This is a genomic window from Zobellia sp. B3R18, assembly GCF_018860715.1.
GTDB lineage: Bacteria > Bacteroidota > Bacteroidia > Flavobacteriales > Flavobacteriaceae > Zobellia > Zobellia russellii.
This window is the reverse complement of sequence record NZ_JAHKQG010000011.1, coordinates 1,316,488-1,374,158: the sequence shown is the minus strand read 5'-3', so window position 1 is coordinate 1,374,158 and position 57,671 is coordinate 1,316,488. Positions and strand designations below refer to the sequence as shown.

Sequence of the window (57,671 nt, the reverse complement as noted above, 5' to 3'; positions counted from 1 at the left end):
GAAACAAAATATTTAATTTTGATTTTGTTACCTTTCTTAAACAAGAGGAAGCACCTCATGAAATTTACTAACTTTTTACTTAGAGAGTTAATTTAAGACTGGACCAGTATATTGTAAAGTGTAGTAATTGCATTTGTCAGCGCCAGTTTAATCAATCCATCGGAACCAATGAAAACCATATACTGCATAGGAGAGTTACTTATAGATTTTGTAGCCATAAAGCAAGGCAATGACCTTTCCAGAGCTAAAGAATTCACCAAAAAAGCTGGAGGTGCACCTGCAAACGTAGCCTGCGCCATTTCTAAACTAGGAGGTAAAGGTCAATTTATAGGTGCAGTGGGCAATGATCCTTTTGGAACATTCCTCTTGAATGTGCTCAAAGAAAACAGGGTTGACATTTCACTAGCACAACGCTCTAAAACCTTTACGACTATGGCTTTTGTTTCATTAGCAGAAGATGGTGAACGCGACTTTGTTTTTAGCCGGGGCGCGGACAAAAAGCTAAAGTATGACTCCTCTTTAAAAAAGCAGCTAAAAGGTAATATTGCTCACTTTGGTGCGGCAACGGGGTTCTTAGGCGGTGGTCTTGAGGAATCCTATGACCGCTATTTATTTGATGCCATAACGCAAAATGCATTTATCAGTTTTGACCCTAATTTTAGGGAAGACCTTTGGAAAGGGGAAGAAGAAGCCTTTATTAAAAAATGTATGAGGTTCATTGAAAAATCCCATCTGTGTAAATTCAGTGAGGAAGAGGCTCAATTAATTTCAGGGGAGTCGGACTTGGAACGTGCCTGCAACGCTATACATGAAATAGGATGCCCTACCATATGTGTTACCTTAGGCGGAAACGGCACTTTAGTAAGTTCAGTAGACAAAAAAACTACGGTAGAAAGCATAAGTGTATCGCCTGTTGACACTACCGGGGCCGGCGATGCTTTTATTGGTTGTCTCTTATACCAAATTGCCAATATAGGGGACCCTCACCTTATCCTATCGGATTATGATCAACTGGTAGAGATGGTATCAATTGCCAACAGGGCCGGTGCAATTACTACAACAGGTTATGGTGCTATTCCTTCTTTACCTGATTATGACACCGTATTCAAGAATTGAACATTTTTTTTAATTATACCTAACCTTTCTTAAGATTCTAAGGGCCTCTTTTATACCAAGATAGACCTTAGGGTAATTCTTTTTCAATAATCTACGGGCCACCTCCATTTGCTCTTTGGCCTCTTCAAAACCGTTTAAATAACAGATGAGATAGCTATCTGGCAGATGTTTTAAATCTATTTTTTCAGAAGGTTTTAGCTCTATATTTTTCTGAATTTTACCCAGAAGGGCGTTATTGGCGTTCCAGATGTGGAATAGGTTTTTCTTATTGTACTTTGGAGGTTCAAAAATTAGGTCGCTTTCAATCTTATAAGTCCCATTATCAAAAAAATGGATCACTACTTTTTCCAATTGAAAATACCTCTGTTTGGCACCCAGCCCAAGCTGAACATACTCTATCATAGTAAACGAGTCATCGTTATAGGCAATACTAATTTCATCTAATGCCGAATAAAAAAGTTTTACCTGCTCGTTGATCAATTCAATATCTACCCGAGAAAAATAGACGTTATTTTTGACCGTTTTCTTATTTCCCGCCCAGCAGACTACAAATTGCTCTTTAAAAACTTTATAGTCACTATTCAGGTTTTTATGGCGGTTATTAATAAAATCTATTACCCCATCTAGTGTCAATTCTATATTGTTCCTTGCATGCTGCTCTATCGTTGCAACCGTGCTAGAATTTATATCTTGGAGCACTACACCGTATGCTTTTGGCATACTAATACTCCCTTCACGAAAGAAAACCATTCCGCCGTAATATTTCCAAATATTCTTGCGCAAGGCACACACCTTTCCGTTAGAAAGTATGGTAACCAGACCTACAACTTTACCTTCTCGCAAATTTGGAAAAGGAATATTCTCATAGGAAATTAACGGTGGGTTATCCAGATAAGCATTTACCAGGTTCTGAATCTTACTATCATCAAAAAAATCTACCCCAACAATTTTATTATCCTCGTCCTCTACTCCAATAACTATAAACGAATTGTTTTTAGGGTTGCTGTTCGCCAAGGCACAAACATGTTTTAAGAATTTTGCCTTACCCTCTTTCTCCCCAATAGAGATAAAACGCTTCTTGTCATAAAAACTGTTCTCGTCATTATGAGCTAGCAGATTTTTTACAAGGAGGCGTTTATTGATCATAACGACCTGTTCAATATAGTAGCCGATGCTTGCGCAGTGGGCATTACAATTAAATCTGCAATATTTACGTGATAAGGTCTAGTAACTACAAAGTGAATAATTTCGGCAATATCCGCTGCTTTTAGTGGATCAAACCCATCGTAGACTGAATCTGCCTTAGCATCATCTCCTTTAAAGCGCACATTACTGAATTCCGTTTCTACGGCTCCCGGATTAACAGCCCCAACCTTGATCCCGTATGGATTAAGATCCATTCTCATTCCCTTGGTGAGCGCATCTACAGCATGTTTACTTGCACAATACACATTGCCTTTAGGATATACTTCCTTACCCGCAGTTGACCCGATATTTATAATGTGGCCAGACCTCTTATTTACCATTTGGGGAATGACAGCTTTGGAGACGTACAACAACCCCTTAACATTAATATCAAGCATAGCATCCCAGTCCTCAATATTTCCTTCATCAATAAGATCTAGACCATGCGCATTGCCCGCATTATTAATTAACACATCAATATTGGAAAATTTTTCCGGCAATGAAGCTATACGTTCAAGTACGGTATCTTTATCGCGTACATCAAAATTAAGTGTTGCCACTTCACAGTTTTTACTCAACTCAAATTCAAGAGCATCCAAACGTTCCTGTCTTCTTCCACAAAGCACCAACTTAAACCCCTGAACGGCAAGAAGAATTGCCGTTGCACGGCCAATACCACTAGTGGCTCCTGTTATTAATACGGTCTTTTTCATAACATCTATTTTTAAGGAACTTCATAACCATTGGCGGCTTCCAAAAGAATAAACCAATCGGTTTTATCCATTTCAATCTTTGTTGCTTCTAAAGCTGCTGATAGTCTAGATTTGGTAGCTGTACCCACAACTGGGAATACGTTAGAAGGGTGCCTCATTACCCAGGCCAAAAGCAATTGGTCTACTGTAGCTTCATACTTCTCCGACATAGGAATCATGGCCTTTTTTATCCGTTTAGAAACCTCATCATCTTTTCTAAAATAAGAACCCAAAGGACTGTAGGACATAGCCATTCTCTTATTGGCCAAAGCATCATCTAAGGTACCGTCATACATTACTTTGTTCTCTGTTAAGGAAAACTCTACTTGATTACCTTCTATAGGGATGACTGATTCTATGAGTGCAATTTGGGAAGGAAAGAAATTAGAAACCCCAAAACTTTTTACCTTACCTTGTTTCTTAAGTTTGGAAATTGCTTTGGCTATGGCCTCAGGATGCATTAACGGGCTAGGTCTGTGCACCAAAAGCATATCTAGATATTCGGTATTTAGCTTTTTAAGTGATTGTTCTGCGGACCAAATGATGTATTCCGTATCGTAATTGTAATGTTTTACATGGTTTTTTCGGGCCTCGGCATCCAATTGAATTCCACATTTAGAAATAAATTGAACCTTTTCTCGGTCAATACCAGCATCTTTGAATGCATTTCCAAAATCCTCTTCGGTAGTGTAACCCCCATATATATCGGCATGATCAAAGGTTGTTATCCCATTTTCAACGCAGTGTGTCATTACATCGATCATACTGGATTTAGAAAAACCTTTCCCCCAACTGCCCCAAGTCATAGTTCCTGCTATAACTTTGGAATAAAAATTGTTCTTTTGCATAGAGCGGTTAAATTAAAAAGAAATCCCTTAAAAACTTCATAAAAATAGGGCTTCTCTATTTTTTTTAACCAATCGTTAACAGCCTAGCAGCTAATTAATTTTCAATTTGCATGCCTGTTTAATAACAACCGGCCCGAACCAAAATTTGTAACGAAATATGGAAGAAAATACTACGGTAGATATTAATGCGGTAAACGAAAAAATTGCACAGGAGAGTGCATTTATCGACCTATTAATATTAGAAATGAACAAAGTGATCGTTGGCCAAAAACACATGGTCGAAAGATTGCTTATTGGTTTACTAGGCAAAGGCCACATCTTGTTGGAAGGTGTTCCGGGTCTAGCAAAAACCTTGGCTATTAATACGCTTTCCAAAGCCGTTAAAGGTAGTTTTAGCAGAATTCAGTTTACACCGGACCTTTTACCTGCTGATGTAACGGGTACGCTTATCTATAACATGAAAGAGAACGATTTTTCTATTAAGAAAGGTCCGATTTTCGCAAATTTTGTCCTCGCGGATGAAATTAACCGTGCTCCCGCCAAAGTGCAGTCCGCGCTTTTGGAGGCCATGCAAGAAAAACAAGTTACCATTGGGGATGAGACTTTTACTCTAGACAAACCGTTTTTGGTTATGGCAACGCAAAACCCGGTAGAACAAGAAGGAACTTACCCTTTACCGGAAGCGCAGGTTGACCGTTTTATGCTAAAGACCGTTATTGACTACCCCAAACTGAACGAGGAGCAGATGATTATGCGCCAAAATCTACTTGGGGCTTATGACAAAGTAAACCCCGTAGTAAGCATAGAACAAATTCTAAGTGCCCAAAATGCCGTTCGTGAGGTGTATATGGACGAAAAAATAGAGAAATATATCCTTGATATAGTTTTTGCCACCAGGTACCCTGAAAAATATAACCTTGAAGATTTAAAACCATTAATTAGTTTTGGTGCTTCACCAAGGGGTAGTATAAATTTGGGCACCGCGGCAAAATGTTACGCGTTCATTAAAAGAAGGGGCTATGTAGTTCCTGAAGACGTTAGAGCTGTTGTTCACGATGTATTGCGCCACAGAATAGGTATTACTTATGAGGCGGAGGCAGAGAATATTACTTCCGAGGAAATCATCAACAAGATTGTTAACGAGATCGAAGTACCTTAAAAGGTGGGCGGTTGGCAGATGTTGTCGGTAGTAATTGACGTCTTGTCGCTACCACTGAAAACTGCTTGCTGAAAACTGTTTGCTGAGAAATGGATACTAAAGAGTTACTAAAAAAAGTACGGAAGATCGAGATTAAGACGCGCCGTCTGTCCGATCATATATTTGGCGGGGAATACCACTCTACGTTTAAAGGGCGCGGTATGACCTTTAGTGAGGTACGCCAGTACCAATTTGGCGATGATGTCCGTAATATTGACTGGAACGTTACCGCTCGCTACAATGAACCTTACATTAAAGTTTTTGAGGAAGAACGTGAGCTCACTATGATGCTCATGGTAGATGTAAGTGGGTCCGAACTTTTTGGAACAAGCAACCAATTCAAGAAAGACGTCATTACAGAAATATCGGCTACCTTGGCGTTTTCTGCAATGCAGAACAATGACAAGGCCGGTCTTATTCTTTTTTCCGATCAGATAGAACTTTACATTCCCCCTAAAAAAGGAAAGAGTCATGTACTACGTATTATACGGGAACTATTAGAGTTCAAGCCCAAAAGCAATAAGACCAATGTTGCCGAAGCCCTTAAGTTTCTCAGTAGCGTAATGAAGAAAAAGGCCATAGTTTTTGTACTATCGGATTTTATAGCGGAGGATTATGAGAAGACCCTGAAAATATCGGGCAACAAGCATGATCTTACAGGTATACGGGTCTACGACGAGCGCGAAGAAAGCATCCCCAATTTAGGTATGGTACAGATGCAAGATGCGGAAACGGGAAAAATAAGCCTAGTGAACACACAGTCTAAAAGTGTACGAAGGGCTTATGGGGCTTACTACCAGCAACGGGTAGATTATTTTCAGGAAACGTTTACCAAATCTGGCTGTGGTGTCCTAAGCTGTAGGGTAGATGAAAGTTATGTGAAAAAATTATTGGGTTATTTTAAGCGAAGAGGTTAATGCTAAAAAAATACTTTATAAACTCTAAAAACAATTCTACATCGCTTTTAAAACGATGCTTTTTACTATGCGTTCTATGCATAGGTTTTTCTGCTTTTTCACAAACTAAACCCAAGGTTCACACCGCTGTTGATACCACCTCTATAAAAATTGGTGAGCAGATAAAATTTACGGTTACAGTTGAAGCGGATACCACTGCACAGGTCATCTTTCCGGAAGGGCAAACCTTTTCCCCTTTAGAAACGGTAGAGGCGTTTGCCACGGATACCACACGTAAGAACGACCGTATGACCCTGCAGAAGATTTACGCTCTTACTCAGTTTGATTCCGGCTCGTACAAAGTACCTGCACAGCGCATAGAAATTAACGGAGAAGGTTTCTTGACCGATTCTACCCAAGTCATAAACGTAGCCAACGTAGCCGTAGACACCTTAGCGCAAAAGATGTACGACATTAAACCGCTAATAGAGGTTGAAAAAAGCAACTCGCACCTATGGAAAATCTTTTTAAGCATACTTCTAGTTCTATTGCTTATAGGAGCTTTGGTCTATTGGTTTTTCTTTAGAAAAAAACCGTTAACGGAAGAAGAAAAAGTAGCACTTCTACCCCCTTACGACCGGGCCATACTAGAACTTAAAAACTTAGAAAAGTCCAAGTACCTCATTCAAGATGAGTATAAGGCCTATTACTCCGAACTAACCGATATTGTCCGCTCCTACCTAGAAGAAGATGTACATGTTTCTGCCTTGGAGAGTACCACGGACGAACTTATTACCAAACTGGAACTGTTAAGGGACGCTGGAGAGCTAAAAATAGACAACGATACACTTCAACAGTTCAAACGCATTCTTCAGACTGCTGATTTAGTAAAGTTCGCAAAATCAAAACCAGATACCTCAGTAGCAGAACAACACCGCCAATCCATTGAGCAAATAGTTCATAAAACACACGAGGCCCTTCCCGAACCTACGGTTGAAGAATTAATGGAGCAGGAAGAATACAAAGAAGAACTCGAAAAGAAAAAGCAAAAGAAAAAGATTGTCTACGCCAGTTTAGCTATTTTTGGGGCACTTTTAATTGCAGGGATAGCAGCTACTGCCTATTATGGATTCACATATGTTAAAGACACCGTTTTGGGCCATCCTACAAAAGAATTACTGGAAGGGGATTGGGTATCCAGTTCCTACGGTTATCCTCCCATTAGCCTAGAAACACCCCAAGTTCTTAAAAGACAGGAGACGAAGCTTACACCAGATATGAAGGCCAACATAAAAGACCTTCAAATGTTCATGTACAGAAATGATGAAGGGTTTTTTACAGTGGGTACCACATCTACAACACTAACACAGGAAGTGGAACCTGAATTCAACAAATCCATTGAAGCTTTTATTCAGAACTTAGAAAAACAAGGGGCAAAAAATATCATAACCAAGCAAGAAGAATTTACCACGGTTACAGGTGTAAAGGGCATAAAAGTTTTTGGTAGCGGTAAGTTTCCCGTTCCGGAATCCAAGGAATTGGTAGACGGAGAGTATAGCATTTTGCTTTTTGGAGGCAAGGGTTTTCAACAGCAAATTATTATAAACTGGCTAGAAGGCGACACCTATGCCCAAGAAATAGTAGATAGAATTTTAGGCTCGGTAGAAGTAAAAACAGAATTATAGATGTTGGATAATATATCATTCGCAAATCCGGAATTTTTTTGGTTGCTATTACTGCTTCCACTGGCCGTGCTATGGTATTTTTACAAGCGTAAGGAACAGGTAGCCTCATTAAAAATTCCCACGATAAAGGGCTTTGCGAATACCGGTTTCCTCCCAAAATTAAAGCCTTTGTTGTTTTTACTTCGGTTATTGGCCTTAACGGCTATAATCGTAGCGATGGCGAGACCACAAACCGAGGATATATCAACGCGAACAAAAACTACCAAGGGTATAGATATTGTTATGGCCATAGATGTCTCTTCCAGTATGTTGGCAAGGGATCTTAAGCCCAATCGCTTGGCCGCCCTAAAAGATGTTGCGGCAGAATTTATTAAGGAACGACCCAATGACCGTATTGGTTTGGTTGCCTACGCAGGTGAAGGTTACACGAAAACACCCATAACAAGCGACAAATCTATTGTTCTAAGGGCACTGCGTGAAATTACGTACGGCCAACTAAACGATGGTACCGCTATAGGTATGGGTCTGGCCACCTCGGTAAATCGCCTAAAAGAAAGCAAAGCATCCAGTAAGATCATTATTTTATTGACGGATGGGGTAAACAATTCCGGTTTTATAGAACCGCAGACCGCTGCAGACCTTGCTATTGAGTTTGGCATTAAAACCTACACCATTGGTTTGGGCACAAACGGCAATGCCCTTTCTCCCGTAGCCTATAACAGTGACGGTTCCTTTAGATATGGCATGCGGCAGGTTGAAATTGACGAAGACCTCTTAAAAGATATTGCAAAAGTAACCGGAGGAAAGTATTTTAGAGCCACCGATAACGAAAAACTGGAGGCTATTTACGACGAAATAAACAAACTTGAAAAAACAGAAATAGAGGAGTTTAAATATTACAAATACGAAGAAAAATTTAGACCGTGGGTGCTTTTGGCAGGCGCGTTACTTCTATTGGAATGGCTCCTAAGAAATACGCTTTTCAGAAGTTTTATTTAAGAAATTTTTAGCGCAGTATTTCATAAACTTGTATTAGCTTCAAACCAGGAACAAAGCAGAATGATTCAATTAGACGAAAAAATATATTTCTATTTATTGGCCATAATACCGGTCATCATCGTCTTGTTTGTGCTTTTGCAACTTTGGAAAAAGCGCACGCAAAAGAAATTTGCCGAAACCCAACTGTTAAAACGCTTATCTCCGGACAAGTCCAATTTTAAATCCGGCTTAAAACTCTTGTTCTTTTTGTTAGGCCTGGCCTTTCTTACTTTAGGATTGGTAAATCCTAAAATTGGCACGAAATTAGAAACCGTAAAAAGAGAAGGGGTAGATGTGGTATTTGCTGTAGACGTTTCTAAAAGTATGCTGGCCGAGGATATTGCGCCTAACCGTTTGGAAAAAGCAAAACGTTTGGTTTCGGAAATCATCAATCAATTGGCAAGTGATCGTATAGGTATTATAGCCTATGCTGGGCAAGCGTTTCCGCAATTGCCGATTACAACGGATTATGGCGCTGCTAAAATGTTCCTCCAGAGCATGAATACGGATATGCTTACCTCACAAGGAACCGCTATCAACGAAGCTATTAATCTGGCCACAACCTATTATAATGATGAAGAACAGACCAACCGGGTGCTTTTTATACTATCGGATGGTGAAGACCACTCGGAAGGCGATGCAAAAGATGCCGTGGAAAAAGCGGTAGAAGAGGGGATTCGTATTTTCACGATTGGAGTGGGCAAGACCAAGGGTGCTCCCATTCCCATAAAGAGAAACGGGGTTGTAGAAAGTTTGAAAAAAGATTCGCAGGGCGAGGTGGTAATTACAAAATTGAACGAAGACGTTCTCATAGACATTGCGGAAGAAGGCAATGGTGAATATATTAACGGTGCCAATACAGATGAAGCGGTAGAATACATAAAGGACCAGCTTCTTCAAATGGACAAGAAAGAGTTTGAAGCCAAGCAGTTTGCTGAATTTAAAGACCAATTTCAATGGTTTTTGGGTATTGGGCTGTTGTTTTTGTTATTGGATATATTTGTTCTGGATAAGCGCACTAAGTGGTTTAAAAAACTGAATCTATTCAACGAAAAAGAAATAGAATAAATGAGAAATATAGTTTTCATAATGTTTTTTATCGGTTTCGTTTCTTTTGCGCAGGAAGAAGAAAAAGAACGCGAAAAGGCGCTTGATGAATCTAGAAATTTAACCTGGGAGGCAAACAAAGAGCTTTCCGAGGATAATTTTATAGATGCCGAAATAGATTACAGAAAGGCAATTGCCAAAAGTGACGAAAACTCAGCTGCTCCATACAATTTGGCTAATGCCTACTATAAAAAAGAGACGTATAGTGAAGCCTTTGGCCGCTATAAACAAGCAGGCGAACTGGCAAACAATAAGGCAGATAAACACCGTGCTTATCACAACATGGGCAATGTGTTCATGAAAAGAAAAGAATATCAAAAAGCGGTAGAAGCGTATAAAGAAGCCCTTCGCAACGACCCTAAAGATGAAGAAACGCGCTACAATCTAGCTTTGGCAAAAAAGATGCTCGAAAAGGAACAAGAGCAGAATGACCAAAACCAAGACAACAAAGACGACCAGGACAAGAACGAAGACCAAAAAGACGAAAACGAGGACAAGAAGGACGGCGACAATAAAGAAGAGAACCAAGACCAAGATAAAAAGGACGAAGGCGACCAAGGGGACGAAGGTGATAAGAACGAGGAAGAAAAAGACGAGAACAAAGAGGGCGAAGGCGATGAAAAGGAAGAAGAGAAAAAACAGCCTGACCAAGGCGATAAACCTCAAGAACAGCAACAACCTCGTCCTAACCAATTAAGCAAACAGCAAATCCAGAATCTTCTGGAAGCCATGCAGAACGAAGAGAAAAAAGTACAAGAAAAAATAGACGCCCAGAAAGTAAAAGGCGTTAAGGTTAAAAACGAAAAAGATTGGTAAAGACCAGTATACATAAAATCCTTTTGGCATTATTCTCTATAATGCTTGTTGTTTTTTCGGTAAGCGCGCAGGATGATGCGGCCATAACCTTTGAGATGAAACTTAGCAAAGAGAAGCTGGGTATAAATGAAAGGTTACGGGTAGATTTTACCATGAACAAAGATGGTGATAACTTTAATCCGCCCGATTTTCAAGGTTTCAGGGTGTTGATGGGGCCATCTCAATCTATAAGCTCCTCTTGGATCAATGGTGTTCGTAGCTATTCCAAAACCTATTCTTACACCTTGGCGCCAACGACCAGAGGCACTATGACCATTAAGCAGGCTACCATCGTTATTGATGGCAAAACTTATAAATCCTTACCAAAGGATGTTGAAGTTACAGCTGCCGTAGATAAGCCTAGCGATAAAATGACGGTAGATGACGTAGCGGACGAAAGCCTTCACTTAGTCGCAGAGGTTTCCAAAACGGACCCTTATCTAAACGAAGGTTTGAGCGTGGTTTACAAACTCTATGTGAGTCCGTCTATAAGTGTTTCCAATTACCAACCGCTAGACAACCCCAAGTACAATAACTTTTGGAGTCAAGATATTCCCGTTTCCAGACCGGTAGCCGAAAACGGCACCTATAAAGGAAAACCGTATAGATACGTCATACTAAAACGTGTGGTGCTCTATCCTCAGAAATCGGGCAAACTAGAAATAGAACCCCTGTCCCTAGATGTTACGGTAGATGTACCTTCCAACAAAAGAGATTTCTTTGGAGGCCGGATCTATTCACAGACCAACAAAACGGTTTCGGCCGGTAAACGCACCATTAACGTAAAGCCATTACCGGAGAAAGGAAAACCTGTAAACTTTAGTGGAGCCGTTGGTAATTTTGATTTTTCGGTAAGCACAAGCAAAACAGTTTTAAACGCTTCCGAATCTTTGCAGGCAAAAGTTGAGGTTAGCGGTAAGGGAAATCTAAAACTCTTTCAATTGCCGGAGCCAAATCTACCAGGCTCACTTGAGGTGTACGAGCCGGAATTTAATGAGAACGTACGCACTACCCTATCGGGTTCACAAGGTAAGGTAAGCAACAGTTATACGATTGTACCTTCATTTAAAGGCAAATACCCTATTCCCGGTATATCGTTCACATATTTTGACCCAAATGCAAAGTCCTATAAAACTATTACATCGGACGAGATCGTAATCAATGTAAAAGAAGGTCCTACAAACTCTAGTATTGGTAGCTCACCTACGAACGGAACCAGTAACAAACAGGCAGTAGCCGTAGGAAATCAATTTAACTTCTTAAAACTGAGTCCTAATTTAACTCCTATTGGTTCTAGCACCTTTTTTGGCACAAGAAATTACTATCTGTGGTTGTTATTACCATTATTACTCATACCCTTAGCCATACTACTTGGCAAAAAACGGGACGCAATTGCGAGTGATGTGGTGGGCAATAAAGTGAGAAAGGCCAATAGATTAGCAAGAAAGTATCTTTCTAAAGCCAAAAAGGAACTGGGTAACAAAGAAGGTTTTTATATTGCCTTGGAAAAAGCGTTGCACAATTATTTAAAAGCAAAACTAAAAATAGAAACTTCGGAATTCAGCAAGGACAAAATAGCATCCCTCTTGAATGACAAACAGGTTGATAGTACCACCAACGAAGGATTTATTTCTTTGCTTAAAAATTGTGAAATGGCACGTTACAGTCCTTTTTCGGAAGTACAAATGCAACAGGATTATGACAAAGCCAGTGAAGTAATATCATATTTGGACAAGCAACTTTAAAAAAATAGAACTAATTCAATTTGAAAATCACGAAGTGAAAAACATACTCTTCATATTTGTTTCCTTTCTTACCCTAACGGTTTCCGGCCAGAACAACGCTTTGTTCGATAAGGCCACGGAAGCTTATAATGTAGGCGAATACCAGAAGGCAGTAGACAGCTATTTGGAGATTTTGGAAAACGGTGAACATTCCGCAGAGTTATATTACAACTTGGGCAATGCCTACTACAAGCTTAACCAAGTTGCCCCAAGTATCTATTATTATGAAAAGGCACTTTTGCTGAAACCGAACGATAGCGAAATAAAGAACAATTTGGGGTATGCCCAAAACATGACTTTAGATGCCATTGATGAAATGCCTACCACAGGACTTTCTAAAATTTACGACAGTATTATTGGCACCTTAAGCTATGACCAATGGGCCTATGTCTCCATTGTGTTCATGATTCTTTTTGTGCTGTTGTATATTGCCTTCTATTATTACAATTATTCATCCAAAAAGCGACTTGCATTTATTTTTAGTATAATCTCGCTTTTGATTATGGTAACTTCCGTAATCTTTGCTTTTCTTCAGCATAACAAATTTAAAGCAGACCAACCTGCTATAGTCTTTGCCAAAGAAGCTAGCGTTAAAGCGGAACCCAATAAAAGAGGACTTGAAACTTTTGCACTCCATGAAGGCACAAAAGTTAATGTTTTAGAAGAACTGAACGATTGGAAAAAAATTCGCATTTCCGATGGCACTACAGGGTGGATTTCTGCAGATGACATAAAAATTCTCAAAGATTTTTAATATTTTCTTAACGAGGATTTAAATGGTTGGTGTTATATTTGCATTTGTTACAAACTTTTATGAAAATTTTCGCTCGTTTTCTGTTACTTTCTTTATGGCTATTTGCCATAATGGCTCCGAGTGTCATAACTTTAATGGATGTTGATAACCCCATTATTATAACAAACCTTAATGAAGAGGAGCAACAAGAAACGGTCAAAAAATCTCCGTTAGAGGAAAAATTCGTAAACGACAGTCACTTTGACTTCTCATTAATAGCGCTGTCAGAACAAGCTACTATGGGCCATTATTATACGATGGGCTATATAGATTTCACACTTGAAATCCTACTCCCTCCACCTGAACATATAGGATAATATTTTTCAGACATTGTATTCTATTATCTAAAACTTGTCCTTAATTCATATTGGGGACTAAACTATTTTATTGTATGTTCAAAACTTTAAAAAGCGATCTTCCTGCAAGTATCGTAGTATTTTTTGTAGCCTTACCTCTATGTTTGGGTATTGCCCTTGCCAGTGGAGCTCCGTTGTTTTCAGGCTTAATAGCTGGTATAATTGGAGGTGTAGTAGTTGGTGCCCTTAGTGGTTCCAATATTGGAGTAAGTGGCCCCGCAGCAGGATTGGCGGCCATAGTTTTAACCGCTATTGGAACATTGGGCGGTTTTGAAAATTTCTTAGTTGCCGTGGTTCTTGGAGGAATCATCCAAGTAGTATTTGGTGTTTTAAAGGCAGGTATTATTGGATATTACTTTCCGTCCTCTGTAATAAAAGGCATGCTTACCGGTATTGGTATCATCATTATACTAAAACAGATTCCTCATTTCTTTGGATACGACCCAGATCCAGAAGGAGATTGGGCCTTTTTTCAAGTAGATGGTGAGAACACCTTCTCCGAGATTTTCAACACCGTTAACAATATTAGTCCAGGTGCAACACTTGTTGCTATAATTGGTCTTTCAATTTTACTTCTATGGGATAAAGTACTTTCAAAAAAAGGGAAAATATTTCAGTTGGTACAAGGGCCTTTGGTTGCCGTTGCAATAGGAATAATTTTCTTTATCGTAACCCAGAACAGTGAAGTTTTGGCTATTTCTTCGGACCACTTGGTAAGCGTGCCAATTCCAGAAGATGCTGCCTCGTTCTTGGGCCAATTCAGCTTTCCTAATTTTGCTGCCATTATAAATCCTCAAGTTTGGATTACCGCATTTACCATTGCATTGGTAGCCAGTCTAGAAACCTTATTGTGCGTTGAAGCTACGGATAAGTTGGACCCGCAGAAAAATGTAACCCCTACAAACAGAGAGTTGCTTGCACAAGGTACGGGTAACATTCTTTCCGGTTTAATCGGTGGTCTTCCAATTACCCAGGTAATTGTTCGTAGTTCTGCTAATATCCAATCTGGTGGAAAATCAAAACTATCTGCAATTATACATGGTTTCCTTTTATTGATTTCCGTGATTCTTATACCAAGACTATTAAATATGATTCCTTTGTCCGTTTTGGCAGCCATCCTCTTTATTGTAGGTTACAAGCTGGCAAAGCCTGCCTTATTTGCCAAAATGTACAAATTGGGTTGGAAACAATTTGTTCCCTTTACGGTTACGGTAGCAGGAATTGTTTTTACAGATTTACTTGTAGGTATTAGTTTAGGTTTGGCTGTTGGTATTGTAGTTATTTTGATCAAGAGCTACCAAAACTCGCATTTTCTTCACATTGAAGATGTAAGCAACGGAAAACACAAAATAAAAATGACGCTTGCCGAAGAAGTTACCTTTTTTAACAAAGGTGCCATTCTAAAAGAATTGGATAGTTTACCTAGAGACACCTATCTGGAACTAAACTTACTCCAAACAAGATATCTAGATTTGGATATCATTGAAATTTTGGATGATTTTTCCATAAAGGCCAAAGAGCGTAACATAGACATTCAACTCGTTTCAAAACGAGGTGTAGTAGAAAACCCGGATAGTTTTACTGAGTTTTTTAAGACAAGACCTAAATCAAAATTGAGTCTAAGCTAAATGTCATGGAAAAGGACAAAAACAGGATAGTACTATTTTCCTCTTTGGGAGATAGTCTGCATAATCTTTTGAAGAGCTCCGTTAGCCTAGCAAAAATGGTTGATGGAGAGCTAGAGGTTTTCCATGTAAGGAAACCTATTGATATTATTAGAAAGGATAATCAATTATCGGCAATGCGGACCATAAACCGCGAATATATTTTAACCGATAAGCGAATGAAGCGTATAGTATCACCTATGTCAGAGGATTATGGAGTTCCTATCAGTTATTCCAGTGCCTTTGGCAACGTTAAAACTGAAATTGCCCGGTATTTAGCAAACAACAATCCGGACATTATTGTCCTTGGCAGGAGAAAAGCAAGGCTTTTTAGAGCTGTTGATGATAGAATAGCTAATTTTGTTCTAACTATTTTTAAAGGGTCCGTAATGATTGTCTCCGAAGAAAATGGTCTAGAACCAGACATGAAAATTGGCATTGGAACATTAAACTGTTCCTCAGAATCATCTAACTCTTCTTTTCTAGAAACGCTGTTTGCTTTTACGGATAGACCGTTAAAGTCTTTTAATATTGTAGAAGGCTCCAACATTAGACCAAGACCACAGGAGTTTTTAGGACAAAAAACCGTAGAGTACGTATTTGACTATAATGAAAATACGCTGAAACAACTTCCAACTTACTTATCCAATAGTAACATAAACCTGTTATTTGTTGAGAGAAAAAAGAAGGAATCAAAAGCTACAGCTTCAGCGTTGAACATGTACAATAAGGTAAAGAAACTAGGAATTACCCTTATGATTGCCGGTGAGAAACGTCTGCACATCAAACATCAAAGTAATTTAAGAATAGCATAATTAAAATATAAAATATGAAAGCACATACTAAGGAAACACAAGCAACAATGACCCCGCAAAAAGCAGTACAGTTCCTTAAAGAAGGTAACCAACGCTTCCAAAATAATTTAAAGGCCAATAGAAACCTTTTGGAGCAAGTAAATGATACTAGCGAAGGACAATTTCCGTTTGCAACCATTTTGAGCTGTATAGATTCTAGGGTTTCGGCAGAATTGGTTTTTGATCAAGGTCTTGGCGATATCTTTAGTATTCGTATAGCAGGTAACTTCTCCAATGAAGACATTCTTGGAAGTATGGAATTTGCTTGTAAACTAGCCGGTACCAAATTAATTGTTGTATTGGGCCATACTAGTTGTGGTGCCATCAAAGGTGCTTGCGATCATGCTAGATTGGGCAATCTAACCAAACTGATCAATAAGATAGAACCAGCTGTAGACGCGGTTAAAGAACCGGCAGATGAAAGCCAGAGAAACTCTAAAAACCTTGAATTTGTTGATAAGGTTTCAGAAAAAAATGTGCTTTTAACTATTGAAAATATACGTAAAGAAAGTCCTGTTCTTGCAGAGATGGAAGACAAAGGAGAAATTAAGATAGTTGGGGCCATGTACGACATATCCAACGGCGAAGTAACTTTCTACTAGTATATTGAATTTTAGACAGGTTAAAAGGCCAATAACGGTGTTGGCCTTTTTACTATATTTCTGTAGAATTCTCCTTACTTTACCAAAAAAATATAATGGATTTAGACACTGTTTTTGAGAATAACGAAAAGTGGATTGCTGAGAAACTAGAGACTAATTCAGATTATTTTAAGGAACTGGCCGTAGGGCAAAATCCAGAACTGCTTTATATAGGCTGTTCGGACAGTAGGGTTACCGCAGAAGAAGTTATGGGTGCCAAACCTGGAGAGGTTTTCGTACATCGTAACATTGCGAACATGGTAATCAGTATTGATTTAAATGTTCTATCTGTAGTAAAATATGCCGTAGACTATTTAAAAGTAAAACACATTATAGTCTGTGGGCATTATGCATGTGGAGGGGTAAAAGCCGCCATGCAATCTGCAGATTTAGGGGTTTTAAACCCATGGTTGCGTAATATACGCGACGTTTATCGTCTTCATAAGGAAGAACTTAACGCAATTGAGGACGAAACAAAGAAATATGACAGGTTAGTTGAACTTAATGTAAAGGAACAATGTGTAAACCTAATTAAAACCGCGGTGGTGCAAAAAGCATATCGCGACCACGGATTGAAAGTTCACGGATGGATATTTGATGTCCACACCGGAAAGCTAATAGACCTTAAGATAGATTTTGAAGGCTATCTTAGAAACATAATGGAAATCTATCATTTAGATTGATCAAAACCATTCTGTTACTCCTTAAACTAACATATTACCATTAATCTTGACTCTATGAAAAATCTTTTCTCAAACTTTAAAGGAGATCTATTTGGAGGGATAACAGCAGGTATTGTTGCTCTTCCCTTGGCATTAGCTTTTGGTGTTAGCTCAGGCCTTGGGCCAAGCGCCGGTCTCTATGGAGCTATATTCATCAGTTTTTTCGCGGCTCTTTTTGGTGGTACCAACACCCAGATTTCCGGCCCAACAGCACCAATGACCGCGGTAAGTATGGTTGTTATAGCAGGTATAATAGCAATCAATGATGGAAGTTTGGAAAAAGCGCTACCTGCAATCTTGGTTGTTTTTCTATTGGCCGGTCTTATGCAGATAGGCTTGGGGTTATTGGGTATTGGTAAATACATCCGCTATATTCCATATCCCGTTGTTTCCGGATTTATGACCGCGATCGGAGTTATTATTTTGGTAACCCAAATACTTCCCGCAATTGGCTATTACCCTAAAGAAGACGAGGCTTTTGTAGAGCAATACAAACCTATGGCCGAAGAAATTATCTTGGACAATATTTTAAAGGAAGAAGCTGGAGAAGGCATTCTTGTTCTGGAAAACTTTGAGGAGACCATTAAACGAGCGGAAGGAATTACCGAGGAAGATATGCTAAAAGAAGCACGTACTTTGGCAAAATCCGAAGCATCCGGAGTATTGGGAGCCATTAAGGTAATGCCTAGAGCACTTCAAAATATTAACTGGCTAGAGTTTATTCTGGCACTAACCACCATTGCCATTATCTATGGTTTTAAAAGAATAACTACGGCTATCCCAAGTGCATTGGTGGCCTTGGTTGTGGTATCGGGCGTGGCTTATGGTTTTGGTTTGGATTACAGGCCTATTGAAGAAATTCCAAGCGGATTTCCGGTTCCAAATCTGGGTATATTTACCAGTTTTGAGCTAAGTTCCGTAACGCCATACATTTTTACTGCATTAACATTGGCGTTGTTAGGAGCCATTGACTCCCTCTTAACCTCTGTAGTTGCGGATAATATGACAAAAACTAAACATCAACCCAACAAAGAATTGGTGGGCCAAGGAATAGGAAATAGTATTGCCGCCATTTTTGGTGGAATTCCAGGCGCAGGTGCCACCATCCGTACTGTGGTAAATATTAATGCCGGTGGAAAAACCAAATTGTCCGGTATGGTTGCCGGAGTTCTGCTGCTCGTTGTTCTCTTAGCTCTTGGACCGGTTGCTTCTCAGATTCCCGCTGCCGTATTGGCGGGAATTTTAGTAACGGTAGGCATAGGTGTTATGGATTACAAAGGACTAAAAGCTATACCCAGTCTTCCTAAAGACATGAGTTTAGGACCTATAAAATTCAGCTCGGAAGTTATTATAATGCTGGTTGTACTGGTACTTTCTTCTGTTTGGAACTTGGTCTATGCAGTTGGTGTTGGTCTGGTAATTGCCTCCTTAATGTTCATGAAAAAGATGGGCGACCTTACTGCGGAGCGGTCTGATGTAAAGTCTTTAGAAAAAGAACAAGGATGGGCAGATGAGAAAAGTTTCCCCAAAAACTTAAAAGAAACGGTCTTTATCAAACACCTTAAAGGACCTTTGTTCTTTGGTTCTACCAGTGAATTTCAGATTTTAGCAGACCAAATTCCTAGATCGGCGTCTACGGTAATCATTAGAATGGACCGTATGCAATATATGGATCAATCCGGTCTTTATACCTTGGAAGACGTGCTTATAGATTTACACAACTCCAACATAGAGGTTCTGTTCGTAGATGTACTTCCACAACCACGTTACATGATGGAACGTGTAGAACTCATTCCTGATTTAATTCCTGCAGAACATATTTTTGACACCTTTAATGAATGCCTGCAGTACTTGACACACAAGACATCCGAGCAAAATATTGAGGCCTCAGCATAGAATTTAGGCCAATTTATGATGAATTATGTATTCGGTAATGCCGCAAATGTCCTAAATTTGCGGCTTTAGCCGAACATCATGATCGATACCATAAAAAAGCACATTACTGAGGTAGAAAAGTTTACCGCTACCACTAAAGAGGAACTGGAAAGCTTCCGTATAAAATACTTAGGTAAAAAGGGACTTTTAAACGATTTCTTCGCTGAATTCAAAAATGTACCCAATGAGCAAAAAAAGGAATTCGGCCAAACCATAAATCAGCTTAAGCAGACCGCAAACGAAAAGCTGAACACCTTACGGGATGCCCTTGAAAGCAAAACCGAAGAAAAAGGCATATATGGCGATTTAACCCGCCCAGGGGAGCCTCTAGAACTTGGCGCCAGACACCCTATTTCTATTGTAAAGAACCAAATTATAGATATTTTTTCCAGAATAGGTTTTAATGTTTCCGAGGGACCGGAAATTGAAGATGACTGGCACAACTTTACCGCACTGAACCTACCGGAATATCACCCTGCAAGAGACATGCAGGACACTTTTTTCGTTCAAACGGATCCGGATATCCTATTGCGTACACACACTTCGTCCGTACAGGTTAGATATATGGAAAATAATAAACCACCAATACGTACCATTTCTCCGGGAAGAGTATATCGTAACGAAGCTATTTCGGCCCGTTCACATTGCTTTTTCCATCAAGTAGAAGGTCTTTACATTGATAAGGACGTTTCTTTTGCAGATTTAAAGCAGACCCTTCAGTTCTTTACAACGGAACTTTTCGGTAAGTCAAAAATTAGACTTCGCCCTTCATATTTCCCTTTTACCGAGCCTAGTGCCGAAGTAGATGTGTATTGGGGACTTGAAACCGAAACCGATTACAAAATGACAAAAGGTACCGGATGGCTAGAGATTATGGGCTGTGGTATGGTAGACCCTAATGTACTGGACAACTGTGGTATTGACTCCAAGGAGTACTCTGGTTTCGCATTTGGTATGGGAATAGACAGAATTGCCCTGTTGCTTCACCAAATCTCCGATATTCGCTTATTAAGCGAAAATGATGTGCGTTTCTTAGAACAATTTAAAAGCGCACTTTAACCCAGCGTTGTGAAGAAAGATATTGAAATACCTATTGCCAAAGATGTTCACGTGGCCATAATCCGTGAGTGGAACGACGATTTTCTTTCAAAAGACTGGAACGCGTACATTATAAATAATAGACCGGACCAGATTGAATTAACGATTGTGGTCTCCAAAGGATATGATGCAGAGCGAAAAACATCTACTATGCGCCATGGCATTGGTACCATTCTGCCCAAATCTTTTAAAAAAGTAGAAATGCTCCTTGAAGATGTGCTAGCATTGGACAATGAGTTTTTTGTTACTTTCTTCGCCGAGGGCAAACTTTTTGAAAAACGCTTCTTATTTCCCAAGAATACTATCTCCGAGAAAGACCTAGGCCCTATCCCCATCATTGAAAAGGAAGGCATATTAGCTCCTTAAATTCTTTCGCTAACATAATTTTAACGCCTTTTAGGAATATTTAAGTTCTTTTGGTTTGTTTGTTTCCGAACTAATACTACCTTTGCCCCTTCAATATTTCGATTATGAACAGAGAAGAAAGCAAAAAATTATTAATTGAGGACCTAGGGATTCATTTTGAGAATGAATATTCCCTTCCTCCATTAGCCGCAAGAATTTTTGCTAACCTCGTTATTACAGAGGAAGACGGACTCACTTTTGAGGATTGTCTTACTAAACGTGGTGCCAGTAAAAGTTCTATATCTACATCGCTAAACCTCCTTTTACAAATGGACTTTGTAAAGTACTTTACAAAGTCAGGAGACAGAAAACGATACTTTAAAGTTGCTGAAAAAGATGCCTTTTTTATAAACAAACTCAATACAGTCCTTAAAAAACTCGAAAACGAGTCTGAAATGATTGAAAAAGTTGCAGCTTATAACGAGGCATATAATCCAGAGAAACATGAAGCTAATAAAGCAAGAAAGGATATCTATCTCAAATGTGTAGAAGAAGCTAGAGAAATTTACAGAAAGACAATTATAGACCTGAAAAAATCTAACAACTAATTTTTTTGAACAAATGGTTCGTTTTTTACCGAACATTCAGAATTAACAAAACCTTAACAACATTCAATCAACAATTCAATACAAGTAAAACTCCATCTAAAATGAAAAAGTTATCAATTATAGGATTATTAAGCGCCGCACTCCTTTTGAGTTCGTGTTTTGGAACAACTCCAACTTCTCCCGCTGGTGCCGCTGCTCCACCTCCACCAAGTTTAAAGGTTGGTGAACTAAAACCACAGGACATTACTGTTTATAATGAATTTTCTACTACTCTAGAGGGAAAGCAAAATGTAGAAATATGGCCAAAAGTATCTGGTTTTGTTCAGGAGGTTTATGTAGAAGAAGGTCAGAAAATAAAAAAGGGCCAACTGCTTTTTAAATTGGAAACACAAACCTTGAACCAAGATGCAAATGCTGCCAAAGCATCAGTAAATGTTGCACAGGTAGAAGTAAACAAGCTAAAACCTTTGGTAGAAAAAGGTATTATTAGCGAGGTTCAATTAGAAACTGCAAAAGCACAACTTGCTCAAGCTCAAGCTAATTACCAGAGCGTTACCTCAAACATTGGCTACTCGCGTATTACGAGCCCGGTTGACGGTTACATTGGTGAAATTCCTTTTAAAATAGGCGCTCTTGTAAGTTCAAACATGAGCAAACCATTAACTACGGTTTCAGATGTTAGCCAAGTACGGGCTTATTTTTCAATGAACGAAAAAGAGTTGCTCAAGTTAAAAGAGTCTATGCCTAAAAATGATAAGAACCTTATGGATGTTGAAAAAGCACCAGAAGTTACACTTGTCATGATAAACGGAGAAGAATATCCTGAGCCCGGTAAAATTGCCATGATCAACAGTATTATAAACGGTACTACTGGTAGTGTTACCGCACGTGCAGATTTTGACAATAAAAATAACTTGCTAAGTAGTGGTAGTACTGGGAAAATTAAAATTCCAACTGTTTATAAGGATGCTTACGAAATTCCACAAACGGCTACTATTGACCTTCAGGGGAAAAAGCTGGTCTATGTAGTAAAAGAAGATAACACTGTAACCACAATGCCTTTAGATATCGTAACCACCACTCAAAAAGGTTTTGTTGTGGAAAACGGCATAGATAAAGGAACTACCATTGTTCTAGAAGGTGTAACTAAAATAAAAGACGGTATGGCCATTAGTCCGGTCAAATAAGAAACCGCAATTCAACAAAACACATAAATAGAGAACAATGTTTCAGAAATTTATAGATCGTCCCGTACTGTCTACGGTTATATCGATTATTATTGTTATTCTAGGTATACTAGGTTTAACGACCCTACCTATTGAAGAGTATCCGGAAATTGCGCCACCTACCGTGCAAGTAACAAGTACCTACACCGGAGCAAATGCAGAAACGGTACTTAAGAGTGTTGTTATACCGTTAGAGGAGCAAATAAACGGTGTAGAGGACATGTTGTACATGACCTCTAGTGCCAGTAACGACGGTGCCGCTACCATTAACGTCTTTTTTAAATTAGGTACGGATCCGGATATTGCCGCGGTAAACGTTCAGAACAGGGTGGCTAGGGCCAATAGTGTTTTACCACAGGCCGTAGTACAGACGGGCGTTATTACTCAAAAGTCACAAACCAGTGCATTGTTGTTCTTTTCTTTATTCTCGGATAACGATGATTATGACGCAACCTTTGTGGAAAACTACGCCAGAATTAACATTGTACCCAAATTACAACGTATAGAAGGTGTTGGTAACGTTACTGTTTTTGGTTCTAAGGATTACTCTATGCGTATCTGGTTGAACCCAGAAAAGATGGCGGCCTACAAGCTTATGCCTTCGGATATTCAAAATGCCCTTAGAGAGCAGAACCTTGAGGCTGCAACTGGTAAAATTGGTGAAAACGCCGATGGAGTTTACGAGTACGTTTTAAAGTATAAAGGACGTCTTTCGGAAGAAGCCGAGTATGAGAATATCATTATAAAAGCACAAGAAAACGGACAGTTTTTAAGACTTAAAGATGTTGCCGAAGTAGAATTGGGTGCCTTTAACTATGGAACAAAAAACGAAGGTATGGGCAAGCCCGGTACTGCTGTTGGTATTTTCCAAACATCGGGCTCTAACGCGAACGCTATTATTGATGAAATTCAAACCATATTGGATGAAAGCAGCCAAGATTTCCCTAAAGGTCTGGATTACGTAATTCCTTATAACACTAAAGATTTCTTAAGTGCATCCATAGAACACGTAGTACAGACTTTAATAGAAGCATTCCTATTAGTGTTCTTAGTGGTTTTCATATTCCTACAAGATTTTAGATCTACGTTAATACCTGCTATTGCCGTTCCGGTTGCGATTATTGGTACGTTTTTCTTTCTATCGCTCTTTGGGTTCTCAATTAACATGTTAACCTTATTTGCAATGATTCTGGCCATTGGTATTGTGGTGGATGATGCCATTGTGGTGGTCGAAGCCGTCCATGCCAAAATGGAGGAAGGCGCAACCAATGCCAAAACGGCTACCAAATCTGCAATGTCCGAGATTTCAGGTGCAATCATTTCTATCACCTTGGTTATGTCCGCCGTGTTTATTCCGGTATCGTTTATTAGTGGATCATCGGGTGTGTTCTATCAGCAATTTGGTATAACATTGGCTATTGCCATCCTAATTTCGGCAGTAAACGCTTTAACGTTGAGCCCTGCATTGGCCGCGTTGTTGTTAAAACCCCACAATCCGTCCGAGGAACACAAAAAAGGAATTTCAAAACGTTTCTTTTCGGCCTTTAACACCGGTTTTAATGCGATTACCGATAAATATGTTGGTTCCGTAAAATTCATTGCCAAAAGAAAATGGGCCACTTGGGGGTCTATTGCAGTGTTTGGGGTTATAGCGTATATGCTATTCCAATCCACACCTACAGGGTTTATTCCAAATGAAGATAAAGCTATTGTTTTTGCCGATGTTACTATGCCTCCGGGAACAACATTGGAACAAACACAGAAAACCGTTAAGAAATTAGATTCTATTTATGCTTCAATGGACTTGATCAAGGCCAGAATGAACATTACAGGATTTAGTATCCTTAACAGTGTTAACGGTGGTTCTTACGGTTTCTCCGTACTTAGACTAAAAGATTGGGGAGAACGAGAAAGTGATAATGAATCCGTACAAGCGGTCGTAGGGCAATTGTTCGCAAAAACGGCGGGCATCAAAGACGCCAAAATATTCTTCTTTACGCCACCTAGTGTACGTGGTTTTGGTAACTCTACCGGTTTTGAGATGAACTTACAGAGTAAAGATGCAGACGATTGGCAAACCGTAAACAAAGTTACCAATGAATTTTTGGCAGCTATAAATGCAAGACCGGAAGTTCAATACGCCATTACCAACTTCAATGCTAATTTCCCTCAATACGAGTTGGAGGTAGATGTTGAGAAGACTAAAATGGCCGGTTTGGCCGTAACGGATGTATTTAGCGCTATGCAAGGCTACTATGGTGGGCTTTATACCACGGACTTTAACAAATTTGGTAAGCAGTACCGTGTTATGATCCAAGCCAAACCGGAAGATAGGGCAGATGAAAATTCATTGAACCACATTTTCGTTACGAACGCAAATGGGGAGTCGGTTGCCGTATCTCAATTTGTATCGTTAAAGAAAATTTACGGTCCTGAGGTAGTAAGCAGGTTTAACCTATTGAGTTCGGTTAAGATTAACGGAGCCATGAATCCTGGGTATTCTACTGGTGATGCTATTAAAGCTATTGAAGAGGTTACGGCACAAGTATTGCCAAATAACTACACCTACGAATACTCTGGACTTACCAAGGAAGAGAATAGCGCGGGTAGCCAAACGGTTCTAATCTTTATTTTGAGCTTGGTTTTCGTATACTTCTTGTTAAGTGCTCAATACGAATCCTATATCCTTCCATTATCCATATTACTGTCCTTACCAATTGGTATTGCAGGAGCAATAGGTTTTGTAAGCGTAGCTGGTTTGGAGAACAATATCTATTTCCAAATTGCCCTGATCATGTTAATCGGTCTTCTCTCTAAAAATGCCATTCTTATCGTAGAATTCGCATTGCAGCGTAGAAAACACGGTATGTCTATTATTGATTCTGCCATAGATGGTGCCAAAGCACGTTTAAGGCCAATTTTAATGACATCCTTCGCCTTTATCCTTGGTTTAATGCCATTGGCGCTGTCATCAGGTATAGGTGCCGTAGGTAACCGATCCATTGGTATGAGTGCAGTTGGAGGTATGTTGATAGGTACCATATTTGGTGTATTTGTAATACCGGCGCTATATGTCATTTTCCAGACCATCCAAGAGCGTATTACCGGTGCGCCACAAGAAACTATTGAAGAAATAAAGAACTAGAGAAATCATGAAGAAATTAGTAATGAATAAATTCTTATTGGTGGCCCTGCTCCCGCTCTTGCTACAATCTTGTTTTGTAGCCAAAAACTATGAGCAACCAGAGGTCCAAACAGAAAACCTATATAGAACGGATAACCTGCCACAGGACAGTGTATCCTTCGCATCGGTTTCTTATAAAGACCTTTTTACGGACCCTTATTTAAAGACTTATATTCAAAAGGGACTTGATAATAATTTGGACATTCGTATAGCCCTGCAGAATATTGCAGCGGCTGAGGCTTACGTAAAACAAGGAAAAGCCGGTTATTTGCCTACATTAAACGGTGCTGCAAGTGCCACTAGAACGGCAAGAACAAGTGAGAACGGACAATTTGGAAGTTTCTTTACGCAACCTTTTAATCAATATGAAACTTCGGGTACGGTTTCTTGGGAGGCCGATATTTGGGGTAAAATTAGAAGCACAAAGCGAGCTAGTGATGCCAGTTACTTGCAGACTGTTGCCGCTCATCAAGCGGTAAAAACAAGTTTAGTGGCGCAGATAGCAACAACGTACTATCAAATGTTGGCGTTGGACGAACAAATTTCCGTTACAGAGGAGACCATTGAAAACCGTGTAAAAAGTTTGGAAACCATTACGGCTCTTAAAGAAGCCGGGCAAACCAATCAAGTGGGTGTGGACCAAACAGCGGCACAACTTTATAGCGCTCAAAGTCAATTGTTAGACCTTAAGAACTCACTATTCAAAACGGAAACAACATTAAGCATTTTATTGGGCGAGCAACCTCAAACATACGAGCGAGGTACACTTGCCGATCAAACTATAACTGGCGATATGTCTTTAGGTGTTCCTGCATTGTTGCTTAGAAATAGGCCGGATATCATGCAAGCCGAATATAGCTTGGTAAATAACTTTGAATTGACCAACGTAGCAAGAAGCAACTTCTACCCGTCCATTACGTTATCGGCACAAGGTGGTTTTCAAAGTTTGGAGTTGGACAATTGGATAGATAGCAGTTCTATCTTTGCCAATCTTATTGGAGGTCTTACCCAACCAATTTTTAACGGAAGAAAAGTAAGAACAGCCTATGAGGTGGCACAAGCGCAACAAGAGCAGGCCTTATTAACCTTTAAAAAGGCTTTGCTTACTGCTGGAAAAGAAGTTTCGGATGCGCTTTACGATTATAACACAGCCGTAGAAAAAGAAGCTTATGTTACCAAGCAAGTGGTTGCTTTAAAACGCGCAGAGACCAATTCAGAAGAATTATTGAACAGTGGTTACTTAACCTATTTAGACCTATTGACCGCCAGGGAGAACTGGCTGAATGCAGAACTAAGCTTGATAAATAACAAGTTTGGTCAGTTATCGGCAACAGTAGACCTGTACCGTTCCCTTGGTGGCGGATGGCATTAATCACTTGTAAGGCACATGATCAACAAAGACCTGTTTTTAGAATTTGCCCTTTCTAAATTTGTCCAGTTCGGTAGTAAACGATTTACTTTGGATGAGCTTGCGAATGAAATGGGTATGTCAAAAAAAACGATATACGAGAATTTCGCCAGCAAAGAAGTTATAATCCAAGAAAGTCTTGATCTATTTCTGAACAAGACCAGGTCTAAAATGGATCAATGTGTCAAAAGAGAAAAATCCAATCCTATTTTGGCTGTAATAGCAGTGTACAAAATAGGACTGGATTCTCTTAAAAATTTTAGTCCGGCTTTTTTATATGGATTACGAAAATATTATCCTAAGGTTGATAGCTATTTCAATCACTTTAGGGCAAACTATATTCACACTACAGTACGTGATCTTCTATTGCGAGCACAAGAACTGGGTCATATTAAAAAAGACATCAATGTAAATGCAATTTGTCTTCTTTACTTAGAGCGGTTGCCCCTCCTGATTTTTACGGAAGAGAATTTGTTTGAAAAGTTTTCGGTCGAAGAAATTCTAAAAACCTTTATAGTCCACAACATAAGGGGAATAGCCACCCTAAGTTACTTGGAAAAGAACGACCACCTACTCTAATCCTTTACCTCCCAATCTTTAAAAGGGTGTTTACTCAACTGGGAATTATAATATTTGGTAACACCGGAGACCTCTTCACCCAACCATTCCGGCGTTTCAAAGTTTTCATTTTCTGAGGATAGTTCTACCTCTGCTACCGTAAGTCCTTCATTATCCCCAAAGAACTCATCTACTTCAAAGGTATGTGTCCCAATTTTTACTTCATACCTAATTTTATCTATGCAACCGGGTTCGGCCAGTTTTAATAGGGCTTCGGCCTCAACAACCTCAATTTCTTTTTCCCATTCAAAGCGGGAAACACCTGTATCGTTGCCCTTTCCCTTAACGGTTAAAAAACCTTCATCTCCCTTGATCCGCACCCGTACGGTACGCTCGGGGTCCGTGTTCAAAAACCCTTGAACAATTCGTTTTTTAGATATAGCCTGACTTTGGTACGCCGTAGACGTAACCAAAAATTTACGCTCAATTTCAATCACTTTCTGTTGCTATTTTTTTAATCTTGTCAGATTCTATTATACGTTCCTCATATCCTGAATTTGCCACAGTCAACATAGCTTCCGCAATAGCTTCCGGCTTAATGGAGCGGTATTTCTCCAACGGACCCGCCAAAACAAGATTCACTACTTTCATAAGCTGCTTGAACAAAAATTCTCCCATTCGCTTTTCTTCTCGTTTGCCACCAATTAAGGAAGGTCTAAAGATATAAGTGTTCATAATTCCTTGGGCTAAAACAGCATCTTCCATTTCACCCTTTACCCGATTATAAAAAACACTGCTTTTTGCATTCGCCCCCATTGCGGAAACTACTAAAAAAGTGAGGATTCCATTGGAACGGCAAAGTTTTACGGCGGTTGTAGGAATTCCGTAATCAATATCCTTATACACCGTTTTATTGGGTGTCTTGGATTTGGTAGTACCGATGCAGCAGAAAACCTCGTCTCCGGTAAAATGCGATTTAAACTGCTTCAGCTGCATTAAATCGCCCAAGTGCTCTTCCAATTTATCATGGGAAACGCCCACGGTGGAACGGGAAAACAGTTTTACCTTTTCGTAACGGTCATCTGCTAATAAAAGCTGAAGCAAAATGCCTCCGGTAAGACCGGTTGCCCCTAGTACTATTGCTGTTTTTCTTTGTGTTTCCATCCAACTAAATATAACTTAATTTTGCAGTATGCCAAACGATTTTCCATTGCGAAAAATTATTCATGTAGACATGGATGCCTTTTATGCATCCGTGGAGCAATTGGACAATCCAGACCTACGCGGGAAGCCCATTGCCGTTGGCGGTAGCTCTAAAAGGGGCGTGGTTGCAGCTGCTAGCTATGAAGCCAGAAAATTTGGGGTTCGTAGTGCCATGAGCAGTGTAGTGGCCCAGCGTAATTGCCCTGAACTTATATTTGTAAAGGCCCGTTTTGATAGGTACAAAGAAATATCAAAAATAATACGTGGCATTTTTCATGAGTATACAGACCTGGTAGAACCGCTTTCCTTGGATGAAGCCTATCTTGATGTTACAGTGAACAAAAAAGGAAATCCGTCGGCAACAATGATGGCCAAGGAAATCCGGCAACGAATTTTTGAGACTACCGGCCTCAATGCTTCCGCAGGAATTTCCATCAATAAATTCATTGCCAAGGTTGCCAGTGATATTAATAAACCCAACGGACAAAAAACGGTTAACCCAGAAGAAGTATTGGAGTTTTTGGAAGAACTGGAAATCCGAAAATTCTATGGTGTAGGAAAGGTTACGGCCGAAAAAATGTATAAACTGGGCATTTTTACCGGTAAAGACCTAAAACAAAAGCCAATAGAATTTTTAGAAGACAATTTTGGAAAAAGCGGAAGTTACTATTACAATGTGGTGCGTGGTATTCATACAAGCGAGGTTAAACCCCACCGTATTCCAAAATCTGTTGGTGCGGAGCGTACTTTTAACGAAAACCTAAGTAGTGAAGTGTTCATGCTTGAACGTTTGGAGCATATTGCAGAAGAACTGGAAAAACGCTTAAAGAAGGCCAACATTGCGGGAAAGACCGTGACCTTAAAAATCAAATACAGCGATTTTACATTAAACACGCGAAGCAAGACCCTCAACTATTTTATTTCCGCCAAGAGCCTTATCCTAGAAACGGCAAAAGAACTTTTATATCAGGAGAAATTACAAAATTCCGTACGACTGCTGGGTATTTCTCTAGCCAACCTCAACACAGAAAAAGAAAAAAAGAATTCTGAAAAGGAGTCCGTGTCCGTACAACTTAAATTTGAATTTTAAGAAACATACCTTTTAGGGCTAAATATTTTAACATTATTTTAAATATTTACACCAAAGTGCTACAAATTAAACACTTTGTGTTAGAATTTACGATCATCCCAAGGCAGTGAATACCTGTTCTATCTGTTATCTTTATACTTAGCTTGAACAACAAGACCTGTACTCCTGATCTTTGTGTAGATTACACAGATCATGAGCAAAAACGTCTTGTTAAAAATAAGTCCATTTGATACGTACCAAAATTAAAACCTATACCAAAATCTCTGCTTTGGCAGATATTAAGATCGAGCCCTTTGATGTTAATAAGCGCTACACCAAACCGCACCGCCACAACAAGTATATGGAGTTGGTTTACTTTAGTGCAGGTAGTGGAATGCATTATATGGACGAGACCGGGTACACCATAGAGCCGCCAGTAATATTTATCATTAAAAAAGATGAAGTACACCACTGGGAAATAGATACCGTTCCTGAAGGCTTCGTAATTATTATTAAGGAAGGGTTTTTAGAGAAGACCTTGGACAAGCATATTAACCTACAACTAAAACAGCTGGGTAACAAAAGGGTAATCAACCCATCTTATGATGCCAGTATTCAATCACTTTTTGAAATCGCATCCAAAGAAATCAAGGAAAATTGTGCCAGCAGGGATATTCTGGTAGAAGGGGTTCTCAAAGCTTTATTCTCTAAAATATTGACGTATGTAGAACTAGATGAAACCGTATCTACCAACAATCTGGAAGAACGTTTTGATGAGTTGCTGCAAACCAAACTTAAAAACGATGTGGCCTACTATGCCCAGAAGCTGAACACCACGGCACAAAACCTAAATGCCCTCTGCAAAAGAAAGCATGAGAAGACCGCTTCTGCCGTAATTGCAGACCATATTTTAAAAGAAACCAAGCGCTTGTTGCTTTACACCGATCTCTCAGTTACTGAAATTGCCTATGCGTTTGACTTTACGGATGTTTCCCACTTTGTAAAATACTTTAAACGACATGATGGACAAACACCGCTACAGTTTAAAAAAGTAGCGATCGTACCTTAACTTTTTCAAACAGACCATAATTCAATAGGGGTTAAGCTTAATTTCGACACCTAATTAATACCAAACCTATTGAACATGAAGTCTTTTCATCTATTTGTATTTCTGATCACTATAATTCCCCTTTCGGTATCGGCGCAAATAACCGGTAAAATTACGGACGGAGATAATGAGTATCCGTTAGAATACGCCACCGCTGCCGTCTTTAATCAGGATAACGGAGAATTGGTTACCGGAGTCATTACGGACCTAAACGGTTTCTTTTCTATAGACAATATTAAAAACGGAACTTACTACCTAGAAGCTTCTTTTATTGGTTTTGAAACCAAGACCATAAAGGATATTACCGTACAGAACCGAAAAGGTGTTGACCTAGGAACCATAACCTTAAGTATTGGTGGCACCCAACTTGAAGAAGTGGTAGTTAAAGGCGAACGAGCAACCGTTATCAACAAAATAGACCGACAGGTTTTTGATACCAAAAAGTTCCAGAACAGCCTTGGAGGAAGTGCCACGGATGTGGTTAGGAATATCCCCTCGGTAAGTGTGGACGGACAGGGTGAAATAAGTGTTCGTGGGAGTACCGGATTTGTAGTATTGCTCAACGGAAACCCCGTGCAAGGAAATGCTTCCAATTTATTGAACCAACTTCCGGCCAATGCCATTGAGCGGGTTGAAGTAATTACCGCCCCCTCGGCCAAATATGACCCTGAAGGTAAAGCGGGTATTATGAACATCATCACCAAAAAAGGTGCCGCGGACGGCACTTTTGCCCAGATCAATATTAAAGGTGGTCTCCCCTCTATTGAAACGTATGGCAATGATAAGGTACACCAACGTTACGGCGCAGATGCCACGTATAACATTCGTAAAGGCGATTGGAATATCTCTATGGGTGCCAGCTACCAACGTAACGATCTTGGCGGTAGACGTGAAGGTGATGTTTTTACCATCATAAATGACACCCTTACCCAATTTCCTTCTAGTGGAGAGCGCAGTTTTGACGAAATTAATTACAGTGGAAGGTTTACCGTAGACTATGCGCCAGATGATAAAAACACCTATTCACTAGGTTTTTACGGGGGGAAAAGAAAAAAGGATCGTCTAGCCGATATCGTATATTTTGACAACCACGGGATTACGCCTGCTGCTGGGGGAGAACGTTTTTATACCTTTCAGTATTATAACCACAACCTTAGAACCCGAAAAAGTGATTTTGTGTTGGGAAGCTTTGACTATTCCCATATTTTTGAAAATACTTCAAAATTATCTACTTCCTTTTTATACGAATACACCCTGTTAGGAGGACCTACCGAAAGTGACAACTTGGGCCAACCCGATAGGAACATTATATACCAACAGGAATACAACACCAATGACAACCCGCTTAACGGTATTCGTCTATCATTAGACTATGCCTGGAAACCATTTACCATTGGCCAACTAGAAACCGGTTACCAATACCGAAACTTGGACCATACAGGTGATTTCGTATACGAAAGAAAGGATGATACTACTGGTGGCGTTTTTGAGCTAGTTCCCGAATTTTCCAGCGAAGTTGACCTTCAAAGGAGCATCCATTCCGGTTATGCGCAATTAACAGGTGCCAAGGATAAATGGGAGTATGCTGCAGGTGTGCGTATTGAGGCCATGGATCGCGAACTTGATCTTCGCGACAAACAAGGTCTTATTGACACTACCTATACCTATGATTATGTAAAACCGTTTCCATCAGCATCGGTTCAATATACATTTGAGAACCATCTAAAATTGAAGGCCGCTTATAGCAAAAGGGTAGAACGCACCGCCACTTTTAAAATGAACCCTTTTCCGGAACGTGAGCACTCAGAAACCTTGGAACAGGGAGACCCCACCCTAAAACCGGAATTTATAGACCTATTGGAAGTGGGTATCAGCAAAAACTTTGAGGGCGGAAATTCGGTCTTCGCCACGGCCTATTACCGCGACACCAAAAATTTGGTGAACAGAGTAAATACCATCTATAACGACACCATCCTAAACCGCATCTACTCAAACGTGGGAAAGGCAAAGTCTCTTGGACTTGAATTGGGCACGCAGCTAAAACCTACCAAAAACTGGTCTAACTTTATTGGAGCCAACCTTTACAATTATACCATTGATGGCGAATATGATGGTAGAAATATAGACAGCAGTTCTTTTGTGTACTCCATAAACGCAAACAGCACCTATAACTTTACGGAAACCGCTTCGTTGCAATTCACCTTTAATTACCTCTCCGAACGGATTACGGCACAGGGCGAAGATTCCCGTTTTTATTCGCCCAACCTAACCTTTAAAAAGTCGTTCTTAAATGACCGATTGACGGCTACGCTACAATGGCAAAATATAGATTTGGGACTATTGGATACGAACGAACAACGTATTACCACTTATCGTGAAGGTGAGTTCTTTACCACCACAAACTATGTATATGAAGTAGATATGGTACTGCTTAACCTATCCTACAATTTCAATAAGAACAAGAATAAATCCAAATTCATTGACAGTGAATTTGGTAAGCAAGAGTTTTAATTATAGTTGATGTTTAGTTGAGTAGTGGGTTTTAAATTCCACAGAAAAAGCCCCAATGAGTTTTAATCCATTTGGGGCTTTCCTCTATTTGTCTTCTTTTGGGCGTTCTTCTTTTTATGCTTCAACCGTTTTTCAATGGAAGATCGTGACGGCTTTGTTTTCCGCCGTTTTTTCTTAACTTTTAAAGCGTCTTCAATCAGGGTTAAAAAACGGGTAATGGCCAATTCTTTGTTTCTATGCTGACTACGGGTTTCATCGCATTGCATTTGCAACACCCCTTCTTTAGTGAGCCTATGACCTATTTTCTTATAAAGGCGTTCTTTCTCAATAGCGGTAAGACCGTTAGATTCCTCAACCGAAAAACTAAGGTCTATTTTAGTAGACACCTTGTTTACATGCTGCCCTCCGGCACCACTGCTTCTTACAGCTTTGAAAGTTAATTCTTGAATCAGTTGGGCCTTGTTCATAGTTTAAGAATCGGCCATGCGCTGGTTTATGGTTTCCAAAGAAATATTCAGAAAAATTACTTTTCCCACCTCTAAAGGCTTGTCATGGTTAAAATAGATATCCTCACCTTCATAAATCCCCACGATCATATAATGACCTCCCATGTAATAAGCTCCTTTTACCACACATTCTAAACCGGATTTACCGGAAACCTTAAATTCATGGGCATATACAATAATGCGCCTTTTGGTATCCGCATAGGATTTTACAATGTTTATGGGAATTTTATTGGCTTCGCCGAACAAGGAGGCTACATACAGGTCCTTAGGGTGCTCATATAGGTTTTTAGGACTGTCCTTAGCCACAATGAACCTATCTTTGAGCACAACCACCCTATCCGCGAACGGAAGCATATCCATATGGTCATGCGTAGCGGTAAGTACAGTTATTTTTTGACGTCTTAAATAGCCAAAAAGGTTACGCCTTAAACTGTTCTTCCTAAAATTATCAATATTACTAAACGGCTCGTCCAACAACAGTACTTTAGGCTCTTGGGCCAAAACTCTAGCCAGTGCCACGCGCTGCTGTTGACCACGACTTAATAGTTTTACCTTGGTTTGGGCAAACTTGGTCATTTCAATCATTTCCAAAAGCTCAAACGTACGATCTTGAAGCTCCTCAGGTTCAAAAACAGATAAGAACTGACTAATGTTTTCCTCTACCGTAGTGAAAGGCATCAAATCAAAATCCTGTGATAAATACTTCATGTACGGTTCGCCCGGCACAAGATTATGCTGTGGGCCTAAAACTTGGGTTTCGTTCCAATACACCTCTCCCACTTCAATATGAAGCAATCCGTAAATGATTTTTAAGAGGGTACTTTTTCCACAACCGCTCTCTCCTATAATGGAAACATGTTCGCCTTTGGCCACCTTTAGGTTGATATTTTCCAAAACGGAAGTACCATCGTCATAACTAAAGGAAACATGATCTACTTGTAACATACATTCGTGTTCTGTATACCTAGGCACTCTTTTGTCAAGAAAAGTCCAAACGGTATTTAATTCTTGAAATAGGCAATTTATTTATACGGAAGTGCCTCAAAACCCATATTATACAGGGTAAATGCAAAAATATCGGCATATTGCTCAATAGTTTTACTTACCGGTGTACCTGCTCCGTGACCGGCATTGGTCTCTATACGAATTAAGGTAGGGTTTTTTCCCGATTGTTTGGCTTGTAGTTCCGCAGCAAATTTAAAACTATGCGCCGGAACTACACGATCATCATGGTCTCCGGTAGTAACCAATGTGGCAGGATAATCTACTCCCTTTTTAATAGTATGAACGGGGGAATATCCTTTTAAGTATTCAAACATTTCCTTACTCTCCTCAGACGTGCCGTAATCATACGCCCAGCCAGCACCAGCAGTAAACGTATGGTACCTTAACATATCCAAAACCCCAACAGCAGGCAAAGCTACTTTCATAAGATCTGGTCTTTGGGTCATGGTAGCACCTACTAAAAGTCCGCCGTTGCTTCCACCGCGAACGGCCAGATAGTCCGAAGAAGTATACTTATTTTTAATCAAATACTCTCCTGCAGCAATAAAGTCATCAAAAACATTCTGTTTGTTCATTTTCGTACCCGCGTCGTGCCATTTTTTCCCATATTCGCCACCACCCCTTAAATTAGGTACCGCATATATGCCTCCCTGCTCCAACCAAACTGCATTGGCAATACTAAAAGCAGGTGTTAGGCTGATGTTAAAACCACCGTAACCATATAAAATGGTTGGGTTCTTACCATTCAACTTCAATCCCTTTTTATGGGTAATGATCATAGGAACCTTAGTACCATCCTTAGAGGAATAAAACACCTGGTTGGATTCATAATCCTCTGAATTAAAATCTATGTCCGGCGTCCAATAAGAAGTATATTCACCCGTTTCTACATTGTACTTAAAGGATGAACCAGGAATAATATAGTTGGTAAAGGAAAAGTAAAACTCCTTGTTTTCTTTCTTACCACCAAATCCCGAAGCACTACCAACCCCGGGTAACTTCACTTCACGGATTAATTTGCCATCGTAATCATATTGAAAGACTTTACTAATAGCATCTACCATATATTCCGCAAAGAAATAACTACCGCCCGTACCAGCAGTCAGTACATTTTCGGTTTCCGGGATAAAATCAACCCAATTCTCTTCTCCTGGATTTTCAGCATCTACCGTAACAATTCTCTTGTTGGGTGCATTTCTATTGGTAACGATATATAGTTTTGACCCTTCATTTTCAATAACATAATTATCCGAGTCCGTATCCTCAACTATGGGCACTAATGGACTATTTTCCTGTGAAAGGTCCTTAATGAACAACTTGTTACCCGACGTTGAAACGGCAGCGGAAATTAACAGATATCGCTCATCTTCGGATACTGAGGCCCCTATATACCTATGCTTCTCGGCTTCCGTGCCTCCATATACCAATTGGTCTTCTTTTTGAGAAGTCCCTATTTTATGGTAATAAACTTTGTGCTGATCTGTCTTTGCAGAAAGTTCGCTTCCTTCCGGCTTATCATAACTAGAGTAGTAGAACCCCTCATTTCCTTTCCATGAAATTCCGCTGAACTTAATATCCGTAAGAGTATCTTCAACTACTTCCATGGTCTGGGCATTAATGACAATGGCCTTTCTCCAATCGCTCCCACCTTCCGAAATTAAATAGGCCGCAAGCGAACCGTCTTTTGTAAAGCTTAGACCAGCTAAAGATGTAGTTCCGTCTTCAGAAAAGGTATTCGGGTCCAAGAAAACTTCTTCCTTACCCTCCCCTTGTTTTCTGTATAGAACATACTGGTTCTGCAAACCATTATTTTTATAGAAATAAGTATAATTCCCTTCCTTAAAAGGAGAACCTAATTTCTCATAGTTCCAAAGCTTCTCCAACCTTTGTTTCAATGCTTCCCGAAACGGAATTTTTTTCAAATAATTAAAAGTAACCTCATTTTGGGCTTTTACCCAAGCACCGGTCTCATCACTCATATCATCTTCCAACCAACGGTAAGGGTCAGCTACGGGAGTACCAAAATAAGTGTCTACAGTTTCCGATTTACGGGTCTTTGGATATTTCACCATATGATTCTCGTTTTTAGGGAATGTTTGGCCGGCCAAAGTAGCCGAAGCCAAAGAAAAAAGTACTACGAATTTCTGCATGATTTGACTATTGAAATTCGTTAAAAGTACCATAAAAAAACCTATGCCGGCATTGCACAGCATAGGTTTTAACTAAAAATTTAGAAAGTATATATGTTTTATACCAAACGGTTTTCTAACAAATACTCAGCAATTTGCACCGCATTTGTTGCAGCACCCTTACGCAAGTTATCAGCAACAATCCACATATTTAATGTATTGCGTTGCGACTCATCCCTACGGATACGGCCAACAAAAACTTCATCCTTATCATGCGCATAAATAGGCATAGGATAGGTGTTGGTGTCAGGATTATCCTGTACGGTAACACCAGGAGTATCATTTAACAGTTTACGAACATCGTTCAAATCAAAGTCGTTTTCAAACTCAACGTTTACTGATTCCGAATGTCCTCCAGCAGTAGGAATACGAACGGCCGTAGCACTGATAGAGAAACTATGGTCATCCAATATTTTTTGTGGCTCACGGGCCAACTTCATTTCTTCTTTGGTATACCCGTTTTCCAAGAAAACATCACAATGAGGCAATGCATTTCTGTTGATAGGATAAGGATAGGCCATTTCGCCTTGAACTCCCGTCATTTCGTTCTCTAACTGACGTACGGCTTTAACACCTGTTCCTGATACCGATTGGTATGTTGAAATGACCACACGCTTCATTTTGTATTTCTTGTGCAAAGGAGACAAAGCCATAACCAACTGAATAGTAGAACAGTTAGGGTTAGCAATAATCTTGTCTTCTTTAGTCAATTCACCCGCATTGATTTCAGGAACCACCAATTTCTTGGTCGGGTCCATTCTCCAAGCCGAGGAATTATCCACAACTGTAGTACCGGCCTCAGCAAATTTAGGAGCCCATTCCAAAGAGGTATCTCCTCCTGCTGAAAATATGGCAATGTCCGGCTTTGCCGCTACGGCATCCGCCAAACCAATTATGGTATATTCTTTATCTTTATAAGAGAGTTTTTTTCCTACAGAGCGCTCAGAAGCGACCAATAGCAATTCCGTAATTGGAAAATTACGTTCGCTCAACACCTTGAGCATCACCTCGCCAACCATACCAGTGGCACCTACAACGGCTACTTTCATCTTTAATTAATTTTAGAAGCACAAATGTAGTGCAACCCTATTGACCTCACAAGCATTTTAAATCCGTATCAACATTATTTAACAAATTGTTTTAAATGTAACAATCATGCAAAAAAGAACCGCCAAAGAAGTTGCGAGCTTCAATGACGGTTTTAATGTTAAACTGCAGTGCAGCGGTGGTCTACCCAAATGGGCAACCTATATTCTTATTGCTTTTTAAGCAAATCTCTGATTTCTCCTAATAAATCTTCTTGAGAAGGACCTGTTGGAGCTGGTTCTGGAGCAGGACCTTTTGCCTTGGCATAAGCCTTAACGATCATAAACATTACAAAACCTACGATCAATAAGTTTACAATGGTATTGATCCAAGCACCGTAACGAATAGCGTTTTCAGCAACGTAACCTGCTTCTCCTTCTACACCTGATGCAGGAGTAAGTACATGCTTTAAGTTAGCGAAATCTACACCACCTGTAAATTCACCAACAACTGGCATAACAATGTCATTTACAAATCCGTTTACTACTAGACCTACGGCTCCGGCCATTATAACTGCAACGGCAAATTCAATAACGTTGCCCGTCATAATAAAATTCTTAAATTCCTTTAACATGATTTAGTGTTTTTAATGGTTAATTAATTTATAGCGCAATTCAATGCACTGCAAATTAACAAAAAAAGCTTACTCTAAAATAATGCTTGTAAATATTAATTATCCACAATGATTCGCGTAACACGCTGCGAAATGCCAGTAAGTATTTCGTATGAGATTGTTTTGGCACCACTTGCAAACTGTTCAGCAGTTGGGTTTGCACCAAAAACAACCACCTCATCACCCTCATTACAATCTATTCCGGTTACGTTTACCATTATCATATCCATACACACGTTGCCAACAATGGGTGCTTTTTTTCCATTGATGGTTACATAAGCTTTTCCATTGCCGTATTGTCTTCCTATACCGTCTGCATGACCTACTGGCAAAGTAGCAATAATAACAGCTTCATCTGCTTTGTATGCCCGGTTGTAACCAATACTCTGTCCTTTTTCTATTGTATGAATTTGAGATATAACCGTTTTTAACGTGGCCACCGGTTTAAGTTGTTTGTCTATAGCCGCTTCGTTTCCAAATCCATAAAGGCCAATGCCACTGCGTACCATATCAAATTGTGCACTGGCATAATTTATAATGCCCGAAGTATTCAACAAATGCAACATGGGTACTTTTCCTAGTTTAGGAATAAGCATATTGGTAATATTTCTGAAGGTTGTAATTTGGTTTTCCGTAAACTCCCGCTCGCTCGAATCCTCGGATGCCGCCAAATGTGAAAATACCGAGACCACCTCAACTTCATCTTGGTCGCTCAATACATCACATAACTCATTAATCTGATGCTCCGTAAAACCAAGTCTATTGAGTCCGGTATTAAACTTTAGGTGAATAGGATATTGCTTTAACCCCTCGCTTTTGGCAACCTCTAGAAAATTGGCCAATATTTTAGGAGAATATATATTGGGTTCCAAGTTATAAGCAATCAGGTTATCAAAACTAACAGGTAACGGGTGCAATACCAGTATAGGAATCTTTATTCCGGCTTCACGTAAAGCCACACCCTCGTTAACATAGGCCACAGCAAGATAATCTGCCCCAATGGTTTCTAATTTTCGGGCAATGGCCACAGAATCGCTTCCGTACGCAAATGCCTTTACGACACCTAAAAACTTTGTGTTGGAATCTATTTTAGATTTTAAAAACCTGTAGTTGTGCTCTAAAGCCAAAAGGTCTATCTCCAGAACGGTCTCACCTGCTTTCGCCATCGGCTTTCTTATCGTTATCGTTGCTTTTTATCTCTTCGCTCTTCACCTCTAAATGCTTGACTTTCTCCTTTAATCTCGCCTTGTAATAGGCCGCACGGCTCAAAGGCTCATACTCTTCCGTTTCACCTAATAAAACCAAGTTGTCATTGCTGGATTTTCTATAGCTGTAGTTGGCCAGATTACCCGTACGCGTGCATATAGCATGTACTTTGGTTACATATTCTGCGGTAGCCATTAACGCGGGCATTGGCCCAAAAGGATTGCCTTTAAAATCCATATCTAGACCGGCAACCACCACACGCACCCCCTTGTTTGCCAAATCATTACAGACCGTAACAATTTCATCATCAAAAAATTGGGCCTCGTCAATACCTATTACATCGCAGGTATCGCCTAGAATCCGAATATTGGCCGCTGCAGGTACAGGTGTGGAGCGAATTTCGTTCGCATCATGAGAAACAACCATGTTCTCGTCATAACGAACATCTACCATCGGCTTAAAAATTTCAACCTTTTGCTTGGCGAACTGAGCCCGTTTTAATCTTCGGATCAGCTCTTCGGTCTTACCCGAGAACATTGAACCGCAGATGACCTCTATCCACCCGAATTGTTCTTTGTGATTAACAGTATTTTCGAGAAACATTTTGTATTTTTAGACGAAAATATGGGGATTTTCGTTCTTAATATTATAGAACTTTAGTTGAGCCGTTATTTTAATCAAAATAACATTTCCTTAGAGTTCAGAATTTAAAGTTAGCAAAGATAGAGATACCTTTTTTACCCAAACCCGGTAGAATTAGAAAAAATTGACCGATGAAGAACAAATTAAAGGAAGAACTGCGAAAATTATCTACTGATATTATCACTTCTCGTGATATGGAAATTAGCGACATGTACGATGCCGCCAAGAATCTGTATGAAAAATTGGCCGTTCTTAAATATATAGAGGAGAAATTAAACGACATAGAAATAGACGTATCAAAAAATGTTATTGCAGCCAAATTTGAGAAGATGGCCAATGCGGTCCTGAGAGAAAATGCCTCTGTACCCGAGAGCAATCCGCATGAAGAAGACATTATTACCCCGGGCATGGACACTATTAAAGGTTTTATTTCGGAAATGCCCAGCCATGAAGACCATGTAGATGAGGTTTTGAAGGAATTTTTGGCCAAGCCGGACTATATGAAAAACGATCAGGAACTTTTTGAACCGCAAAAGCCTGTGGCCCCTAAACCAAACGGTGTAGCCCCTAAAAAAGAGGTGCATACTAAATCTTTGAACGATAAAGTTTCTAACAAAGAGCTTAAAATAGACCTTAACAACAGATTGGCCTTTGTTAAGCATCTTTTTAATGACAGCATGGAAGACTACAATAGAGTCTTATCCCAATTGAATACTATAGATAGCGAGGAACGTTCTATCTCATTTATAGAAAATATGGTGAAACCTGACTATAACAACTGGTCGGGCAAGGAAGAATATGCGGAGCGCTTTATGCAGTTTATTGAGCGTAAATTCTCCTAGTTTTACCTTTTACCCCCATAAAAACACAGGCCCTTTGTTAAAACAAAGGGTTTTTTTTGACCAAAATTGGGCCTAGTGTTAATGCTAATCATTATTTTAGAGTAAAAATTGCCCCCCAATGAAAACTTTAAAACTCATTTACTGGTCGGCCCTAGGGGTTTTGACCGCGATTATGTTGTTCTCTATCTACAATTATTTCACCAACTATGAAATGATTGCAGGTTTCTTTGAGCACCTAGGTTACCCTACCTATCTAATTTACCCTTTGGCCATTGCTAAAATACTCGGTTTAATAGCCATATGGGGTAATTTCTCCGTATGGCTTAGAGAATGGGCCTATGCAGGTTTCTTTTTTGATACACTTTTAGCGTTCTTTGCACATTATATAACCGACGGCCAGGACTACCTGATTGCCTTTATAGCGGCTATAGCAACGCTAGTTGCCTATTTTGTAGGGAACGAGCTACGACAATAATTTTTATGGGAAAATTGTATTTGGTACCAACACCTATTGGCAATCTTGAGGATATGACCTTGCGGGCCATTCGTGTATTAAAAGAAGTAGACTGTATACTTGCGGAAGATACCCGTACCAGTGGAAAACTACTTCAGCATTTTGAGATTACCACGCAGATGCAGAGTCACCATATGCACAATGAGCACAAAACGGTTGATGCTTTGGTAAAGCGTTTACAAGCCGGTGAAACCATTGCTTTAATTTCCGATGCAGGAACACCGGCCATATCAGACCCCGGTTTTTTATTGACCCGGGCCTGTGTTGAAAAAAACATAGAAGTAGACTGTCTTCCCGGAGCTACGGCATTTGTGCCTGCCCTAGTGAACAGCGGGCTTCCAAATGATAAATTTGTTTTTGAAGGGTTTCTTCCTCCAAAAAAAGGACGCCAGACCCGACTAAAATTATTAGCGGAAGAAACCCGTACTATAATTTTCTACGAATCTCCTTATAAGTTGATTAAGACCTTAGGCCAATTTGCCGAGTATTTTGGCGCGGACAGGCAAGTTTCCGTTTCACGGGAGCTTACAAAGCTTTACGAGGAAACACTAAGGGGAACGGCAGAAGAGCTCGTAGCCCACTTTACCCAAAAACCTCCTAAAGGCGAAATAGTAATAATTGTTGCCGGAAAAAAATAATACTAATGACCTTAGATACATTCCTAAAAAAATTAAAATCCACTCCTGAAACCATAGCGTTTTCAGAAACCATGTCAGTAATTGACGCCAATTACGACTTTACTCCCACAGCCTTTACCAACGGTACCTTAGAAAATGCCGAAGGACAGAATTCCGGTTCTTGCAAACTTTTTGCTTTTGCCAAAGCACAAGAGCTTAGTAAAGATGAGACCCTAGCCTGTTTTGGCGATTTCTATTTTACCGATGTTCTCAAAGATGCACGAGGTACAGGACACCAGAACATTCGTAATTTTATGAAAACCGGATTTGAAGGTCTAAATTTTGAGAAACACCCATTGAAAAGAAAATAACCCTATGCAGAAACTGCTTTCCGAAATACGAGCATGTGAGGTTTGCAGCGAGCATTTGCCTTTAGGCCCAAGACCAATTGTGGCCGGCTCTCAGAAATCAAAAATTATTTTGGTCAGTCAGGCGCCAGGAAAAAAAGCTCATGACCATAACAAAGCATGGGATGATCCAAGTGGCAGAAAACTTAGGGAATGGTTAGGTGTTACCGATGAACAATTCTACAATCCGGATAATTTTGCGGTTTTACCCATGGGGTTTTGCTTTCCTGGAAAAGGAAAAACAGGTGATTTACCGCCACGTAAGGAATGTGCACCGCTATGGCATGACCATTTCTGGAAGGAGTTAGAAGAAGTGAAACTAATTCTGGTCATTGGAAAATATGCCCAAGACCGTTATTTGAAAGATCAATCTAAGCGCAACCTTACAGAGAACGTAGCTAACTACCATGAGTTTTTGCCTAAGTTTTTTCCACTGCCGCACCCTTCTCCGGTAAATAGATTTTGGATGTCCAAAAATCCTTGGTTTGAGATAGATGTGGTTCCCACATTACAAACCCAAGTCGCAAAGATTCTTTCGGACTAATCTTTAATTTTTAAGGTGCATTTTTTACGGAACAAAGCCCAAAACAAATCTTCGGATGGATAAGGAAAATTTACTTTTTCAGGAATCATATTTAACATAAAATTCTTCCCTATCTTATATTCAAGCAGCGATTTTATATGTCTTCCAGATATTTTTTTTGAGGGTCTTCCATGAGAAACCCGCTCAAATCCAAAGTTTTTCAAGAAAATTGTCAGCCCTTCTAAGGAATACCAGTGTAAAACACTTGGGGGTGCATATTCATGCCAGCTTTTCCCAAAGACTCTAGCGGAAATACTTTGCCTATTCCATGATTCTATGAGCAAAAAACCATCATCCTTTAACACCTTGGAAGCATTCATAAATGCTTTTTGTTGTTCATAAAAGTGAGGAACAACCTGTATCATAGAGACAAGGTCAAACCTTTCATGAGGCCTGAAGCTTTCAAAAGCACCTTGTTCAATTTGCAAGTTATATTTTTTACGACCGTATTGCGCCATTTGATGATTAGGTTCTATTCCAATACCGTTCCAACCTTCGTCTACATACCCCTTTAAAATACATCCTGCCGCTGCCCCTACATCTAAAACCCTTCCCTTTTTGCCAATAATCTGTTCCATTTTTTTCGCATACCTCTTACCGCGTTCGTATAGTAAATCAGATTCTAATAAATAATCCGAATAACCAGCACCTCCATCATTAAAATAAGAATCATCATAGGTGTTATCTACATGCTTTTCATCAGTTTTTATATTGGCAAACCGATGATTACAAGACACACAGTCATGAATATCAAAACCATTGATTTTAAATGTAAATTTTGATTCCGAAGCACAAAGGGGACAATCCATAACCAAATTTTTATACTTATATCACTAATTATCTTAAGACCTAATCCGTGCTTTGTCTATGGCACCATACTAGGACCGCATGTTATTTTTTGGGGGGAATTACGACTTATTGGTTTTCCTTCTTTTCAAAAGACAAGGTGGAATACAAGCTTAAAATCTATCAATTAATCGTATTTTTGACTCTTACAAGAAACATAAAAATTATGGCTACTACAAATCATATTACAACTAAATGGCTGGGTAACATGCAGTTCGAAAGCACTAATCCATCAGGTCTAAACTTAACTATAGATGCAGGTCCGGATGACGGAGGCGAAGGAAAAGGATTGCGACCAAAAGCTCTAATGCTTTCTGGTTTAGCGGGTTGTTCAGGACTTGATGTGGCTTCACTTATTAAAAAAATGAAGTTAGAGGTAGATGACTTTCACATTGAAACCATAGCCAATCTAACCGATGAGCACCCTAAATTTTATGATGCCGTAACCATCGAGTACCATTTCCATGGAAAAAATCTAGCAGAGAAAAAGCTGCAAAGAGCGGTAGACCTTTCTGTTGAGAAATACTGCGGTGTAATGGAAATGTTCCGACAATTTGCAACATTAGAAATCAAGACCATTTTTCATAAAGACTAAATTTTGAGTTCAAGAATCGAGTTTTTAGGTGAATTTGAACTTAAATCTTAAACTTGATACTTAAAATTGAGTAATTAATTTATCAAACATTTACCCTTTCACACCCTATGCGCTGGACCATTAAACCCAAACCTGAGCAAGATGCTATTGACCAATTGGCCAAAGCGCTTAAGGTAGATGATTTGGTGGCGCAGTTGCTATTGCAACGTGGTATATCTACCTATGACGAGGCCAAAAGGTTTTTCCGTCCGGAGTTATCCCATTTGCACGACCCTTTTTTAATGAAGGATATGCACATTGCGGTAGAACGTATTGAAAAGGCCATTGGGAACAATGAGAATATTCTAGTTTATGGTGATTATGATGTGGACGGCACCACCTCAGTGGCCCTAGTTTCTTCTTATCTGTTGAGCTACTATCCTAATGTTGCTACCTATATTCCAGACAGATATACCGAAGGGTATGGAGTTTCTTTCAAAGGAGTGGACTTTGCTGAAGACAACGGTTTTTCGCTGATAATAGCTTTGGATTGTGGTGTAAAAGCCATTGACAAGGTGGCTTATGCCAAAGAAAAAGAAATAGATTTTATAATCTGTGATCACCACAGACCCGGCAACTCCCTTCCTGACGCGGTGGCGGTTCTTGATCCTAAACGAGATGATTGCAACTATCCATACGATGAACTTTGTGGTTGTGGCGTTGGTTTTAAGCTGATTCAAGCGTTAGGTTCCAGCCACGGAGAAACCATTCACGACCTTGTTCCCTACCTTGACCTGGTTGCTACGGCTATTGGCGCCGATATAGTTCCCATGACGGGCGAAAATCGTGTATTGGCTTATTTTGGGCTTCAGGTCATTAATACCAATCCTAGAATTGGTTTCAAGGCCATCATCAATCAAATAAAAAAATCAGTGCTTACCATTACTGATGTGGTGTTCATTATCGCTCCGCGGATAAATGCCGCAGGCCGTATGGAACATGGGCAACATGCCGTAAACCTTTTGACCGAAACCGATTTAACCCAAGCCGAAACCTTTGCCGCCCAGATTGAAAAATTTAACCAAGATAGGCGCGGACTCGACAAAGAAATTACCGTAGAGGCATTGGCGCAAATCCAAGAAAACAAGGAAGAAGAGCGCTTTACTTCTGTGGTTTATAAAGATTCATGGCACAAAGGGGTAATTGGTATTGTAGCTTCGCGACTTACCGAAACCTATTACCGTCCTACACTTGTGTTCACCAAAAGTGGTGATAAATTAGCTGCTTCGGCACGTTCAGTTAAGGGTTTTGATGTGTATAATGCACTACAAGGTTGTTCCGATTTTATCGAACAGTTTGGCGGGCACAAGTATGCAGCCGGACTCACTCTGCTGGAAGAACAGTTTGAGAAATTTAAATCGCAATTTGAAAAAGTAGTCTCGGAGACTATAGACCCTAATCTTCTAATTCCTGAAATTTCCGTTGATGCCCAAATCGACTTTGAGGATATTTCACCCAAACTCATGCGAATCATAAAACAGTTTGCTCCATTTGGACCAGGGAATATGACCCCAGTGTTTATGGCCGAAAATCTACAGGATACGGGTTACGCAAAAGGAGTAGGTGAAGATGCGGCCCACTTGAAACTTGCGGCTACCCAAAACGGAATTGGCCCCATTGGCGGCATAGGTTTTAATATTGGCGATAAATTACCTCTTGTCACCAACAAAAAACCATTTAGCGCTGTATTTTCTTTGGATGAAAATGAATGGCAAGGAAATGTTAGTTTACAGATGAAACTAAAAGATATACAATGAAGATAGAGCACCTAGCCATATGGGTATCCGACCTAGAAGGTACGCGAAAGTTTTACGAACATTATTTTGGTGCAGTTTGCGGAGAACGCTATCATAACCCAAACAAAAACTTTACTTCTCACTTTCTAAGTTTTGATGAAGGATCTCGACTAGAGCTCATGCACAAACCTGAAATTACTAAGGCATCAAATTCTACCGAGGAGCATTTAGGTTTCATTCATTTTGCACTCTCCGTAGGCTCAAAAGAAAAGGTAGACTCCTTAACGGAACAATTAAGAACTGACGGATTTCAGATTTCCGGTGAACCCAGAACTACAGGAGATGGCTATTACGAAAGTGTAATCCTAGACCCGGAAGGAAACCGAATCGAAATTACCATTTAACGGATTTCTCGATGCAACTTAACTTGCGAATCACACCAAGTAAATACACCTCTCAAGGTTTTCGTTCGTTTGCTCTAAAGCAACCTACAAACCACTGAGTCGGTTTTGAATTTCTTTCATTTCTAAAGTGCTATTTTCTTTACTTTTCCCATATAAAAAAGAACCGTTTATCGACAAAACCCTTCCCTACAGTCAATTCAGGGCTTTAATAAACCGACTAGCTAGTCAGTTTTAGAAAATAGCACTTGAAAATAAATTTTGACATATGAGTATACCGTTCATCGGTTTATAGTAATACCTTTGCGGCTTATTTCTTTCGAAAAAGCGTCTTTATGGATCCGTATGCTGCCTTACGTTTTAAAGAATTCAATATCTTTTTGCTGGTTCGTTTTGCCATGGTATTTGCATGGTCTATGCAATTCATTGTTATAGAATGGCAAGTATACTCCATGACAAAAGACCCTCTTTCTTTGGGAATAATCGGGCTTATGGAAGTGATTCCGGCCGTATCAATGGCGCTCTTTGCCGGCCATATTGTAGACCAGAAAGAAAAGCGCAATCTTTTGGTAAAATGTATCTTCGGGTTTTCCGTAATCAGTTTTGGACTGTTTATGCTCAGCTGGCCTTCCATGGAAGACAAACTGGAGACCAAGACCATTTTATACTGCATCTATTTCTTGGTATTCCTAGGTGGTATTGTGCGTTCATTTTTAGGACCTACTATATTTTCCCTTATCGCTTTGATTGTTCCTAAAAAAATATACCCCAACGCTGCCACTTGGAGCAGTACCACATGGCAATTGGCTTCGGTATTAGGCCCTGCCTTAGCAGGATTTTCCATTAGTTGGATCGGGGTACATTGGTCTATGTGCCTCATTTTCGGATTCTCCATAATGGCACTGATCTCTCTGTCCCAAATCAAACGAAAACCGATACTCAATCCTAAAATTGGCGAACCCGTCTTTGAAAGTCTGCGCGAAGGACTCCGTTTTGTATTCAATACAAAAGCTGTTTTTGGGGCTTTAACGTTAGATATGATAGCAGTACTTTTTGGTGGAGCGGTAGCGCTGCTTCCCATTTTTGCCCAGGATATTCTTCATGTAGGTTCCGAAGGTTTTGGAGTTCTACGGGCTGCTCCTGCGGTTGGCGCAGCACTTACTATGTTGGGCTCTACTCGTTTTCCATTGCATAAAAACGCAGGTAAGAAGTTACTTTTTGCCGTATTTGGGTTTGGTATCTGTATGATTGTTTTTGGACTTTCTACCTACTTCTGGCTTTCGGTAATTGCATTGTTCGTGAGCGGTGCCGTAGATGGTGTTTCCATGATTATCCGTCAAACCATATTGCAATTGAAAACCCCGGACAATATGCGAGGTCGCGTAGCATCTGTAAACTCTATGTTCGTGGGCTCCTCTAACGAGCTGGGAGCTTTTGAGAGCGGATTGACGGCAAAACTAATGGGAACGGTAACCGCGGTGGTTTTTGGTGGCGCCATGACCTTATTGACGGTAGGGGCAACCGCTATTGTATCACCTACGTTTAGAAAACTGGACCTGCAGAAAGATATTGACGAACACGAGGCTAATGAGTAGGCTCGTATTTCTCCAAACTTAGTTTTTCCCCATCAAAAACGGCATAGGTGTAGTAATGAATCCAATCGCCTAAATTGGTGTATTTTGAGTTTTCACCCACTTCTATTTCCATAGGAAGGTGTCGGTGACCAAAAATAAAATGGTCATAATGCTGTGTTTCCAACTTTCGCTTGGCATACTGCACCAACCACTCTTTGTCTTCGCCCAAGAACTTGGCATCGTCATCACCGGAAATCAGTTTGTTCTTCACTGATAAGTGTTGCGCCAAACGAACGCCTATATCCGGATGCAGCCATCTAAACAACCATTTGGCCAAAGGATTGGTAAACACCTTTTTCATCCGCTTGTACCCAATATCATCAGGCCCTAATCCATCACCATGACCAACAAAAAAAGAAACTCCGTTTATACTATACTGCTGCGGTTTATGAAATACGGGGATATTCAGCTCTTCCTCAAAATAACCATTCATCCACAGATCATGATTCCCTACAAAGAAATAAATAGGAATACCGGCATCCGATATTTCGGCCAATTTGCCCAGTGTACGGGTAAAACCTTTGGGTACAACGGTTTTGTACTCCATCCAAAAATCGAAAAGGTCGCCCATCAGAAAAATAGCGGCAGCATCTTCCTTAATAGCATCTAACCATGCTACGAATTTTTTTTCGCGAGGAAGGCTATCTGCCATAGTAGGTGCTCCAAGATGGTTATCACTGGAAAAATATACTTTTTTGCCTTGAGGAACGGTAATGGTTTTCATCTGATGTCAAATATAACGAATACCCTTTTTAGAAAGGCGTTACTGATTATCGGATGCGTACCACTCTGCAAAAGAAGTATCAGTTTCTTGTAATCGTAAAGAATGTAAGCTGATGTTTTCCGGCAGTCTGGCCTTTATCTTTTTAGAAAAATCTATGACCATGTTCTCACTGGTAGGTTGGTAATCCGCAAGAATTACATTATGCCCCCTATCCGTTAATTCTTTGGCCAGATCCACGTGTGGCGTATTTTTATTGAATACCGTGGCGTGATCAAATTGGTCTACGATTTCTTCTTTTACGATTTTCTTTAAATCGCCAAAATCTATGACCATCCCTAATTTTACATGAGAGGTATCCGTAATAGGGCTACCGATTACCGTTACCGATAATTTATAGCTGTGGCCATGCACGTTTCTACACTTTCCGTCATAGCCATATAGCGCGTGACCGGTCTCAAAATTGAACTGTTTGGTGATTCTAATTTTACTCATGAAATAGGATTGTGGTGCAAAGGTATTCATTTTGTAAAACCAATTGCTTTATAGATTACATTTGCCGGCTTTTAAATTTTGATCTAAGTGGAAGAACTGTATGACCAACTAGACTTTGCGGTGAATTCGCAATATGAAAAGATAATCTCCGATATCTTGGAAAACGGCTATAGTATTGTTGACGACCTTCTTTCCCAAGAAACGGTAAACGCCCTACGTACGGACCTTTTGGAAAAATATGAAGATGACCTATTTAAAAAAGCGGCCATTGGAAACCGATTAAACGAAGTTGTACAAACCGGAATACGTGGCGATTTTATTCTTTGGATGGATGAAAATATCATTAACGCCAGCCACAAACTTTTCTTTGACCGCATTAACGATTTGGCTTCATATCTTAATAAGACCTGTTTTCTGGGAATTATGAGAAAGGAATTTCATTACGCCGTTTATCCAGAAGGAAAGTTTTACGCAAGGCATTTGGATACCTTTCAAAATGACGATAGGCGAAAACTTTCTATAGTTTGTTACCTGAACGAAGACGATTGGCAACCCGAGCACGGTGGTGAACTGGTTCTATACCTAAATGGAGAAAACGGGGAAATACCAAAAACCATTTATCCGTTTCCGGGTAGGGCAGTAATTTTTGAAAGCCGAGATTTAGAGCACGAAGTAAAGCCTGCAAAACGCGAACGGTTGAGCATTACCGGCTGGTTAAAGACCCGCTAACCTAATGTAAACAGGGATAAACTACCTCTTGAATTTTCTTTTTGTACGAACGCGGTTTACAAAGTAGACTACCACCACAAAAAGGGCTAGAATGGGAAAAACAAGGTCGCCATTCAGGAAATTTAAAATATTCATAACTGAGATTTAAAAAAGTAAAACGTCAACTACAGTCGGTTATTGTTATTTTTTGAATTTAGAAAGCGCGTTACGGGTAAATTCCGAAAGCACCAGTTTTCCGGTAATGGCCGCTCTCTCGCTCAAAAGACTGCTCCAGTGGTCCGTACCCTGCCAGAGTACTTTTTTCCAATCTTCCAGAGCTTCCGGATTATAGGTCGATAATTGTTCTACATGAAAATCGAGAGCCTTGTCCAATTCCTTTATATCATCAAAAACCCTAGAGAAAAGTCCCTTTTCCTGAGCCCAGTACGCATTTTTCCATTCCGTTGGAGCCAATGACAGTTCTGAAATAGCTGCCGTTCCCACTTTGCGTTCCACGGCTGGAGCAATGACCAATGGAGCAATACCTATAGTAAGTTCGGACAATCTAATGGATGCGGCTTCTGTTGCATACACATAATCACAGGCGGCGGCAAGGCCTACGCCCCCACCAACCGTCTTACCTTGTACACGGCCCACAATTACCTTCTTACACTGGCGCATGGCATTGATAACATTGGCAAAACCGCTAAAAAACACCTTGCCTTCCTCCAAATTGGACACCGCCATAAGCTCGTCAAAAGAAGCACCAGCACAAAAAGCGCGGTCACCTTCAGACCTTAAAACAATTACGGATATAGCATCGTTATCAGAGAGTTTATTAAACTCCGCCATTAACCTATCCAATAGCTCCGCTACAAATGAGTTACTGGCCGGGTGGCCAAACTCTATGGTTGCGACCTTGTTATCTATTTTGGTATAAAGACTTCCGTTTTCTCGGGTAGTTCCCATAACTATGGTTTATTTGTTCAACAAATGTAAGTATCAAAATTAATCGATTTGTAAAAGCGGCCTAAACTTTCTGACAAACTTAACGACCAAGGCCCCACCACGAATGGCCATCCATACGGTAAAAGCTATCCAAATGCCATAAAGCCCCCAGTCCATAAACTTTCCTAGAAAAAGCATAGGAACAAAACCTAGAAATGTAGCTGCCAACAGGGTGTTTCTAAGGTACTTCATTTCTCCCATACCCTTGAACATACCATCAAAAATAAAGGCTATCGTATTCATGGGTAAGCTAAGAATTACGATAAAGAATACTGCGTAAAAAGCACTCAAAACTTCTGGCTCCTTTGAAAATAGCAACCCAATAGGTTTGTAAAATATAAAGCCTGCAGCAACCAAGACCACACTAACCCAAAGACCGTATTTCAATATTCTCTTCGCCAATAGCCACAGACCGTCATAATCCCTCGCCCCTAAAAGTCTGCCGCCCATGATATTACCGGCACCCGCATATCCGTCAATAAAAAAAGCGGAAAACAGCCAAATATTTATTGCTATAGTGTGTGCGCCAATATACTTTGGGCCCAATGCCGTGGCTTCTCTTACAGCTAAAATCAAAGCTGTATTCAAGGCCAAAGCACGTATGAACAAATTTAAGCTCATGACGACCAATCTTCCCAATTCCTGATGAACGGGCAATTTCAACCGAAGACTAATATCCGTTTTTGTTATCAATAGAACAAACGCCATAATGGCCATAATAGCCTGAGCCAAAAGGCTTGCCCATGCTGCTCCTTCTAGGTACATAGGTTCTATATAACCTTCTATTCCGTAAACAAAAGTAAAATCCAGTATTACATTAAGGACGGCTCCAACTATAGCGATTAGCATGGGATAGTAGGTATTTTGGAGCCCACGAAAAATACCCATAACCGCAAATACGAAGAGCGTTAGTGGGAAACCCCATACCCGAATGGAATAATAAGACACACAATAATCTAGAATCTTACCCGTGGCATTGAGCAATTGAAATATATCCTTTACGATAAAAATGGTGGAAAGTAGCACGAGGATGCTCAGCCCAATATTCAAGAATATCGCTTGTGCCGGTAACGTTTTTACCTCATCTATACGCCCCGCGCCCAAATACTGGGAAATTATGGCGGATATGGCACTTCGGGTCTGACCCAAAATCCATATTAACATAGAAAGAAAAGATCCTACAATACCCGCCGCCGCAAGCGACTCTAGGCCGTCTACGGGAATATTGCCCACAATGGCGGTATCCGTAATGGACAATAAAGGTTCTGCAATACCCGCAATGGTGGCAGGTACCGCTAGTTTATTAATGGACTTAAAATTTATTTCGGCCTTCAAGAGGGCGAAATTACAACACTAATTCATAACAATGAAAAGGATGTTCACTCTGTTTAGGAAAGAAAATATCACCCAAACGCTTAAAGCCCCTAGCCTCATAAAACCTTTGATTGCGTTTGTTTTGACTGAATGTATCTAAGCGTACGGAAACAAATCCTTTTTCCCTAGCCAGGTTCTCCGCAAAAGCCATCATCTTTTGGGCATAGCCTTTTCCTTGAAAATCCGGATGCACCGCCACCCTGTGTATGTAGACATTTTTTGCCGACGGAGTCAACCATTCTATAGCCTTGTACTCTTCATCCATTAAGGTAGAGATTACGATGCTCCCCATAATTTTATTCTCAATTCTTAAAACATACAGCTCCCCTCGTTCCACATCTGCCTCAAATGCCTGTTTTGAAGGATAGTGCTCGTTCCATTGAAAAATTCCATAAGCTATCATTGCAGCGGCACAGGCTTTAGTTACCTCAAGAATTTGTGGAATATCCAATAATTTGGCAGGTGAGATCATTTTCATTAGTTTTATTAAATCGTAAATTTAAACGATAAATCCGAAAACATATGAAACATATACTGGTACCTATTGGTATTTCCCCCGATGCACACAAGACTTTGCAATATGCCGTTGACTTTGCCGCACAATTCGATTCTGAAATTTACGTGATGGAAGTTTTCAATGCATCCGTAGGAGCCGGTAAAAGTTTAGCTAACGTTCCTCAAAAGCTTGCAGAGAGTGGCAAGGAACGGTTAAAGGAAGTCATAGAGAAAATAGACACAAAATCTATTGAAATAAAAATAGCCACTTACAACGGTGGTATTGTTGATGGACTGAAGGATATAGATAAAGAGTTGGGTATTGACTTGATAATCATGGCTCCCAGAAGTAACGATATTACCGAAGCGGTCTATCTTGGAAATACTTCCGGAAAAATCATAAAGCAAACGGATATACCAACATTGATCGTACCCAAGGGAAGTGTCTTTACTGCTCCGAAGGTGATTCTGACTGCGTTTAAATCAGGGATTTTAAAACGAAACCGTATTCTTAATCCGTTATTGGAAATCAAGAAAAAATTTGGCTCTACCGTAAACCTTCTCTTGGTAAAAACACCAGGGTATACAGACTCTGACCTAAGAATAAACACGGCACTTATGGACGTTAGCTCTCAAGTAACGATGACAGAAGCCCCTACTACCTATTTAGGCGTGTTAGAGCGCTTTGAAGCACAACACCCAGATTTATTATGTGTATTTAGACATAAAAGAGGGTTCTTCAAGAAACTTTGGGAAAAGAACACCATACTTAAATCCGAGTTCTCTTCACGTATTCCGGTACTTGTACTAAGTGTAAAGAAGGATTAAATAGGTTGTTGCAATTACTTTGCTAACTATTTTGATACTTAGTAGAAAAGTATTTCCTTTGCGCCAGCCAAAATGGGGGATTAGCTCAGCTGGCTAGAGCGCTTGCCTGGCAGGCAAGAGGTCACCGGTTCGACTCCGGTATTCTCCACCAATATTCAAAGCTTCAAGAGTAATTACTTTTGAAGCTTTTTTTGTTTTATTCCGGTTTCTTTTAGCAGTGATATCTGAAAATAAATGCCCGAGCGTTTATCTGGGTGGTTTTTCAATTCGATTCTGCCACCCAATTTCTCAATAATAGCCCTAATAGTAGCCAAACCTATTCCCGTATCCGTAGGGTTTTCTTTCCGCAAAGTTTCGAATATGTAAAAGATTTACAAATTCATCAACTTGTATTAAGATTATAATTTTATGTTTATTGGAGATTTATAAAAATTTAATTATTCACAAATGTTTTCTTAATATTAATTTTTCATCAATATCTTATATAGATTTGTTAAAACAGATAACAGCTCCCTAAATTAATGAACCTTATTCTTGAGGAAATAAGAAAAAAAAACGAAAAGGTTTTTAAAAACTTTTTTGATAAGCATTATGAAGAATTTGTTGTTTATGCTAACGGTTATCTTTTTGATAAAGATTCCAGTGAGGACATTGTACAAGAAATTTTCATCTATATCTGGGAGCATGCAAATAAATTAAATATTGAAACTTCTCTAAAGGGCTATATCTATGCCATGGTGAGAAACAAATGCTTCAACTACTTAAAGTCCATAAAGATTACTGATAATTTAGAATTATTGGATTTTAATATCAATCTAATTACTGAACATGTTTTTAATTCTACTTCAGAAGAAGATAAAGCAATTGTATATCATCAAATTTTAAGGATTGTAGATACACTGCCTGAAAAAATGCAACAAATTGTAAAACTGAAATTTTTGCACAATTACAAATATGCAGAAATAGCAAATGAATTAGGAATTTCTATAAATACAGTTAAAACCCAACTAAAAAGAGCAAAATCAAAAATTACCGAAATGGTAACAATTCTTCTTATGTTGCTTCAAATAAATCAGTAAAAATCCACTTTATCTGACTTAAATTCATATAGTTCTAAAATATTTTGAAAAAAATATATTTTTCTTGTCACCCATTATTGTCTAATTGTTGTCATAATGTTAAAGCATGGTTAAACAAGACAGCTAAATGGAATTCAAATTAATTTTAAAGAAACTCAATAACACCCTTTCAGATGAAGAAGCCATTATTTTTCGGGAATGGTATAATGAATCTGATCTTCATAGAGAATATTTTATTAGGGTTAAGGAAAATTACCAAGATGAAACTTTTTTAATTGACATTGAAAAAGGTTGGAATGCCATAGATAAGAAGATTAACCCGGTTGCTGTTAAGAAAACCAACTATTTAAAGTATGCCGTTGCGGCATCTATTGTTCTACTAATTTCTATCACTTTTCTATTTCAAAAGGAGAGTATTGAAAAAGGTGTTAACCCAGTAGTCACCAATAACAATATTAACATAGGTACAGATAAAGCCACTTTAACCTTAGAAGATGGTACTGTAGTAGATTTAGAGAAAGGACAACAATATATTTCTGACAATTTATCAAGTGATGGCCAAGAATTGGTATACAAAGACCCAAGTACTTCAACAAAAGAAATTGTCCATAATTATTTAACTATTCCAAGAGGTGGTCAATATCATGTAATCCTATCAGATGGCACAGAGATTTGGTTAAACTCCGAATCTCAAATAAAGTATCCTGTAACTTTTGCAAATGGAAAAACCAGACAAGTAGAATTAGTTTACGGGGAGGCCTATTTTGATGTGTCGCCAAGTCATGAAAATGGCGGTTCTAAATTTAAAGTTCATACAGGAGCACAAGAAGTGGAAGTGTTAGGTACAGAGTTCAACATTAAAGCTTATAACGATGAAGACTATATCTACACCACGCTTGTAGAGGGAAAAGTTGCCATCAACAACGATAAACATAAAAAGGTTTTAAAACCTAAGGAACAAGCTGTTCTTGATATTAATGATAACAATTTTGTGATAACAGATGTTGATGTTTTCTCAGAAATAGCTTGGAAACGAGGCTTGTTTAGTTTTAAAAACAAACCGTTAAAAGACATCATGAAAGTGTTGTCAAGGTGGTATGATACTGATGTAGTTTTTGAAAACAAATCATTAGAACACATTGAATTTAAAGGTGTTATTAGCAAAAACCAAAATATAGAAGAGATATTAACTCTAATTAAAAACACCAACTTTATAAATGCCTATGACATAAAAAACGATACCATTTTACTGAAATAATTAAAAATAAGGAGGAAGAAAGCATAGACCGTGGAAAGTATAAAGCTTTATCCCCCTTTTTAAATCACTAATTAATTAAAATGTTTAACTAACTAATTACCACCAAATTTATGGAAATTAAATTAACTCCGGGTTTTTTCTTGTATAGAAAAAAGCTACTTCTGAACATTATGAGAACAGCCATTTTCTTATTGTGCTTTAGCGTTTTTGGTGCGACACCTAGTAACGTTTTTTCGCAAAATGTTAAAATAAAAATCGACAAAAGTCAAACGGTAACTGTAGATCAGGTCTTTGACTTAATTATGAGTCAAACAGATTATACTTTTATTTATCAAGTAGATATGTTTGAAAATTTCCCAAAGGTAAAACTCACGAAAGGAACCATCGATGCCAATAAACTCCTCAGAAAAAGCCTGCCTAGCGGGCAGTTTAATGTTAGTCTAGCCAATAATAAAACGATAATAATTAAAGAAACCAAACAACAACAACAACAACAA

At 39.5% G+C, this 57,671-nt stretch carries 57 protein-coding genes, 1 tRNA gene and 1 pseudogene; 40 read left to right on the top strand and 19 right to left on the bottom strand.

Going from position 1 to position 57,671, the window contains the following annotated elements; translation table 11 throughout:
- The first annotated feature begins 168 nt into the window (after positions 1-168).
- Entirely contained in the window at positions 169-1,116 is a 948-nt protein-coding gene (locus tag KO513_RS12305; RefSeq protein WP_215913611.1) for a carbohydrate kinase family protein, read from the top strand.
- A gap of 9 nt (positions 1,117-1,125) precedes the next feature.
- Here the strand turns inward: KO513_RS12305 and KO513_RS12300 are convergent, their stop codons facing one another.
- The 3 genes from KO513_RS12300 to KO513_RS12290 are packed head-to-tail and all read right to left on the bottom strand — an operon-like array spanning position 1,126 to position 3,901.
- On the bottom strand, positions 1,126-2,262 hold the full coding sequence (locus tag KO513_RS12300; RefSeq protein WP_215913610.1) for an ATP-binding protein: 1,137 nt from the start codon (positions 2,260-2,262) through the stop codon (positions 1,126-1,128).
- On the bottom strand, positions 2,259-3,014 hold the full coding sequence (locus KO513_RS12295; RefSeq protein ID WP_215913609.1) for an SDR family NAD(P)-dependent oxidoreductase: 756 nt from the start codon (positions 3,012-3,014) through the stop codon (positions 2,259-2,261). Before KO513_RS12295 ends, KO513_RS12300 begins: the two co-directional genes overlap by 4 nt.
- Positions 3,015-3,025: 11 nt before the next feature.
- A complete protein-coding gene (locus tag KO513_RS12290; RefSeq protein WP_215913608.1) occupies positions 3,026-3,901 on the bottom strand; it encodes an aldo/keto reductase in 876 nt (291 codons plus the stop codon).
- A 157-nt stretch (positions 3,902-4,058) separates the two neighbouring features.
- On the opposite strand from KO513_RS12290, the gene KO513_RS12285 reads away from it, so the two are divergent.
- From KO513_RS12285 to KO513_RS12185, 21 genes are all read left to right on the top strand, one after another.
- Complete coding sequence (locus KO513_RS12285; RefSeq protein WP_215437203.1) at positions 4,059-5,060, top strand: AAA family ATPase; 1,002 nt, start codon at positions 4,059-4,061, stop codon at positions 5,058-5,060.
- An 89-nt stretch (positions 5,061-5,149) separates the two neighbouring features.
- Positions 5,150-6,016, top strand: a complete 867-nt coding sequence (locus KO513_RS12280) for a DUF58 domain-containing protein (protein WP_215913607.1) — start codon at positions 5,150-5,152, stop codon at positions 6,014-6,016.
- A complete protein-coding gene (locus KO513_RS12275; RefSeq protein ID WP_252735781.1) occupies positions 6,016-7,680 on the top strand; it encodes a BatD family protein in 1,665 nt (554 codons plus the stop codon). The genes KO513_RS12280 and KO513_RS12275 overlap by 1 nt, the downstream gene beginning before the upstream one ends.
- Positions 7,681-8,679 carry a vWA domain-containing protein gene (locus KO513_RS12270; RefSeq protein ID WP_215913606.1) on the top strand — a complete coding sequence of 333 codons (999 nt, stop codon included), beginning with the start codon at positions 7,681-7,683 and terminating at the stop codon, positions 8,677-8,679. It begins immediately after the preceding gene.
- A 60-nt stretch (positions 8,680-8,739) separates the two neighbouring features.
- On the top strand, positions 8,740-9,786 hold the full coding sequence (locus tag KO513_RS12265; protein ID WP_215913605.1) for a VWA domain-containing protein: 1,047 nt from the start codon (positions 8,740-8,742) through the stop codon (positions 9,784-9,786).
- A complete protein-coding gene (locus KO513_RS12260; RefSeq protein ID WP_215913604.1) occupies positions 9,787-10,641 on the top strand; it encodes a tetratricopeptide repeat protein in 855 nt (284 codons plus the stop codon).
- 41 nt (positions 10,642-10,682) lie between these two features.
- Positions 10,683-12,425 carry a BatD family protein gene (locus tag KO513_RS12255; protein ID WP_215914026.1) on the top strand — a complete coding sequence of 581 codons (1,743 nt, stop codon included), beginning with the start codon at positions 10,683-10,685 and terminating at the stop codon, positions 12,423-12,425.
- 34 nt (positions 12,426-12,459) lie between these two features.
- A complete protein-coding gene (locus KO513_RS12250) occupies positions 12,460-13,218 on the top strand; it encodes a tetratricopeptide repeat protein (RefSeq protein ID WP_215437192.1) in 759 nt (252 codons plus the stop codon).
- A gap of 59 nt (positions 13,219-13,277) precedes the next feature.
- Complete coding sequence (locus tag KO513_RS12245; protein ID WP_215913603.1) at positions 13,278-13,574, top strand: hypothetical protein; 297 nt, start codon at positions 13,278-13,280, stop codon at positions 13,572-13,574.
- A 74-nt stretch (positions 13,575-13,648) separates the two neighbouring features.
- Positions 13,649-15,241, top strand: a complete 1,593-nt coding sequence (locus KO513_RS12240) for a SulP family inorganic anion transporter (protein ID WP_215913602.1) — start codon at positions 13,649-13,651, stop codon at positions 15,239-15,241.
- Between the two features lie 5 nt (positions 15,242-15,246).
- A complete protein-coding gene (locus KO513_RS12235) occupies positions 15,247-16,092 on the top strand; it encodes a universal stress protein (RefSeq protein ID WP_215913601.1) in 846 nt (281 codons plus the stop codon).
- Positions 16,093-16,106: 14 nt separating this feature from the next.
- Complete coding sequence (locus KO513_RS12230; protein WP_215913600.1) at positions 16,107-16,733, top strand: carbonic anhydrase family protein; 627 nt, start codon at positions 16,107-16,109, stop codon at positions 16,731-16,733.
- Between the two features lie 95 nt (positions 16,734-16,828).
- Entirely contained in the window at positions 16,829-17,455 is a 627-nt protein-coding gene (locus KO513_RS12225) for a carbonic anhydrase (protein ID WP_215913599.1), read from the top strand.
- Between the two features lie 54 nt (positions 17,456-17,509).
- Positions 17,510-19,390 carry a SulP family inorganic anion transporter gene (locus KO513_RS12220; RefSeq protein WP_215437179.1) on the top strand — a complete coding sequence of 627 codons (1,881 nt, stop codon included), beginning with the start codon at positions 17,510-17,512 and terminating at the stop codon, positions 19,388-19,390.
- Between the two features lie 78 nt (positions 19,391-19,468).
- A complete protein-coding gene (gene pheS, locus KO513_RS12215) occupies positions 19,469-20,488 on the top strand; it encodes a phenylalanine--tRNA ligase subunit alpha (RefSeq protein WP_215913598.1) in 1,020 nt (339 codons plus the stop codon).
- A gap of 9 nt (positions 20,489-20,497) precedes the next feature.
- The gene (locus tag KO513_RS12210) at positions 20,498-20,893 is read left to right on the top strand and encodes a hypothetical protein (RefSeq protein WP_215913597.1); all 396 of its coding nucleotides are present in this window, start codon (positions 20,498-20,500) and stop codon (positions 20,891-20,893) included.
- A 104-nt stretch (positions 20,894-20,997) separates the two neighbouring features.
- Positions 20,998-21,480, top strand: a complete 483-nt coding sequence (locus KO513_RS12205; protein ID WP_215437173.1) for a GbsR/MarR family transcriptional regulator — start codon at positions 20,998-21,000, stop codon at positions 21,478-21,480.
- A gap of 101 nt (positions 21,481-21,581) precedes the next feature.
- Complete coding sequence (locus KO513_RS12200; RefSeq protein ID WP_215913596.1) at positions 21,582-22,667, top strand: efflux RND transporter periplasmic adaptor subunit; 1,086 nt, start codon at positions 21,582-21,584, stop codon at positions 22,665-22,667.
- A 37-nt stretch (positions 22,668-22,704) separates the two neighbouring features.
- Entirely contained in the window at positions 22,705-25,851 is a 3,147-nt protein-coding gene (locus tag KO513_RS12195; RefSeq protein ID WP_215913595.1) for an efflux RND transporter permease subunit, read from the top strand.
- A gap of 7 nt (positions 25,852-25,858) precedes the next feature.
- Positions 25,859-27,262, top strand: a complete 1,404-nt coding sequence (locus KO513_RS12190; RefSeq protein WP_215913594.1) for a TolC family protein — start codon at positions 25,859-25,861, stop codon at positions 27,260-27,262.
- 15 nt (positions 27,263-27,277) lie between these two features.
- Positions 27,278-27,877, top strand: coding sequence for a TetR/AcrR family transcriptional regulator (locus KO513_RS12185; RefSeq protein ID WP_215913593.1), 600 nt, complete (start codon positions 27,278-27,280; stop codon positions 27,875-27,877).
- Here the strand turns inward: KO513_RS12185 and KO513_RS12180 are convergent.
- Positions 27,874-28,353, bottom strand: coding sequence for a CYTH domain-containing protein (locus tag KO513_RS12180; RefSeq protein WP_215913592.1), 480 nt, complete (start codon positions 28,351-28,353; stop codon positions 27,874-27,876). The genes KO513_RS12185 and KO513_RS12180 overlap by 4 nt on opposite strands.
- Positions 28,346-29,020 (bottom strand): NAD(P)H-binding protein, encoded by a 675-nt coding sequence (locus KO513_RS12175; protein WP_215913591.1) that lies wholly within the window; start codon positions 29,018-29,020, stop codon positions 28,346-28,348. Before KO513_RS12175 ends, KO513_RS12180 begins: the two co-directional genes overlap by 8 nt.
- Before the next feature lie 28 nt (positions 29,021-29,048).
- Between KO513_RS12175 and dinB the strand changes: the two genes are divergently transcribed.
- From dinB to KO513_RS12160, 3 genes are all read left to right on the top strand, one after another.
- Complete coding sequence (gene dinB, locus KO513_RS12170) at positions 29,049-30,149, top strand: DNA polymerase IV (RefSeq protein WP_215913590.1); 1,101 nt, start codon at positions 29,049-29,051, stop codon at positions 30,147-30,149.
- 226 nt (positions 30,150-30,375) lie between these two features.
- Entirely contained in the window at positions 30,376-31,197 is an 822-nt protein-coding gene (locus KO513_RS12165; protein WP_252735779.1) for an AraC family transcriptional regulator, read from the top strand.
- A gap of 75 nt (positions 31,198-31,272) precedes the next feature.
- Positions 31,273-33,747, top strand: coding sequence for a TonB-dependent receptor domain-containing protein (locus KO513_RS12160; RefSeq protein WP_215913589.1), 2,475 nt, complete (start codon positions 31,273-31,275; stop codon positions 33,745-33,747).
- A gap of 62 nt (positions 33,748-33,809) precedes the next feature.
- On the opposite strand, the gene arfB is transcribed toward KO513_RS12160, so the two are convergent.
- The 7 genes from arfB to KO513_RS12125 form a co-directional block, all read right to left on the bottom strand.
- Complete coding sequence (gene arfB / locus KO513_RS12155) at positions 33,810-34,214, bottom strand: alternative ribosome rescue aminoacyl-tRNA hydrolase ArfB (protein ID WP_215913588.1); 405 nt, start codon at positions 34,212-34,214, stop codon at positions 33,810-33,812.
- A 3-nt stretch (positions 34,215-34,217) separates the two neighbouring features.
- On the bottom strand, positions 34,218-35,198 hold the full coding sequence (locus tag KO513_RS12150; protein WP_215913587.1) for an ABC transporter ATP-binding protein: 981 nt from the start codon (positions 35,196-35,198) through the stop codon (positions 34,218-34,220).
- A 77-nt stretch (positions 35,199-35,275) separates the two neighbouring features.
- Positions 35,276-37,408, bottom strand: coding sequence for a prolyl oligopeptidase family serine peptidase (locus tag KO513_RS12145; RefSeq protein ID WP_215913586.1), 2,133 nt, complete (start codon positions 37,406-37,408; stop codon positions 35,276-35,278).
- 98 nt (positions 37,409-37,506) lie between these two features.
- Positions 37,507-38,496, bottom strand: a complete 990-nt coding sequence (locus tag KO513_RS12140) for an aspartate-semialdehyde dehydrogenase (RefSeq protein WP_215913585.1) — start codon at positions 38,494-38,496, stop codon at positions 37,507-37,509.
- Positions 38,497-38,702: 206 nt separating this feature from the next.
- Positions 38,703-39,107: a large conductance mechanosensitive channel protein MscL gene (mscL, locus tag KO513_RS12135; protein ID WP_215913584.1), complete on the bottom strand. Its 405-nt coding sequence runs from the start codon at positions 39,105-39,107 to the stop codon at positions 38,703-38,705.
- Positions 39,108-39,202: 95 nt separating this feature from the next.
- A complete protein-coding gene (gene alr / locus KO513_RS12130; RefSeq protein WP_215913583.1) occupies positions 39,203-40,312 on the bottom strand; it encodes an alanine racemase in 1,110 nt (369 codons plus the stop codon).
- A complete protein-coding gene (locus tag KO513_RS12125) occupies positions 40,296-40,955 on the bottom strand; it encodes a thymidine kinase (protein WP_215437138.1) in 660 nt (219 codons plus the stop codon). The genes alr and KO513_RS12125 overlap by 17 nt, the downstream gene beginning before the upstream one ends.
- 170 nt (positions 40,956-41,125) lie before the next feature.
- Between KO513_RS12125 and KO513_RS12120 the strand changes: the two genes are divergently transcribed.
- The 5 genes from KO513_RS12120 (at position 41,126) to KO513_RS12100 (ending at position 43,918) form a co-directional block, all read left to right on the top strand.
- Entirely contained in the window at positions 41,126-41,836 is a 711-nt protein-coding gene (locus tag KO513_RS12120; RefSeq protein ID WP_215437136.1) for a hypothetical protein, read from the top strand.
- A 118-nt stretch (positions 41,837-41,954) separates the two neighbouring features.
- Positions 41,955-42,311, top strand: coding sequence for a DoxX family protein (locus tag KO513_RS12115; RefSeq protein ID WP_215437133.1), 357 nt, complete (start codon positions 41,955-41,957; stop codon positions 42,309-42,311).
- Positions 42,312-42,316: 5 nt separating this feature from the next.
- On the top strand, positions 42,317-42,988 hold the full coding sequence (gene rsmI / locus KO513_RS12110; protein WP_215913582.1) for a 16S rRNA (cytidine(1402)-2'-O)-methyltransferase: 672 nt from the start codon (positions 42,317-42,319) through the stop codon (positions 42,986-42,988).
- A 5-nt stretch (positions 42,989-42,993) separates the two neighbouring features.
- Entirely contained in the window at positions 42,994-43,338 is a 345-nt protein-coding gene (locus tag KO513_RS12105; protein WP_215913581.1) for a HopJ type III effector protein, read from the top strand.
- Positions 43,339-43,342: 4 nt separating this feature from the next.
- Positions 43,343-43,918 (top strand): uracil-DNA glycosylase family protein, encoded by a 576-nt coding sequence (locus tag KO513_RS12100; protein WP_215913580.1) that lies wholly within the window; start codon positions 43,343-43,345, stop codon positions 43,916-43,918.
- On the opposite strand, the gene KO513_RS12095 is transcribed toward KO513_RS12100, so the two are convergent.
- On the bottom strand, positions 43,915-44,766 hold the full coding sequence (locus KO513_RS12095; RefSeq protein WP_215913579.1) for a class I SAM-dependent methyltransferase: 852 nt from the start codon (positions 44,764-44,766) through the stop codon (positions 43,915-43,917). The genes KO513_RS12100 and KO513_RS12095 overlap by 4 nt on opposite strands.
- 203 nt (positions 44,767-44,969) lie before the next feature.
- Here KO513_RS12095 and KO513_RS12090 point away from each other — a divergent pair, with 203 nt between their 5' ends.
- The 4 genes from KO513_RS12090 (at position 44,970) to KO513_RS12075 (ending at position 49,169) form a co-directional block, all read left to right on the top strand.
- Complete coding sequence (locus tag KO513_RS12090) at positions 44,970-45,398, top strand: OsmC family protein (protein WP_038236370.1); 429 nt, start codon at positions 44,970-44,972, stop codon at positions 45,396-45,398.
- Between the two features lie 107 nt (positions 45,399-45,505).
- Positions 45,506-47,194, top strand: coding sequence for a single-stranded-DNA-specific exonuclease RecJ (gene recJ, locus KO513_RS12085; RefSeq protein ID WP_215913578.1), 1,689 nt, complete (start codon positions 45,506-45,508; stop codon positions 47,192-47,194).
- Complete coding sequence (locus KO513_RS12080) at positions 47,191-47,577, top strand: VOC family protein (protein WP_215913577.1); 387 nt, start codon at positions 47,191-47,193, stop codon at positions 47,575-47,577. Before recJ ends, KO513_RS12080 begins: the two co-directional genes overlap by 4 nt.
- A gap of 332 nt (positions 47,578-47,909) precedes the next feature.
- The gene (locus KO513_RS12075; RefSeq protein ID WP_215913576.1) at positions 47,910-49,169 is read left to right on the top strand and encodes an MFS transporter; all 1,260 of its coding nucleotides are present in this window, start codon (positions 47,910-47,912) and stop codon (positions 49,167-49,169) included.
- Here the strand turns inward: KO513_RS12075 and KO513_RS12070 are convergent.
- Positions 49,159-49,932: a UDP-2,3-diacylglucosamine diphosphatase gene (locus KO513_RS12070; protein WP_215913575.1), complete on the bottom strand. Its 774-nt coding sequence runs from the start codon at positions 49,930-49,932 to the stop codon at positions 49,159-49,161. The genes KO513_RS12075 and KO513_RS12070 overlap by 11 nt on opposite strands.
- 39 nt (positions 49,933-49,971) lie before the next feature.
- Positions 49,972-50,424: a 6-pyruvoyl trahydropterin synthase family protein gene (locus KO513_RS12065; protein WP_215437113.1), complete on the bottom strand. Its 453-nt coding sequence runs from the start codon at positions 50,422-50,424 to the stop codon at positions 49,972-49,974.
- Positions 50,425-50,511: 87 nt separating this feature from the next.
- Between KO513_RS12065 and KO513_RS12060 the strand changes: the two genes are divergently transcribed.
- Complete coding sequence (locus KO513_RS12060) at positions 50,512-51,153, top strand: 2OG-Fe(II) oxygenase (RefSeq protein ID WP_215437110.1); 642 nt, start codon at positions 50,512-50,514, stop codon at positions 51,151-51,153.
- A 180-nt stretch (positions 51,154-51,333) separates the two neighbouring features.
- On the opposite strand, the gene KO513_RS12055 is transcribed toward KO513_RS12060, so the two are convergent.
- From KO513_RS12055 to KO513_RS12045, 3 genes are read right to left on the bottom strand one after another with little or no spacing between them, the layout of a single operon-like run.
- Positions 51,334-52,101, bottom strand: coding sequence for an enoyl-CoA hydratase/isomerase family protein (locus KO513_RS12055; RefSeq protein ID WP_215913574.1), 768 nt, complete (start codon positions 52,099-52,101; stop codon positions 51,334-51,336).
- Positions 52,102-52,140: 39 nt separating this feature from the next.
- Positions 52,141-53,475, bottom strand: a complete 1,335-nt coding sequence (locus tag KO513_RS12050; protein ID WP_215437105.1) for an MATE family efflux transporter — start codon at positions 53,473-53,475, stop codon at positions 52,141-52,143.
- A gap of 10 nt (positions 53,476-53,485) precedes the next feature.
- Positions 53,486-53,986, bottom strand: coding sequence for a GNAT family N-acetyltransferase (locus KO513_RS12045; RefSeq protein WP_215914024.1), 501 nt, complete (start codon positions 53,984-53,986; stop codon positions 53,486-53,488).
- 50 nt (positions 53,987-54,036) lie between these two features.
- Between KO513_RS12045 and KO513_RS12040 the strand changes: the two genes are divergently transcribed.
- Positions 54,037-54,837 carry a universal stress protein gene (locus tag KO513_RS12040; RefSeq protein WP_215437101.1) on the top strand — a complete coding sequence of 267 codons (801 nt, stop codon included), beginning with the start codon at positions 54,037-54,039 and terminating at the stop codon, positions 54,835-54,837.
- A 74-nt stretch (positions 54,838-54,911) separates the two neighbouring features.
- A tRNA-Ala gene (locus KO513_RS12035) sits at positions 54,912-54,988 on the top strand.
- Positions 54,989-55,010: 22 nt separating this feature from the next.
- On the opposite strand, the gene KO513_RS12030 is transcribed toward KO513_RS12035, so the two are convergent.
- Positions 55,011-55,187, bottom strand: a complete 177-nt coding sequence (locus tag KO513_RS12030) for a hypothetical protein (protein WP_215913573.1) — start codon at positions 55,185-55,187, stop codon at positions 55,011-55,013.
- A gap of 171 nt (positions 55,188-55,358) precedes the next feature.
- On the opposite strand from KO513_RS12030, the gene KO513_RS12025 reads away from it, so the two are divergent.
- The 3 genes and pseudogenes from KO513_RS12025 to KO513_RS12015 all read left to right on the top strand — a co-directional run.
- The gene (locus tag KO513_RS12025; RefSeq protein ID WP_215913572.1) at positions 55,359-55,916 is read left to right on the top strand and encodes an RNA polymerase sigma factor; all 558 of its coding nucleotides are present in this window, start codon (positions 55,359-55,361) and stop codon (positions 55,914-55,916) included.
- A 127-nt stretch (positions 55,917-56,043) separates the two neighbouring features.
- Positions 56,044-57,174 carry a FecR family protein gene (locus KO513_RS12020; protein ID WP_215913571.1) on the top strand — a complete coding sequence of 377 codons (1,131 nt, stop codon included), beginning with the start codon at positions 56,044-56,046 and terminating at the stop codon, positions 57,172-57,174.
- Positions 57,175-57,284: 110 nt separating this feature from the next.
- Positions 57,285-57,671: pseudogene (locus KO513_RS12015) on the top strand (SusC/RagA family TonB-linked outer membrane protein); the annotation flags it as partial.

What these genes read in the sequence shown, in the direction of transcription:
- KO513_RS12200 (WP_215913596.1), top strand. Translation starts at nt 21,582, where the DNA reads ATGAAAAAGTTATCAATTATAGGATTATTAAGCGCCGCACTCCTTTTG.
- mscL (WP_215913584.1), bottom strand. Translation starts at nt 39,107, where the DNA reads ATGTTAAAGGAATTTAAGAATTTTATTATGACGGGCAACGTTATTGAA.
- KO513_RS12295 (WP_215913609.1), bottom strand. Translation starts at nt 3,014, where the DNA reads ATGAAAAAGACCGTATTAATAACAGGAGCCACTAGTGGTATTGGCCGT.
- KO513_RS12020 (WP_215913571.1), top strand. Translation starts at nt 56,044, where the DNA reads ATGGAATTCAAATTAATTTTAAAGAAACTCAATAACACCCTTTCAGAT.
- KO513_RS12270 (WP_215913606.1), top strand. Translation starts at nt 7,681, where the DNA reads ATGTTGGATAATATATCATTCGCAAATCCGGAATTTTTTTGGTTGCTA.
- alr (WP_215913583.1), bottom strand. Translation starts at nt 40,312, where the DNA reads ATGGCGAAAGCAGGTGAGACCGTTCTGGAGATAGACCTTTTGGCTTTA.
- KO513_RS12205 (WP_215437173.1), top strand. Translation starts at nt 20,998, where the DNA reads ATGAACAGAGAAGAAAGCAAAAAATTATTAATTGAGGACCTAGGGATT.
- KO513_RS12245 (WP_215913603.1), top strand. Translation starts at nt 13,278, where the DNA reads ATGAAAATTTTCGCTCGTTTTCTGTTACTTTCTTTATGGCTATTTGCC.
- KO513_RS12285 (WP_215437203.1), top strand. Translation starts at nt 4,059, where the DNA reads ATGGAAGAAAATACTACGGTAGATATTAATGCGGTAAACGAAAAAATT.
- KO513_RS12150 (WP_215913587.1), bottom strand. Translation starts at nt 35,198, where the DNA reads ATGTTACAAGTAGATCATGTTTCCTTTAGTTATGACGATGGTACTTCC.
- recJ (WP_215913578.1), top strand. Translation starts at nt 45,506, where the DNA reads ATGCGCTGGACCATTAAACCCAAACCTGAGCAAGATGCTATTGACCAA.
- KO513_RS12255 (WP_215914026.1), top strand. Translation starts at nt 10,683, where the DNA reads ATGCTTGTTGTTTTTTCGGTAAGCGCGCAGGATGATGCGGCCATAACC.
- KO513_RS12240 (WP_215913602.1), top strand. Translation starts at nt 13,649, where the DNA reads ATGTTCAAAACTTTAAAAAGCGATCTTCCTGCAAGTATCGTAGTATTT.
- KO513_RS12065 (WP_215437113.1), bottom strand. Translation starts at nt 50,424, where the DNA reads ATGAGTAAAATTAGAATCACCAAACAGTTCAATTTTGAGACCGGTCAC.
- KO513_RS12160 (WP_215913589.1), top strand. Translation starts at nt 31,273, where the DNA reads ATGAAGTCTTTTCATCTATTTGTATTTCTGATCACTATAATTCCCCTT.
- KO513_RS12305 (WP_215913611.1), top strand. Translation starts at nt 169, where the DNA reads ATGAAAACCATATACTGCATAGGAGAGTTACTTATAGATTTTGTAGCC.
- dinB (WP_215913590.1), top strand. Translation starts at nt 29,049, where the DNA reads ATGCCAAACGATTTTCCATTGCGAAAAATTATTCATGTAGACATGGAT.
- KO513_RS12300 (WP_215913610.1), bottom strand. Translation starts at nt 2,262, where the DNA reads ATGATCAATAAACGCCTCCTTGTAAAAAATCTGCTAGCTCATAATGAC.
- KO513_RS12225 (WP_215913599.1), top strand. Translation starts at nt 16,829, where the DNA reads ATGGATTTAGACACTGTTTTTGAGAATAACGAAAAGTGGATTGCTGAG.
- KO513_RS12235 (WP_215913601.1), top strand. Translation starts at nt 15,247, where the DNA reads ATGGAAAAGGACAAAAACAGGATAGTACTATTTTCCTCTTTGGGAGAT.
- KO513_RS12025 (WP_215913572.1), top strand. Translation starts at nt 55,359, where the DNA reads ATGAACCTTATTCTTGAGGAAATAAGAAAAAAAAACGAAAAGGTTTTT.
- KO513_RS12075 (WP_215913576.1), top strand. Translation starts at nt 47,910, where the DNA reads ATGGATCCGTATGCTGCCTTACGTTTTAAAGAATTCAATATCTTTTTG.
- KO513_RS12175 (WP_215913591.1), bottom strand. Translation starts at nt 29,020, where the DNA reads ATGGAAACACAAAGAAAAACAGCAATAGTACTAGGGGCAACCGGTCTT.
- KO513_RS12105 (WP_215913581.1), top strand. Translation starts at nt 42,994, where the DNA reads ATGACCTTAGATACATTCCTAAAAAAATTAAAATCCACTCCTGAAACC.
- KO513_RS12265 (WP_215913605.1), top strand. Translation starts at nt 8,740, where the DNA reads ATGATTCAATTAGACGAAAAAATATATTTCTATTTATTGGCCATAATA.
- KO513_RS12290 (WP_215913608.1), bottom strand. Translation starts at nt 3,901, where the DNA reads ATGCAAAAGAACAATTTTTATTCCAAAGTTATAGCAGGAACTATGACT.
- KO513_RS12070 (WP_215913575.1), bottom strand. Translation starts at nt 49,932, where the DNA reads ATGAAAACCATTACCGTTCCTCAAGGCAAAAAAGTATATTTTTCCAGT.
- KO513_RS12195 (WP_215913595.1), top strand. Translation starts at nt 22,705, where the DNA reads ATGTTTCAGAAATTTATAGATCGTCCCGTACTGTCTACGGTTATATCG.
- KO513_RS12120 (WP_215437136.1), top strand. Translation starts at nt 41,126, where the DNA reads ATGAAGAACAAATTAAAGGAAGAACTGCGAAAATTATCTACTGATATT.
- KO513_RS12080 (WP_215913577.1), top strand. Translation starts at nt 47,191, where the DNA reads ATGAAGATAGAGCACCTAGCCATATGGGTATCCGACCTAGAAGGTACG.
- KO513_RS12095 (WP_215913579.1), bottom strand. Translation starts at nt 44,766, where the DNA reads ATGGATTGTCCCCTTTGTGCTTCGGAATCAAAATTTACATTTAAAATC.
- rsmI (WP_215913582.1), top strand. Translation starts at nt 42,317, where the DNA reads ATGGGAAAATTGTATTTGGTACCAACACCTATTGGCAATCTTGAGGAT.
- KO513_RS12045 (WP_215914024.1), bottom strand. Translation starts at nt 53,986, where the DNA reads ATGATCTCACCTGCCAAATTATTGGATATTCCACAAATTCTTGAGGTA.
- KO513_RS12055 (WP_215913574.1), bottom strand. Translation starts at nt 52,101, where the DNA reads ATGGGAACTACCCGAGAAAACGGAAGTCTTTATACCAAAATAGATAAC.
- arfB (WP_215913588.1), bottom strand. Translation starts at nt 34,214, where the DNA reads ATGAACAAGGCCCAACTGATTCAAGAATTAACTTTCAAAGCTGTAAGA.
- KO513_RS12260 (WP_215913604.1), top strand. Translation starts at nt 9,787, where the DNA reads ATGAGAAATATAGTTTTCATAATGTTTTTTATCGGTTTCGTTTCTTTT.
- KO513_RS12100 (WP_215913580.1), top strand. Translation starts at nt 43,343, where the DNA reads ATGCAGAAACTGCTTTCCGAAATACGAGCATGTGAGGTTTGCAGCGAG.
- KO513_RS12220 (WP_215437179.1), top strand. Translation starts at nt 17,510, where the DNA reads ATGAAAAATCTTTTCTCAAACTTTAAAGGAGATCTATTTGGAGGGATA.
- pheS (WP_215913598.1), top strand. Translation starts at nt 19,469, where the DNA reads ATGATCGATACCATAAAAAAGCACATTACTGAGGTAGAAAAGTTTACC.
- KO513_RS12190 (WP_215913594.1), top strand. Translation starts at nt 25,859, where the DNA reads ATGAAGAAATTAGTAATGAATAAATTCTTATTGGTGGCCCTGCTCCCG.
- KO513_RS12280 (WP_215913607.1), top strand. Translation starts at nt 5,150, where the DNA reads ATGGATACTAAAGAGTTACTAAAAAAAGTACGGAAGATCGAGATTAAG.
- KO513_RS12040 (WP_215437101.1), top strand. Translation starts at nt 54,037, where the DNA reads ATGAAACATATACTGGTACCTATTGGTATTTCCCCCGATGCACACAAG.
- KO513_RS12185 (WP_215913593.1), top strand. Translation starts at nt 27,278, where the DNA reads ATGATCAACAAAGACCTGTTTTTAGAATTTGCCCTTTCTAAATTTGTC.
- KO513_RS12125 (WP_215437138.1), bottom strand. Translation starts at nt 40,955, where the DNA reads ATGTTTCTCGAAAATACTGTTAATCACAAAGAACAATTCGGGTGGATA.
- KO513_RS12115 (WP_215437133.1), top strand. Translation starts at nt 41,955, where the DNA reads ATGAAAACTTTAAAACTCATTTACTGGTCGGCCCTAGGGGTTTTGACC.
- KO513_RS12090 (WP_038236370.1), top strand. Translation starts at nt 44,970, where the DNA reads ATGGCTACTACAAATCATATTACAACTAAATGGCTGGGTAACATGCAG.
- KO513_RS12145 (WP_215913586.1), bottom strand. Translation starts at nt 37,408, where the DNA reads ATGCAGAAATTCGTAGTACTTTTTTCTTTGGCTTCGGCTACTTTGGCC.
- KO513_RS12140 (WP_215913585.1), bottom strand. Translation starts at nt 38,496, where the DNA reads ATGAAAGTAGCCGTTGTAGGTGCCACTGGTATGGTTGGCGAGGTGATG.
- KO513_RS12275 (WP_252735781.1), top strand. Translation starts at nt 6,016, where the DNA reads ATGCTAAAAAAATACTTTATAAACTCTAAAAACAATTCTACATCGCTT.
- KO513_RS12230 (WP_215913600.1), top strand. Translation starts at nt 16,107, where the DNA reads ATGAAAGCACATACTAAGGAAACACAAGCAACAATGACCCCGCAAAAA.